A 54,867-nucleotide genomic window follows, 5' to 3' on the forward strand; every position below is an offset into this window, starting at 1 on the left:
AATGCAGGCGCCGTCGCTATTTTTTTCTATGTTCTTAAGTGTATGGGTGCCACTGGACGTGATGATTTGCGGCTTGAGCCATCCGAGTTTCATTTTGGACCAGGGATCAAGATGCGGAATGAACGCGGACACGTTGTAGCTCATCAAAGAGAGCGTGCCGGGGCTGGGGTACGCCTCTGGCGGCACCTTATACGGGGCCGGGTAGTCCACGAAGGCCAGATCGTGGAAGTGGCCGACGCTAAAGGTGCCGTCCCTGTACCAAGTGTAGACTTGATTGGTGGATTTGCGGATTTCGATGCTCAAGATGTCGGCAGGAATCTTGCTGCCGGGTAGAACATAGGGCTGTGTCTGGGCACCGGGATTCAGGGGTCGCGAAGCCAAGTCCTCGGTCGTGCCCGTGCTGAAGGTGCGGTCATCATACCAGGCGACAACCAGGTCCTGCGCCGTGATCCCGATGTCGACGATATTGGCGGGCGTCTTTCCGGTCGGAAGAGCGAACCTGCGTTTCTTGCGGTAGCTGTCGAGATGTGTCGTCGTGCCGCCACAGACGTAGCCATCGCCGCTATCGTCCGCATACCATGTGTACACATGGTCGTCCGTCCCGGCCATGGCCATCGCGACGATCTGGTCCTTGTCGAGCCGTACGTCAGCCGGAGGATGGAACGTCTTGCGCCCGTTTCTGGCGAGGAAGACCGGCCCGCCCTCGTAGACGGCTCCCTCGCCCTCTGCATTCTGGGTCCAGCAATAGACATGATCGTTGGGGCCGCCCATGGCCATCGAGACCATCCATAGCCCCGAGTAAAGGTCATGCAGCCGAAAGATCGAGTGTCCAAGCTCGTGTGCGATCAGGGTCGGGGCGCAATGATGTTCCCCTCTCGCCAGAACTTCGGCATGCACTTCCGTCGACAGGCCGGACGTTACGGCGGGCAGGTCCCGTTGGCGCCCCGAACCGAGCGCCCCGCCGGAATAGAGCCAGAGAAAGGCAAGGTCCTTTCGCTCGATTTTTCCATTTCGGGCGAACTGGCTCAGCCTAATGACGTTTTGGTTCTCGATTTCCCGAAGCAGCCATTTGCCCTTTTCCTGCTCTGCGATCTCGCCGCCCATGTGAATGTGCTCGTAACTCGACTCGTCGACACCGCTTGTCAGGGGATCGTCCGAGGCAGTCATCCACCGGGTCGTGAAGCCGTTCTTCAGGGTGAAGTTGCCGTAGGAATTCTCCTTGTAGTATCCTGCGACTGTGGTGTTGCCCGTGCCGAAGAGCAGCCCGAGCAACGCGTTCTGGCTCTTGCGGTGCAGGACCGCCGGAACGATGGGCGGCACGCTTTCGAATTGCTGCGTGCCGAGGATGGCGGCCCATGTCCCCCAGCCTTCGCCCGGCTTGCGGCAATAGACGATCTGGTGCAGGCGCTTGCCGCTGTCCAGCGCGAGGACCGTCACTTTCATCCCGTCGGGCGAATTCGACACGGACGGCGCAGAGGCGAACTTGATCGTCCCGGGCAGCTTCTGCCAGCTGCCCCAGCTGCCGCCCGGGACGCGGTCGTAGATGCACTGGTAGATGAAGCCATCATGGCCCAGCGCGAAGACGCTGGCGTGCAGCCCGTCCGCCGAGTTCATCGCGGCGGGGGCGGAGGCGAACTTCCTCGTATCGGGCAGTTTGCTCCAACCTTGCCAGCTGCCGCCTGACGCGTGGGACGTGAACGTCTGGTAGATGGCTTGATCCTGTCCCGTCGCGAACACGCTTGTTAGGGTGCCGTCCGGCGAATTGATCGCCGTCGGCGCGGAATCGAATTTCTGGGCCCCGGGAAGCTTCTGCCAGCCCAGCCAGCCGCCGCCGGCGCCGCGCTGATAGGTGTTCTGGTGGATGTAGTTGTCCTGACCGAGCGCGAAGACATATGCCTTCTTCCCGTCCGGCGCATTCAACGCGGCAACGCCGCCCTGGAATTTCACCGATTGCGGCAGGCCCGTCCAGCCCGACCAGGGCGGAAATGCATCGGTATCGGTCTCGCGCGCCTGGAAATTCTGATAGACGTAGCCGCCGGTGCCGATGGTGAAGGCGCTCAGCAGTTCATAGTCCGGGGAATAGAGAAACGCCGGTTGCCCCTCGAAGGTCCAGCTGGAGGTGAGTTGAAACGTTTTCCCCAGTGACCGGAACGCGCCATTGTCATGAACGTCGATCAAAATGTGTTCGAGGGAGCCCGACGCGGTCAGACGCAGCAGGCTGTTCTGATCGCGGCTCAGAACGTCTTTCGGCTCCAACAAAATCGTGAACAGCGGCATCTCGCTGGGCGCCTTGCTGACACCGGCAAATGGCTTTGTGAAGTCAACCATGACGTCGCCTCCCTTCCCTCGCGGCACATCTCTTGGAACCACGAACTGGAGGCGGAGAAACAGAAGCGGGCTCTGTTCCCTGATACCCAGCCCTCGAAGCATCCTCGAGCCAGCCGCTGCGTCGCATTGGAGATAGCGTAGGAATCCGCTCTGCGGAGACTACTTGGCAATGCCTCTCAAGAGGCTCGCAGCAAGGTTAGCATTTGGCTATCCGTGTCGATTTGACCCAGATCAAAGGATGAGGAGAGGCGCACATACACGCTAGTGCTTCGGCAACCGGATCAGCTGATATCGGCGTCGACCTCGCAAAGAACGTGTTTGGGGTGCGTGACGGTGTACCGGAGAGGACTTCGCTGTACCGAATGAAGCTCTCACGGACTCAATTCGCGCATTTCGCTGCCGATGGTGTCCCACCGTTTGGTGTCGCTGACGGCAATGGTCGCCGCGCTTTCCGGCATCGCCAGGCTGAATAGCTTGCTACGGCTGGCAGGCTGTCGAGAGGATCATCGCTCAACTGGCTGATGGTTTCCAGCGTCATGTATCGAGCGCGTCGCACGGCCCATTCATCGTTGTGTTCCAGCAGCGGTGCGACGACGAGGCGGACGATGGCATCGTCGCTGGGAAAGATCCCGACGACATCGGTGCGGCGCTTGATCTCGCCGTTGAGGCGCTCGATCGGGTTGGTGCTGTACGACTTGGTCCGATGCTCCTTGGGGAACGTCATGCAGGCCAGCACATCGGCCTCGGCATCATCCATGATGGCGGCGAGCTTCGGCACCTTGGGCTGGATTTGATCGGCGACAGCCCGCCACCGAGTGCTGCCGGCTTCGGGTGTTTCCTGGGCGAAGGCGATGGCAATGAAGGCGGAGAAGTCACGTCTTCCGCCTTTTCAGGCGTGGGCCAGCACGTTCCTCAGAAAGTGAACCCGGCACCTCTGCCATGTCGCACGCAATGCCTTGCTGACGGCAGCCTTGATGCCTTCATGGGCGTCGGACACCACCCGCTTCACGCCGCACAGGCCGCGCCAGTTGAGCTTGCGCAGGAACTCCGTCCAGATCGGCTCGGCTTCCGAGGTGCCGATCTCCATGCCCGGCACCTCGCGGCGGCCGTCGGTGTTGACGCCGACGGCGATGATGATGACGACCAAGACGATGCGGCTTCCGCGGCGGACCGACGCCGCGCATCCCGTCGTGAGACGCTGCTGCCCGCCGTGAGGTTCCGCCGCGCGTCCAGTTGCGCAGATGTGCGGCATACGCCGGCGCTGTCGCAGGTGAGTGCCGCGTCCGCAGGGGCCGCGCATTCTTTCCCTGCCGCCTTGTCCGGCCGGCGCGCGAGGGTCAGGCCGGATGTCGGCGGGGGCAAGGGTGCCGTCCCTGACCCGTCCCTTTGCAAGAGAGCTCATCCGATGCTGACCAACATCCTATCATCATTCTGGTCCTCATGCTGATCGGAGCCCTGCCGCGTTGGCCGCACAGTGCCTCTTGGGGCTACTATCCGAGCGGCGCCCTGGGCATCGTGCTGCTGATCCTGCTGGTCCTGTTGCTGACCGGACGACTGTAGCACCGGCGGCGGCCCGCCGGGTCCGGCGGCCAACGAATCCGGCGGGAACCGATGCGGCCCCTGGCCGTTGACTTGGCAGGCACATCCCCCTTCATCCGACAAAGGAGTACGGTCATGGACCCGACCAACAGCGAAGTTCTTGATGCCATCGACTTCACGCCGGAAACCCTGCTGGGCGCCACCGTCTTCGGGGCCGAAGACGAAAAGATCGGTCGCGTGACGCATGTTCACGGCATGGGCACCGACAGCAGGATCGTCGTCGATGTCGGCGGCTTTCTGGGCATCGGCGCGAAATCGGTGATGGTCAACGCCACCGACCTGATCTTCACGCGCGATGGCGATGGCACGGTGAACGCCCTCACCACCCGGACCAAGGCCGAGGTCAAGGCCCTGCCCGAACATCAGGACTGAGCTGCCTCGGTCGCGCCAGGGGACGCCTCTGCCGACGATCCGCAGCCATCCCGGGCCAGGATCGCGACACCCGGAGCGGAGCATCCCATGTCCAAGGCAGCCAAGTCCTCGGCGAAGAAACCTGCGCGCGCCGCCGCCGCGAGGACCCCTGACCCCAAGGCCGGAACCGCGGTCGCCGCCATGCTGGAAGCCCGCAACACCCGGCCCGGCCCGGCCGGGAATCCGTCGGCCATGGCCGGCAAGAAAAGCGCAGGCGGCAAGATATTCCGCTGACGCGCGGCGGCTGGCCCGCGGCCGCGACGCTGCAGCCGGATCACCGATCGCCTGACCCGATTCAGCGTTCGAGCGACCGGTCGGCTGCAGGCGCCGCCCGCGCGACATCGCCGCCGGCGCGGCCGCTGCCTCCCGGCCCCAGGTCGCGGACCGGCCAATGACGTGGCCCGGGTCGTGGCCATGGTCGGGCGGCGGGCTTTCGCTGCCGGACTGGCCCAGCCGATCGGTCAGGATTGCCCGCGCGCGGCTGCCCCGGCTTTTCATCGTGCCCACCGCCAGCGCGGTGGTGCTTGCGGTGTCCTGACAGGAATAGCCCTGCGCCCCAACCAGCGCCAGCACGCCATCGCGGGTGGCATCACGATCAGCCGGGCCGCCAGCAGGCCGTCGGGATCGGGGACCTCGCGCAGGGTCTTGCGCCGGCCGGAGTATTGGCCAGTGCGCGGGCCGGTGAACAGCCAGCCGCGCAGGTTGGTGCCGCGGTGGAAGTTGTCGATATCGGTCCGGGCCCCGACCCCGCAGTCCTGCACCAGACCGGCTGCCCGGTCGGGGTTGCGGGTCAAGCTCAGGGCAAGGGCACAAAGCGCAGGCAAATGCCAAACGGTCTGGTCGCGCGCCGGGCGGGTCACAAGGCGGCGGCCCTGCTGGCGGCGAACCGAGTTCCCGCTGTCGATGATCTTGTTGATCAGCCTGGCCACGGCCTTGTGCATGGCGACGCTGCCATCGCCGGGCGGCGCGTTCGAATGCGCGGCGGCGGCATCGCGCAGGATGTCGACGATTTTGTGCTCGGGCAGGATCTTGCGATCGTTGAGCGCCAGCAGAAGCGAATAGCAGATGGCATGAGCAGCCTGTCCGGCCGCTTCGGGCAAAACGGCCATCGGGCTTCGACTTCCTGCGAAAACTCTGGCATCCTGTCGGCATCCACGCCGCGGTCCGCAGCCGGACGCCGATTCAGGCGGGTCCGCGTCGCACGGGTGCAGGAAGTTGCCGCGCCGGATTGATCCGCGTCAGGATCGGGGCAGCTTGCCAGCGGAGGGTGGTTGCGGAGAGGACGGAACGGCGTCGGCCCCGAAAGGTTGGTCATGATCGATCGAGACCCCGTGCTGTCGATCCTGGACAGTCCGTTCGCGCGCAAGCTGTCGGCCTTCGTTCGGCTGTCGCACAGCGACCTGGCGGTGATGTCGGACGTCTATCGCCGCCGCCGCAGCTTTGCGGTGGGTGTCGACATGATCCACCAGGGCCAGACCGACCAAAGCGCCTATGTGCTGGCCTCGGGCTGGGCCTGTTCCTACAAGATCCTGCCCGGCGGCACCCGGCAGATCGTGGATTTCCAGGTGCCGGGCGATTTCCTGGGCCTGCGCTCGGTCTTGTTCCGCACCTCGGACCACAATGTCGAGCCGATCACCCCGGTGCAGGCCTCCGAGGTCAAGCAGCGCGACCTGCTGGCGGCGTTCACCGCAACGCCCCGGCTGGCGACCGCCGTGCTCTGGGCTGCCTCACGCGACGAGGCGATGGTGGTCGAGCACCTGGTCGACCTGGGCCGCCGCACGGCGAGCGAGCGGATGGCGCATTTCCTGCTGGAGCTGGGCGCGCGGCTGCGGCTGGTGGGGATGGCCGACAGGGCGGGCTTTGCCTGCCCGCTGTCGCAATACCTGCTGGCCGATGCGCTGGGGCTGAGTGCGGTGCACGTCAACCGGGTGCTGCGCGAGCTGCGCGAAGACGGGCTGGTGACGTTCCAGAAGGGCCGGGTGGTGTTCGACGACTACGAAGCCCTGGTCGAGTTCACCGCCTTCGACCGCGCCTATCTTGACCACGAAGGGCCGTTGCTGATCTGAGCCAGGGTGGCCCTGACGGTGCGCATCTCGTGGTGAGGGATCGCGGCAGTCCGGCGCGACCCGATGGGCGCGCCGGAGATGTCGGGCGCCCGTCGGCTGCGGCGTCAGTTGGTCGGGGTAATCACCACTTCGACCCGCTGGTTCGTTGCCCGGCCGGCGGTCGAGGCGTTCGAGGTGATCGGCTCGGCCGAGCCGCGCCCGGAATAGCTGATCCGTGTCGAGGACACGCCATAGCGGATCAGGACGCGGGCCACGGCCAGCGCGCGTTCCTGGCTGATCTGCCTGTTGTAGGCCTCGGCCACCTGGTTGTCGGTGTGCCCGACCACCCGCACTGTCGAATTCGGGTGCGCGATCAGCGAGCGTGCGATCTCGCGCAGGCTGGGCATGAAGCCGGCGTTCACCGTGGTCGATCCGGGCGCGAAGGCCGCCGCCTCGGGCAGGATCACCCGCAGCTGGCTGCCGGTGTTGGTGATGCGCGCGCCGCTGCCGGCAAGCGTCTGGTTCAGCTCGGCCTGCTGCACGGCGGCGGCCTGGGCGATCACGCCGGTCGCGGTCGAGCCGCCATAGGTGCGCGGCGCCGTGGCGCCGATATAGGTGCAGCCGGTCACGGCAAGAGCGGCCGCAACGGTCAGCAGTCGGGTGCTGGGCAGCATGGGGAAGATCCTTTTCGCGGCCACCCGGCGAACGACAGGCCGCCGCCTTGGCCGGGTCCGGCCTGCGCCCAGCATGCTGCGGTTTGCCGTGCGCGGGCCTAACCCTGATCAGCCCGGCCCGGCGGCGGTGCGCTATTCTTTGCCTTTCAGCGATGGAGAGCGACCATGCAGGGCTATGTCGGACCGATCGAGCGTCTCACCTTGGGCAACCGCGACTTTCGCCGCGTGCTGTTCACGGCCGGCCACATGCAACTGGTGCTGATGGCGCTGAAGCCCGTAGAGGAGATCGGGTCCGAGGTGCATGCCACACACGACCAGTTCTTCCGCATCGAAAAGGGCAAGGGCGAGATCCGCATCGACGGCGCCAAGCTCAAGGTCTCGGCGGGTGATGCGATCGTGGTGCCGGCGGGCCTGCGCCACAACCTGACCAACACCGGCAAGCGGCGGCTGCGGCTGTATACCCTTTACGCCCCGCCCAACCACGCCGACCGCCTGGTCGAGCCGACACGGGCCATCGCCGAGGCGCATGAGAAGGCGCGCTCGGCGGCGGCGGTGACCGATCAGGCGCAAAAGGACATGATCGACGAAGGCTCGCCCGTCGCGGCGGTCGCGCGATGACCCTTCCCGCCGAAGTGCGCGATCTGGCGTTGCGCCTGGGGGCCGACCCATCGCGCGCGGCGGGTCAGGTGACGCTGACGCAAGCGGGGTCGATGAAGCTGCGGCTGGAAGCCGACCTTTGGTTCCCCTTCACCGCGCGGCAGAACATGTCGGTCACCGCTTGTGCCTTTTCCTGGCAGGCGCGGTTCTGGCCGTTCGGCTATCTGCGGGTCGTCGATGCGCTGGAGGCGGGCGAAGGCCGGATGGAGGTGAAGTTGCTGGGCCTGGTTCCCCTGGTGCGGACCCGGCCCTCTGCCGCGCTGACCAAGGGCGAGCTGATCCGCTATCTGGCCGAGCTGCCCTTTGCCCCTGATGCCATGCTGCACAACCTGGCGCTGGACTGGCGCGTTCTGGACGGCAACCGGCTGGCCGTCGCCACCGGCAGGGGCGCGTTGCGTGCCGAGGTGATCCTGTCGCTTGGCCCCGATGGCCGGGTGGCCAGCGTCCATGCCACCGACCGGCCCCGCTCGGCCACGCCGCCGATCCTGCCGACGCCGTGGCACGGCTGCTTTTCCGACTACCGCCAGCGGCAGGGCCGCTGGGTGCCTTTCGCAGGCCAGGTTGCCTGGCAGATCGACGGTCAGGACAACCTGTACTGGCGCGGCACCCTGACCGGCTGGTCGCTGCTGCCGGGGATGAGTGGTGCTACCGAACCGAAACCGGGGAAATTCCTTGCGGGGTCGCTTCGGGTCTTGCCGCCCTTGCCGCAGGCCCGGCCCCCCGCGGGCTGACCCGCACGATCCGCATCAGGCACGGTCCTGTGGCTGATGCTGGACGGCCCCGCCCGCCTTTGATCCCTCAGGGCGGGCGGTGTGCTATCCGCTGACCACTCCGTCGCCCACCACGATCTGGCGCGCGCAGGTGGCGGCGATCTTCTCGTCGTGGGTCGAGATCAGGAAGGTGGTGCCTTCCTCGCGGTTGATCTGGCCGATCAGCTCCATCACCTGCAACGCCGAGGCGCGGTCGAGGTTGCCGGTGGGTTCGTCGGCCAGCACCAGTTCGGGCGCGTTCATCAGCGCGCGCGCCACCGCCACGCGCTGCTTCTGCCCACCCGACAGGTTTGCCGAGGGGAAGTCGATCCGCTCGGCCAGGCCCATCCGGGTGAGCAGGTCGGCACCGCGGCTGCGGGCGGCGGCGGTTTCGCGGCCCTCGCGGATGGCGGCGGGGAAGACCACGTTTTCCAGCGCGGTGAAGTCGGGCAGCAGGTTGTGGAACTGGAACACGAACCCGATGTGCAGGTTGCGGAAGGTGGTCAGCGCGGCATCGCTGGCGGTGGTCAGGTCCACCCCCAGCATGTCATGCCCGCCCGAGGTAGGGTGCATCAGCGTGCCGAGGATGGTGAGCAGCGTGCTTTTGCCCGACCCGGACGGCCCCAGCAGCGCCGCCATCTGGCCCTTCTCCAGCGTCAGGTCCAGGCCGCGCAGCACCCGCGTCTCGGTGTCGCCGCTGCCGAAGGTCTTGACCAGGTTGGTGACGGTCAGCAGGCTCATTGCCCGATCGCCGTGACCGGGTCGACCCGCGCCGCCGACCGTGCCGGCAGGATCGAGGCCAGTATCGCCCCGATCACCGTCAGGGTGATGGCCAGTCCATAGGCGCCCTGGGTGATGTCCATCGGCAAGGTGCCCGAACGGAACGCATCGCGCGGCGGAAAGGGCAGCAGCGCCAGATAGCCCACGCCGGCACCCAGCAGGCCGCCCATCACCCCGATCAGCGCCCCCTGGGTGACGAAAACCCCGACCACGAACAGTCGCGACGCCCCCATCGCCCGCATGATGCCGATCTCTGGCCGGCGGCGGTAGGTGGACAACAGCAGCGCCGAGGCGACGCCGATGACGATGGTGATCATGGCAAAGGTTTTCAGGAAATAGCCGGTCTGCGCCTGGGCGTTCAGCGCCTCGAGCAGCTGCGCGCCATTCACCGTCCAGGATTCCGCCGGCAGCCCGGTCAGCGCTTCGATCCGGGGCGCGACCGCGTCGGCGGCATACAGGTCGTGCAGCTTGATCTCGATCCGGCTGACGCCCTGCGGCATGGCAAACAGCGTCCGCGCGGTGGACAGGCTGACATAGGCCATCCGCCGGTCCGGCCCGCCCTGGCCGATCTGGTAGAGCCCGGTCACCGTCAGCGTGGCGTCGATGCCGTCCTGCGATTGCAGCACCACCGACTGGCCCAGCTCAAGCCCCAGCTCCAGCGCCAGCGCCCGGCCCAGAAGGATGACGCCCGAGCGAAGCTGTGCGTCGCCTTCGACCATGTAGCCCGCCAGGTTCAGGATCGCCGACTCGCGCCCCGGTTCCAGCCCGACGACCGAGACCTGCGCCACCCGCGTGCCGCGGCGCAGGAGACCCGCCCCGGTGATCTGCGGCGACACCGCAAGCACCTCGGGCATCACCTCGATCAGCGGCATCAGGTTCAGCGCCTCGCGCAGTTCGGCCGCGTCGGAACTGGCGTCGTGCGCCAACAGGACCAGGCCGGGAAAGGTGGCGATCTGGCCGGGGTCCTCGGCCTGGGCCTCGATGGTGACATGGGACATGTCGCCTGCGGTGCGCGACATGATGAACTCGGCCAGGCCGCCGATCAGGGCCGACATGAAGATGAAGAGGAAAACCCCCACCGCCACGCCGACGACCAGCAGCGCCGTCTGTGCCTTGGAGGCGGTCAGGTAGCGGCTGGCGATCTTGAGCGCGTAGAGCATCAGGGTGCCGTGACGGTAACGGCCATGCCGGTGGTCAGCCCGCTGGCGTCGGTGATCACCCGGTCGCCGGCGGCCAGGCCCTCGGTGACGATCAGCCGGGCGGCCGGCCAGTCGATCACCTTGACCGGGGTCAGCACGGCGCGCCCGGACAGCAGCCGGAAGACCGCGTCGCCCTGCAGCGCGGTGCGCGGCACGGTCAGCGCCTCGCGGCTGTCCACCGTGATGTTGGCGGTGACGGTCAACCCGACCGGCGCGGTCAGCGGCAGATCGAAGCCGATCCTGACCGCCATGCCGCCGGTATCCGGGTCCACCCGGGGCGAGACAAAGCTGACCGTCCCCGCCAGCGGGTCGCGGGTGCCGGCCAGTTGCAGCGCCACGGGCTGCCCCAGGGCGATCTGGGTGGCGTAGGATTCGTCCACATCCGTCTCGACGATCAGCCGGGACAGATCGGCCAGGGTGAACAGGGCTGTCGCCGGATCGACCAGTTGGCCGGGATCGACCGAGCGGGTCATCACCGTGCCGGCGATGGGGGCGCGGACGGTGTAGCGGGCCAACTGGATCTCGGCCTGATCCAGCAGTGCGGTCAGTCGCGCCACCTCCGCGGCGGCGCCGCTCAGGGCCAGCTTTTCGTCTTCCAGTTTGGACCGGGCGACCAGCGCGCCCAGATCGCGGTCGCGGCCATAGACCGCCGAGGCCTGGGCCTGCGAGATCAGGCCCTGTTGCAGCGTCGAATTGGCTTGCCGCACCATGGCCTCCTGCTGGCTGGGGTCGATCCGCGCCAGCACGTCGCCGGCGGCCACCAGATCGCCCTCACCGGCCAGGAATTCCTGCAAGGTGCCGGTGACGGCGGGCCGGATGCGCACCGAATCATGCGCCGCGACCTTGCCGTTCACCGCCATCACCCGAGTCACCGGACCTGGCGCGAGGGTCTCGACCGAAACCTCGGGCGCGGCCGTCGCGGCGGCCTGCCACCAGAACAGCCCCGTTCCCAGCGCGGCCAGCGCCAAGGCGGCAAGGCCCCAGCGCCAGGGATGCGCCGGCAGGGCAAAGGGCGTTGCGGCCCGGGGCGGCGGGTGAAGCGGGGCGGTCGCGGTCATGCCTCAGACTAGCAGCCCCAGCCGCCGCTTCGCTGACCGATGTTAGTGCGCCCCGCTTCGCTTTCGCTCAAGGTGGCCGCATCCCGCCCGCATCCTCTTGCGATCGGGTCCCCCGGCAGATCCCTCCGGCAGCATTGGCCCGTCAAGGCCTGCGACTGGAACCTGCATCCCTACCCTCAGACAGGAGCCGACCATGGCACAAGAAAGCGCGATCCTTCGGACGACCGGAGCCGACTATGACGCCGTGATGGCGCAGATGACGGCGCTGCGCCGCGACCTGGCCGACCTGGCCGGCAGCGTGCAGGCCCTCGCCAGCGGCCGCGGCCATGCCCTGGCCAAGGATGTGTCGGACGGCATGTCCGAGGCCGTCAGCTACATGGGCCGCAAAGGCCACGACGCCGATGCGCGGATCGAAGGCGCCGTGGCGGCAAACCCTTACATCGCGCTGGGGCTGGCGGCCGGGATGGGCGTGCTGCTCGGGGCGTTGACCCGTCGCTAGGCGGTCTGCTGACGGCGCGGCTCCGGCGCGGTCTGGACCGGGGGGTGGCCTCGCTGGCCTGGGTAGCGGTGCTTGCGGCCCTGCTGTCCGCCGGCGCCCTGCTGCTGCTGGCCGCCGCGACCCTGGCCCTGGCGCAGGAGATCGGGCCGATCCTGGCGCTTGCGGCGGTGGGGGCCAGCCTGATCGCCGCGGCCGGGCTGGTGGCGCTTCTGTGGCACCGCAGGGCCGGCCCCGCTTTCGAGCCGGTCTTCCCGCCGGGGCCGCCGCTGCGTCGCGACGTTCTGGCCCAGCTTGCCTTCGTGCTTGGCTTCACCCTGGCCCGAAGGCTGATGCGGCGGTTCGGCGGCGAAGACCCGCGGTGACCGCCCCTGCGCCCTGCCCCCTCACCTGGGCAGGGCGCTTGGCTCTGTTGCACAGATCGGCTGACGGCCAGACTGCCCGTTTCCCCGGACAGACCTGTCCCACGGCCTGTGTGACGGGGATGCCGAGGGCGGTGTGGCCGTTCAGGATATCGCAGGTGCGCGCCACCGGTTCCAGCGAACCTGCGATGAACGCGAACCCGGGACTCCGCGGCCTGACGGTCGAAGTCCCGGGCCATGAGGCGCTCGCCCGGCAGTGTCGCTTCGCGGGCCTTCGGTTCACCCGGTGCATCCTGGTTTCGCCGCGGCGTCTGCGGTGGTAGCCGCTCCGCCTTCGCCAGAGCGCGCGGCAGCCCCTGCCGTGATCGCCTTCCACGGCTTGGCATTCCTGCGGGGCGGGATGACGGCAGCGCCCCTTTCTGCGATGGCGTCGTGGCCGTTTCGAGTTCCGCAGGCGCCGTCGGCCGTGACACTGGCGATGTCCTGATCGGCGGGGATCCGGGCCAATAGTCCGGGCAGCATGGGCGCACCGCCGATGTCGCCGCTGGTGACCTCGACCGCCCTGATCTCCAGTGTTTCCTCATCGGTCCCGAGATGGATCCTGCGCCGCCCAGGCCGGGCCAGGATCAAACCAGACCGTCAGCGACCCGCGGCGCTTGAGCGCCTTGTCATGCACGGGCCAGGTCAGGGTCCTGCAAGCCGGTGTGTTCGGTCTGCTCATCCACCCCAACTCTCACGCCGGATTCAAGCGAGGACTCCCGGACGGGATTGGTGCGACAGGGCCGCCCAGACGGCAAACCCGCGGGCGCAAGTCACGGTCAGAAACCGTCACGCTCCAGCGGCCAGACCGGGCGGCGGACTCGGCGGTATGGTCTGAGGTGGGCCTGCGGGGTTGCCAAGGCGCCGCTATCGCAGACGATGACACCGGCCGAAACCGGTTCAAAGGCGGCGCGGAAATGCTGCATCGACTTGACGACCAGAAAGCGCAGCCGGGCAGGTTCAATGCCGAAGGTCCGAACCTGCTGCAGGTCAAGCATCTGGTCGGGGATCGTGACCACAAGGACGTCAATCCCGCCGGTGCGGAAGACGGCGGTCGGGCCGTAGCTGTGGGTGATGCCGCCCAGGATCGGCCCGTCGCCGGTATAGGTGCCGTCCGAGAGGTGCATCACGGTGCCGATCAGTTGCAGCGGACCGCCGCCGAGCGTCGGGTCGTTCTTGCCGCCAACTTCAAGCGTGACCGTGTCACCCAGTTTGTGACGGTGCAACTCGGCGGCGGCTTCGGGGTCGATCATCGGGGCAAAGGCACCGCCGGTCGCGCCCGCATCCAGCAGCGCCTTGAGCAGCGCCGTGGCATCGCCATAGGCCCCGGCGCCGGGGTTGTCGGCATAGTCCGCAATCACCAGCGGCCCGGCCGCGGCGTCGAAATCGAGGGCGATGGCAGCGGCGGCCTCCGGCGTGAGAAACCGGTTCGCCACCCGGTCGCGCTGGTTCCAGATCGTGTCGGCAAGGCTTTCGGCGATGGCCCGCGCCCGGTCGGCGGCGCCATCCGCAGCGGCGTCATAGGTGACCAGCACGGTCGGACCCATTTCTTCGATGTCGGCCTCGGAAAAGCCCGCGTTGACCGAAACCGCAAGAATGCCCGGCTCGGCTTCATGCGCGCGGGCGCGGTCGTAGAGTGCCCGCGTGTCCGGCACGTCGGTGCGTCCGGCGTTCGCCTCGTCCAGCATCGGGCGATGGGCGCGCAGGGTGGCTGGCCGCACCGCGCCGTGCATCGCCGGGTGCAACAGCCGGCCGGCATGCAGTCCGGTCAAACGCATGTCGACATGCGGATAGGTCTTGTAAGAGACGAAGATCTGCGCCTTCTCGATCATCGCAGGAGTGGCCATCGCGTGCAGGTCCAGCGTCACCGCGATGGGCAGGTCCGGCCCGACGATGGCGCGCAGGCGGGCCAGCAACTCGCCCTCGCCGTCTTCGCAAAAGGTCGGCACCATCGAGCCGTGCAGGCCCAGGAGAATGCCGTCCAGCGTGTCGCGGTTGGCCTTTGCGGCATCGCAGATCACCCCGGCGATGTGATCGAACGCCTCACGCGACACGCGGGCGCCGGGGTTGGCATGGGCGGTGACGGTGTGAGTCACCCGCCAGCCACCTTCGCGCGCGGCATCCAGAAACCCGGCCAGTTCGCTGTTGACGTCGCCGAAGCGGTCCACCGCCGTCTGGCCATAATCCAGCGTGCCGTCGCGAAACGCCTGCAAGCCGGTTTCGCCCTTGGTGAAGGTGTTGCTTTCGTGAACGAACTCGGCCGTCAGAACGTGAAAGGGCATGGGCAGGGCCTTCAGAGAGGGTGGAAGCAGGCAGTCGGATGGGCGGGGTCGCCGTCCAGCGGTGGGCGTTCGGCAAGGCAGCGGGCATCCGCGCGCGGGCAGCGGTCGGCAAAAGCGCAGCCGGCGGGCAGGGCGAAGGGGCTGGGAATCTCGCCCGCCAGCGGGGCAAGGGTGCGGCGCTGCGCCGGGTCGGGCGAAAAGCTCGAATCCATCAGCGCACGGGTATAGGGGTGGCGCGGCGCGGTGGTCGTGTCGGGCAGCACCTCGACCACGGCGCCCAGATACATCACCACGATCCGGTCGCAGAAATAGCGCACCAGCCCCAGGTCATGGCTGATGAACAGGTAGGTCAGCCCCAGCCGGTCACGCAGGCCCGAAAGAAGTTCGATGATCTGGGCCTGTATAGAGACGTCCAGCGATGCGGTCGGTTCGTCCAGCACCAGGAATTCCGGGTGCAGCGCCAGCGCGCGCGCGATCCCCACCCGTTGCCGCTGCCCGCCCGAAAGCTGGTGCGGATAGCCCGCGGCCGCACTGGCGGGCAGGCCAACGGCCTCCAGCATCTCGGCCACCGCTCCGGGCGGCACCGGGCGGCGCTGCACCACGAAAGGCTCGGTCACCACGTCGGCCACGGTATAGCGCGGGTCAAGCGAGGAATACGGGTCCTGGAACACCATCGCCATCCGGCGACGGGCGGCGCGCAGGTCGGCGGCGCCAAGCGTCGTCAGGTCGGTGCCGTCCAGCAGCACCCGCCCCGAGGTCGGCTCGATCAGCCGCAGCACCAGCCGCGCGAGGGTCGACTTGCCGCAACCGGATTCGCCGACCACCCCCAGCACCTCGCCCTGGCCGACGGCAAGGCTGACGTCGCGCACCGCCCACATGCTGCGCGGCGCTTTGAGGAAACCGCCGCCGGTATCGAACCGGCGCGACAGGCCTTCGACGCGGATCAGGGGCTGGCTCATGGCGCGCCCGGCCCCGGCAGATGGCAGGCAACGCGCCCGTCTTCGCCATAGGCCACCAGGGCCGGCTGCGTCGCGGAGCAGGCGGAAACGGCCTTGGGGCAGCGCGGATGAAAGCGGCAGCCCGAGGGGTAGTTCAGCGCCGTCGGCACCGCGCCGGGAATGCCGTGCAGGGCGCCGCGCGCAGTGTCGTCGCGCGGAATGCACAGGGTCAGGGCGCGGGTATAGGGATGGGCGGGCGCCGCGAAGATCGGGTCGACGGGGCGCTCTTCGGCCAGACGGCCGGCGTACAGCACCGCCACCCGGTCGCAGACCTGCGCCACCACGCCCATGTCATGGGTGATCAGCAGCAGCGCCAGCCCCCGGTCGCGCACCAGCGCGGCGAGGATCTGGATGATCTGGGCCTGCACGGTAACATCCAGCGCGGTCGTCGGCTCATCCGCGATGATCAGGTCCGGCTCGCCCGCCAGCGCCATGGCGATGACGATGCGCTGCTTCATGCCCCCAGACAGCTGATGCGGCCAGGCCTCGGCCACGGCCCCCGCCTCTGGGATGCGAAGCTGGGTCATCAGCTCCAGCGTCCGCGCCCGGGCGGCGGCGGACGACAGCCCCAGATGCAGCCGCGACACCACGTCGATCTGCGCGCCGATCCGCTGCACCGGGTCAAGCGCGGTCATCGGGTTCTGGGTGATGAAACCGATGCGGCGGCCGCGCAGGGCCCGGCGCTGCGCTTCGGTCATCTGCACCATGTCCTGCCCGTCGAACCGGATCGCCCCGGTCGTGACCCGCCCGCCGATCAGCGGCAACAGCCCCATCGCCGCCATCGCCGTCAGCGACTTGCCCGAGCCGCTTTCGCCCACCAGCCCCAGGATCTGCCCGCGGTCCAGCCGCAAGCTGATGCCATCAAGCAACTGCGCGTGAGCGATGGCGACCGACACGCCCTGCAGTTCCAGCAGCGGGCTCATTGCGGCGGCCGCATCCGTGACCGGATGTCCAGCGCGGCGATCAGGGCATCGCCAAACAGGTTGATCGCGATGACCGTGATCGCCACCGCCAGACCGGGGAACAGGATGATCCCGGGCGACTTGAACAGCAGCGCCGAGCCGGCCGACATCATCGAGCCCCAGCTTGGCGTCGGCGGCTGTGCGCCTAGGCCGAAAAAGCCCAGCGTCGCCTCAAGAATGATCGCGTCTCCGGTGGCCAGCATGGCGCTGACCAGCACCGGCGCCAGGGCGTTGGGCAGCAGATGGCGGAACAGGATATGCCCGCTGCCGGCGCCCAGGCTGCGCGCCGCCTCGATGAAGGTCTCGCCCTTCAGCGTCATGATCTGCGCCCGGGTCAGGCGGGTGAACTGCGCGAGGTAGGCCACGCTGATCGCCACCAGCACCCCCGTCGTGCCGGGGCCGATGATGGCAACCAGAATGAGCGCGATCAGGATTTCCGGGAACGACCAGGTCAGGTCGACCACCACGGTCACCAGCCGGTCGAAGCGGCCACCGAAATAGCCGGCGGCGGCGCCCAGCGTCATGCCGCACAGCACCGAGATCAGGATCGCGATGGCGCTGACCGAAAGCGAGGTGCGGGCGCCATACATCAGCCGGGTCAGCAGGTCGCGGCCGAACTCATCCGTCCCCAGCCAATGCGCGGCCGAGGGTGGCTGGTAGGCCTCCTTCAGGGTCTGGATGTCGTATTCATAGGGAGACAGCAGCGGCGCGAAGATGGCCGCCGCGATCACCAGCAGCAGCCAGGCTCCGGCCAGCGCGCCAACCGGCCGGCGAAAGGCCCGCAGCACGGCGGGCGCAGGGCGTGCGGCGGCGGTCATGCCAGCGCCGCCCGGACACGCGGGTCCATTGCGGCTTGCAACAGGTCACCCAGCAGGGTGCCGATCATCACCGCCATGGCCAGCATCAACAGGCTGGCCTGCACCACCGGATAATCGTGCTGCGCCAGCGCCTTGATCAGCAGCGTCCCCAGCCCCGGCCGGGCAAACACCACCTCGACCGTGACCGCCCCGCCCAGGATCCAGCCGATCCGCAGCGCCAGGATCGTCACCACCGGAATAAGCGCGTGCCGCAAGACATGCCGCAACTGGATGCGCAGCGGCGACAGGCCCTTGGCGTGCAGCAGGGTGACGAAATCCTTTTGCGCGACCTCGATCATGGAAACCCGGGTGATCCGCGTCACCAGCGCGGTGCCGCCCAGACCGATGGTCAGCACCGGCAGCACCAGCGACGACCACCCCCGCGCGCCCGAAACCGGGAACCATCCCAGCCAGACGGAAAACGCCAGCATCATCATCAGCCCCAGCCAGAAGCTGGGCATGGTCGACCCCACCAGAACCCCGCCCATGATGGCGCGATCCGGCCAGCGGTCGCGGTTCAGCGCCGCGATCACCCCCAGGGTGATGCCGACGATCGACGAAAACGCCAGCGCCAGCCCGCCCAGGGCCAGCGAATGCGGCAGGGCCTGGCCGATCAGGTCGATCACCGGGCGGCGGGCCACGATGGCGGTGCCCAGGTCGCCCGTCAGCACATTGCCCAGCCAGATCAGGTATTGCACCGGCAGGGGCTTATCCAGGCCATAGCGCGCCTCGATCTCGGCCCGCGCAGTGGGGGACGACCCGACCTTCAACAGGTTGTCGATCGGGTCGCCCGGAATGAAATGCAGGATCAGGAAGATGATGACCGAGACCGCAAGGAACACCGGCACCAGCATCAGGCTACGTCTGATGGCATAGGCAAGCATCCTGCGGCCCCGGTCCCGGCTGTTATTCCTTCACTTCCATGTCGATGAAGGCGACCGACCCGAACGACGGCGCGTTCAGCGGGCTGGGCAGCACCAGCCGCTCGGTGTTGTAGCCGATGCTGGTAACCGGCTGGTAGATCGGCGCCATCGGGAACTGGGTCAGCACGTATTCATGATAGGCGGTGAAGTTCGCCACCCGCTCGGACATGTTCTTCGCCCCGGCCATCGCCGCCGTGCGCAGTTCCTCGGCCTTGGGGTCGTTGAACATCGACACGTTCGGATAGCCCAGCCGGTCGCCGCCAAAGAACCAGTCGACGATGTCGGCGTTGTCCCAGTTGTAGGACCGCACCGCCAGTTGCTGCTCGCCGGTCTTGTACTGGTCGCGGATCATCGAGCTGTCGAAGGTGGTGATCTCGGCCTCGATTCCCACCGCCTTCAGCTGGGCCTGCACCACTTCGGTCAGCCGGCGGAAGATGCTGTCTCCTTGCGTCCAGAGCGTGACCTTCAGCGGCTGGCCGTCCTTGACCCGCACGCCGTCGGGGCCCATCGCCCAGCCGGCCTCGTCCAGGGCCGCCGCGGCGCGCGCCGGGTCATACTTGATCTTCGCGCTGTCCGAGACCTGGCTTTCCGGCAGGGCCGAAATCAGGAAGGTGTCGGCCACGCTGCCCACCCCACCAAAGACCGAGGCCAGGATTTCATCTTGATTGATGGCCTTAGCGGCCGCCTCGCGCACCAGGATGTCGTCGAAGGGTGCCTTGGTCACGTTGATCGGCATGTACCAGACATCCTGCCCCGGCAGGGTCAGCACGGCCAGGTTCGCCTCGGCCGTGATCTCTCCCAGCAGGTCGGACGGCACCGACAGCAGCATGTCCACGCCGCCGGTCTTCAGTTCCAGGAAGGCCGTCGAATCCTCGGCAATCTCGCGGAAGGTCAGCTTTGCCACCTTGGGCGCGCCCTTGTTGGCGGCCACGGCGGGCCCCCAGGCATAGGCGTCATTGCGCACCAGCACGGTTTCCTGGCCGATGGCAAAGCTTTCCAGCTTGAACGGGCCGGTGCCATAGACCTCGGTCACGCCATAGTCGTCGCCCAGCGCGGCATAGGACTTCGGCTCGACCACGCTCATGAAGGTGGAGGACAGGTTGTACAGCAGGTTCGGCTCGGGGCGCGACATGACGAACTTGACGGTAGCGTCATCCACCACCTCGACCGAGGCGATGGCCTCGACCATGTAGGTGTTGTCGCCCTCGGTCGCCTTGAACAGCTCGATCCAGGCTTTCACGGTGGCAGCGTTGAACGGCTCGCCGTTGTGGAAGGTGACGCCCGGCTTCAGGTGAAACACCCAAGCCATGCCGTCGGGCGCCTCTTCCCAGCTTTCGGCCAGCCAGGGCTGGTAGGAAAGGTCGGCACCCTGGCTGACCATGCGGTCGAAGATCAGTGCGGTGGCGGTGTTCAGCATCGTCGCCTTGATCGGGTTGTAGGTCGTCGCCCCCACCTCGTTGGTGGGGAAGACGATGGTCGCCTCTTGCGCCCGAGCTGCACCTTGTGCGGCCAGCAGGGCGGCCAGGCTGACGCTGGCTGCCAGCAGGGTCTTGCGGAACATCTTGGTCATTTCGGTGGTCCTCCGTGTTGGATTTCGTTTCTTGATTCACTCGCCGCGCAGTCCGCGACCGCCGCCGGTGTGGCCGATGAAGTCGCCGTACAGGGCCGAGACACGGGCCATCCGCGCCTCGACCCCCGCACCCAGTTCCTTGAACACGCCGTTCACCATCAGCCCGATCAGCGACGACATGGCCGAGGTGGTGTCCCAGAAGTGGTTGAGGTCGGTCTGCACCGCAAAGGCCTCGGTCACCGACCCTTGGGCCCAGTCGCAGAAGGGATCGGTGATCAGCGTGACCGGGATGCCCTCGTCGCGCGCCGCCAACGCCAGGTCGCGGGTCAGCCGCGAATAGCGGCGGCCGTCGATCAGCACCAGCGTGGTCTCGGCCGGGTCCGCCAGCAGGATCTCGGCGAAATGCCCGTCCGACGCATCGGCCAGATGTACGCCGCCGCGCAGGTATTGCAGGTTGTGCACCAGTCCCGCCGCGTGGCCGCGTTCGGTCTGGAAGCCAGCCACAAAGACCGCAGGCCGATGTGCCAGCCGCTTCACCGCCCGGTCGAAGGCCGGCCCGGCGGCCAGTTCATAGACCCCCACTAGCGCCGCAATCTCGCGCTCCAGCGCTTGGGCCAACTCGCGCTCGCCGTCCCGGCTGCGGCGGTGGAAATCCTGCAGCCGGTCGCCGATCAGCCAGGCCCGGTCGCCCAGATCGGCCTGCAGGCTGCCCTTCAGGTCCTTCAGGTGACGGTAGCCGATGGCCCGGCAGAACCGCCCGACCGATGCCTCGGACACCCCCACCTTTTGCGCCACCATCGCCGCGGTCTCGAACGGCAGCGTGCTGAGGTTGGTCAGAAGGTAGCTGGCAATGGTCCGCTCGGCCGGGGTGCCGTCGCGTGCCGCCTGCGACAGGCGCTGCCGCAGGTCGCCCGCCTGTCGGTCAAGCACCGCATCCGTTTGGGCTGGCTCGTCCAGCTGGACCACTCCGCACTCTCCCGCAGGTCTTCGGAAAAGACTGTCAGGATTCTTTCAATGCGTCAATCTTGCAAGAAAACTGAAATGTGCCTAGCCTGAGGCAAAGCCAAGAGGCCCGCCATGACCCAAGCACCCCTGCGCATCGAGGCGGCCGAGTTGCGGCTGGTCCGCCTGCCGCTGCTGACGCCGTTCACCATCGCCACCGGCACGATGACAGAAAAGCTGTTCCCGCTGCTGACGCTGCGCGCCGACGGGATCGAAGGCTGCGCCGAAGGGGTGATGGACCCGCTGCCCGACTATCTGGAAGAAACCACCGCCGGCGCGATGGCCTTCCTGCGCGACGCGCTGCTGCCGCAGGTGCTGGGGAAAGCCTTCGCCAACCCCGCCGAGTTGAACGCGCGGCTTGCGCCATGGCGCGGCAACCAGATGGCGCGGGCGACGGTCGAGATGGCGTTCTGGGATCTTTGGGCAAAGTCGCTGAATCTGCCCTTGCAGAGCCTTCTGGGCGGCTTTGGCGATGCCATCGACGTGGGTGTCTCGCTGGGCATCGGGCCAATTCCGGGCACGCTGGACCGGGTCGCCGCGCATGTCGCGCAGGGCTACAAGCGGATCAAGCTGAAGATCATGCCGGGCCATGACCTGGCCCTTCTGCAAGCCGTGCGCGCCGCCTTCCCAGACGTGCACCTGACGGTCGACGCCAACAGCGCCTACACGTTGGCCGATACGGCCCTGCTGCAACGCCTGGACGGCTTTGCCCTGGATTACATCGAGCAGCCGCTGGCCTGGGACGACATCCACGACCACGCCACCCTGCAGGCCCGGATGGCCACGCCGATCTGCCTGGACGAAAGCATCCGCACCGTCGAACACGCCCGCAAGGCCCTGCAAACCGACGCCGGGCGGGTGATCAACATCAAGGTCGGCCGGGTGGGTGGCTATCACACCGCACTTCGCATCCATGACCTTTGCGCCGCCTTCTCGGTGCCGGTCTGGTGCGGCGGCATGCTGGAATCGGGCATCGGCCGGGCGCACAACATCCACCTGTCCACCCTGCCGAACTTTACCAGACCCGGCGACACCTCATCCTCAAGCCGCTACTTCGCCCGCGACATCATCGAGCAACGGCTTGAGGCGACGACAGGCCGGATGCCGGTGCCGCAAGGCCCCGGAATCGGCGTGACGCTGGACCGGGATTTCCTGAAAAGCGTCACCGTGTCTGCGGAAAGCCTCTCCGCATGACCGCAGCGGTTGAGTTTCGCGATCTCTCGGGCATGGCCGAATTCCGCGCCGCCGAAGACCTGCAACGCGCCGTCTGGGGTGAAGGCGATCTGCCCGATCCGGCCGATCTGATGATGGTGATCCAGGCCGAAGGCGGGCTGGTCGGCGGGGCCTTCGTCGACGGCCGCCTTGCGGGCTATGTCTTCGGCTTTCCCACCCGCGAGCCGCAAGTGCAGCACTCGCATCGGCTTGCCGTGCTGTCCGAGGCGCGCGGCCTGTATCTTGGCGTGCAGTTGAAGCTCTACCAACGCCGCTGGTGCCTGGACCGAGGCATCTTGCGCGTCCGCTGGACCTTCGATCCCCTGCGCCTGGTCAATGCCACGCTGAACATTCACCGTCTTGGCGCCCAGTCGAACACTTATCTCGAGGATTATTACGGCGAGATGGCGGGCATCAATAGCGGCCTCACCTCGGACCGGCTGCTGGTTGAATGGGATCTGGCTTCGCCGGCGGTCGCGGCCCTGGCCAGGAGCGAATCCCGCCCCGCCTTCCCGGTCACTGCGGTGGACGTGGCCTTGCCGGAGGATTTGGGCTTGCTGACCCGGACCGACCCTCGGGCCGCCAGCGCACTGCGGTTGCGCCTTCGCGACCAACTGACCCGGGCCTTTGCCCAAGGGAAGAGGATCGTCGACTTCGACCGGGCTGCGCGGCGATATCTTCTCGCCGGCGACGGGCCGTAGCTGGGACAGCTGCTGCCTTGCCGGGTGGATGGCACCGGCAGAGGCGGCCGGAGGGCCAGGATCGTTGCCCAATCCCGGCCCTTCATTTCGTCGCGGGTGTTGCTCGGCGCAGAGCGGCTGTAGCTTGCTCCTGGCCTGCGGCAACAGGATTGTGAAACGGGTGCGTCTTGGCGGCCGTTCATCCGCAGCCTGCGGCTGTGTGGAGGCTTCGCAGTCTGGTGAGATTGGGTCAGCCCTTCGGCCCTGGGACCTCGACCCGAGTGGTTTCCGGCTGCAATTGCGCCGCCATGCGCGTCAGCCGCAACAGGTGGTTGGACGCGATGTATGAGGCATGGAACCGGGTCGGCGCCAAGGGGCGCAGGGTGTTGTCCTCTGCCGCCGTCTTGGTCAGGGCCGCGAACCAGGCGCGATGGAGATTTGGATCATCACGGAAGAGCAGCGCCCGGATCTGCAGCCGAAGGTTGGGTCACCCGACGGGGCAAGTAACCTGATGATGCTGTCGGCCGGCGCAGGCCTGATCTTCGTATCGCCGGTCATGCGCACCTCGAAATCACTGCCGAGGTTGGCCCAGGCCGCGCGAGTCTGGGCCATGATGGTGCCGAGGTCCAGACCGTGCACGGCCACCCTGCCCTGCGCGGGAGGCCTGCGCAGCGATATCCAGCCCAACTCGCGCATTCGCGCCATCTCGCGCTTGACGCTGCGTTCTTCCAAGGACCAGAGGCGGGCGATTTCGGCCTGACCAACGGCAAGTTCATCGGTGGCCAGCGCTGCCTGGCGGACGATCGGGCCTAGCTCCACAAACGCGGCATCCCGGAGTCGTTTTTCAGGCCCTTCAAGTCCGAGCTGTCCTGGCCCGTCGACGGGCAGGTCCGGGCAGACGCGGAAACCGCCGTATTCAGATGCATCGATGGGGTCCATTACCTGTCGGGCAGCATTCATCGCGCGACTTCCAGAGCCCAGTTGCTTTCGCGCGAAGGGCCAAGGAAGGGGCCCAAGCGCCTTTCTGGAAAGCCGGCAACTCCGGCCGGCCACACACTGGTTCCGACATCATGGTCGACCTGGTCTGTATTTCGGCAGCTTCCCGGACGGTGACCCCGGCACCGGCGCGGGCCTTCCACCCGCGACCTGAAGGATGACTCGGCCGTGCCTGTCAGGCTATCCTCACGCGCGGCAGACAAGGACCACTCGCATGGCTCGTCTCGACATCGACACCCTCGCCGCGTTCGTCTCGATCGTCGACACCGGCAGCTTCACCCTTGCCGGCCACCGCGTCGGCAAGAGCCAGGCCGCCGTATCGGCCGCCATCGTGCGGCTGGAAGAACGGGTCGGCCATCGCTTGCTTAACCGCACCGCCCGCACCCTGTCGCTGACCGCCGAAGGAGAGCTTTTGTGCGGCTATGCCCGCCGCCTGCTGGCGCTGGAGCAGGACGCCATCGCCGCGATGGGGGGTGTGCCGGGCACCGGCCGGGTGCGGCTGGGCATGCCCGATGACTACATCGGGCTGTTCGGGGTCAGCGTCATGGAACACTTTTCGATGCGCCACAAGGACGTGGCCGTCGAGGTGGTCTGCGAATTCTCGCATGATCTTGAACCCATGGTGCAGAACGGCGAGATCGACCTTGCCATCGTGACCCGCCGCGCCGGCGACACCCACGGAGAACTGCTGAAGCGCGAAAGGCAGCACTGGTGCGCCGCGGTGAACGCCTTTCCCGAACGGCAAGAGGAATTGCCGCTGGCGCTGTTCCCAGAGAATTGCCGGGCACGGCCACGCATCCTAAAGGCCCTGAACAACGCAGGCCGGCGCTGGCGGGTGGTCTGGGTCTCGTCGCACCTGCAATCGGTGCAGTCGGCGGTCATGCTGGGCTTTGGCGTCACCGCCCTGCCGCAGTCAGCCTTGACCTTCGAGCACCGGGTGCTGACCGAAGCCGACGGCCTGCCGCCGCTGCCGGAACTGGAACTTGTGCTGATCCAGTCGCCCGGGATTGGCGTTGCCGGGCGGCGGCTGGCGCATTTCCTGCGCGCGGAATTCAGCGCCGGGCCGGAGGTCGCGGCAGCTTCATAGCCGCCTTGCGGACCGCATCGGCCATCGCGCCGATCACCGCGTCGTCATGGGCAAAGCCCAGGAACCAGCGGCCAAAGGCGCCCGGCATGGTCATCACGCCCTCATCCCGCAACGCCAGGTGCAGCGCCAGAGTGCGGTCGGGCCGGGCCGCGGCTGCGGCCTCTTCGTAGCTGCGCGGCGGGTCGGCGGCGAACCAGGGGGTGAAAACCATCCCCAGGCCCAGGGTGGTCGCCGTGATCCCGCGCGCCACCAGTGCCTCGACCAGATGGCCGCGCATCCGGTCGCCACGGGCGGCCAGGGCGGCGTAGTCCTGCACCGCCAACCGGGCAAGCGTCGCAACGACCGCCGCGGTCGCCAGCGGATTGCCGGCATAGGTGCCGGCCCGCACCGCGCGCCCGTCTGCCGCCGCGGCCATCACGTCGGGACGGCCGATCACCGCCGCCACGGCGTACCCGTTGCCGATGGCCTTGCCCAGCGTGGCCAGGTCCGGCTGCAGGCCAAGGCCCTGCGACATCAGGCCAAAGCGGCCGCGGAAGCCGCTCAGCACCTCGTCCGCAATGACCAGAGCACCGTGTTTCCGGGCCAGCGTTTGCACCGCGGCCAGCCAGGCCGGGTCGGCCGGGATGCAGCCGGCGTTGGCCAGGAGCGGCTCGAGAATGATCGCGGCGATGTCGTCACTGTCGTCAAACAGTTGTTGCAGGTCGGCCGGGTCGTTGAACCGCGTCAACACCGTGCCGTGGCGACGCGGCCGTGGCGCGTTGCCGATCAGCGCCTCGGGCGCGCCGGCATTGCCAAAGGCCATCGGGTCGAACCAGCCGTCGAAGCCGCCGGCAACCTTGGCGATGGTCCCGCGCCCGGTCACGGCGCGGGCGACGCGGCACGCCAGATGCACCGCCTCGCTGCCGGAACTGGTGAAGACCGCCTGCGACAGCGCCACGCAGGGGGCGCAAAGGGCCGCAGCCGCCGCCTCTTCTCTGGCATGGGCAAAGGCCGGCATCGAGCCGCGGCGGATCGCCCCGATGACCGCCGCATCCACCTCTGGATCGGCATGCCCCAGCAGCGTGGCGCCAAAGCCGAGTGCCGTGTCGACATAGCGGCGCCCGTCCGCTGCGTGCAGATAGGGCCCCTCGGCCCGGGTCACCAGGAAGGCTGCCCCGCCCATCTCGGGCACCGCTCGGCCCGCACTGGAGATTCCGCCCAGAAGGTGTGGCATCAGTTGTTCCCCAGCATGTGCGGCAACCATTCGGACAGGCCGGGAAACAGCACCAGCAGCACCAGCACAAGCGCGCTGGCCGCCCAGAACGGCACCAACTCGCGCGAGACGGCGCCGATGTCGACCCGGCCGACGTTGCAGACCACGAACAGGTTGGTTCCCACCGGCGGCGTGTAGAGTCCGATCCCCAGCGCCACGGTGAACAGCACGCCAACCTGGAACGGCGCCAACCCCGCATCCCCCAGAACCGGCGCCAGGATCGGGGCCAGCACGATCATCGCCGGGCCGAGGTCCATGAAGGCGCCCACGACCAGCAGGACGCCCAGAACCAGCGCCACCGTTGCCAAAGGCCCGGCCCCGACATGCTCGATCAGCGCGGTGGTCATCTGCGGCACCTGCTCGACCGTCAGGATCCAGGCGAAGGGAGTCGCCAGCGCCATGATCAGCATCACCGCCCCGGTGCCGCTGACGGTTTCCACCAACGCCGCCCGAAATTCGACCAGCGTCAGTTCTCGGTAGACAAGGATCCCCGCGGCCAGGGCATAGACCACCGACAAGGCAGCAGCCTCGGTCGCAGTGGCGAAGCCGGACAGGATCGTCCCCAGCACGAAGGCGGGCATGCCCAGGGCTGGCAGCGCCACCACCAGGTCGCGGCGGAAATCACCCCAGGACCGGGTGTTCGGCACGCCGGCATAGCCGCGCTTGCGGGACACCAGCCAGGTGGTCAGCATGAACAGCACCGCGATTGCCACCCCCGGCAGCACCCCCGCCAGGAACAGCCCGCCGATCGAGGTATCGGTCAGCACGCCATACAGGATGAAGACCACGCTGGGCGGCACGATGATGCCCAGCGTGCCCGAGGCCGCGGTGATCGCCGCCGCGAAGGCGCGCGGATAGCCGTGCTCGGCCATCGCCGGGATCATCAGCTTGGCCACCGCACTGGTGTCGGCGGTGGCCGAGCCGCTGATGCCGCCATAGACGAAGGCGGTGGCGATGTTGACGAAGCCCAGGCCGCCGGTGAAGCGGCCGAACAGGAACTCGGCCACGCTGATCAGCCGGCGGGTCAGGCCGCCGCGGTTCATCAGCTCGCCGCTGAACAGGAACAGCGGGATGGCGGCAAGATACAGCGAATCCGCGCCGCGGATCACCTGCTGCGCCATCCAGGGCTGCGGCATGTCCAGTGGGCCGAAGGTCAGAGCGGCCAGGCTGGCCAGGCCCATGGCCCAGAGGATCGGCAGGCCCGCCAGCAGCGTCACCGCGAAGGCCAGCGCCAGGATCAGGATCGTCATCGCCCGGCACCCTGACGCAGAAGGGCCACCAGCCGCGCCAGGGTGATGACCAGAACCCCCAGGGTGAAGCCGACCAGCGGCAGGCTTTGCACCAGCCGCGGCAGCCGCAGCACTGGCGTCGGCGCCAGGCCGGTCTTTTGTGCGAAGGCCAGCCCGCTGAACAGCAGCGCTCCGGCCAGCCACAGCACTGCGAGCCCGCCCAGGATCGCCAGGACCTGCGCCGCGCGCCCGTGCAACCGGTCGGTCACCAGCGTCAGCGCCACGTTCTCGCGGTTCAGTTCGGCCAGGATCACGCCGAAGAAGCTGACCCAGAGAAACGAGATCGCCGCGACCTCGAAGGTCCATTCCACGCCACGCAGGCCCAGGTAGCGGGCGGCGATGCCCAGGAGGATGGCCAGGATCATCACCGCAAAGGACAGGACGGCCACGCCGGTGGCCAGCCAGCGCAATCCGTTCAGGACCAGCGGATCGGGTGGGGTGGGAAGGGGCATCTTCGAGGGTCCAGTCATGCAACGGCCCTGCCGGGGCGACCGGCAGGGCGGGATCGGTTGCCTTGACTCAGCCGCCCGCGGCCGCGGCAACGACCTTGGCCACGTAGTCGGCACCCCACTCCTTGCCGAACTGCTCGTAGACCGGACCGACCATCGCCTTGAACGGCGCCTGATCGACGGTGTTGACCGTCACCCCCGCGGCCGCCAGGTCGGACAGCACCTTGTCATAGGTGGCGGCCAGCTCGCCGCGATACCAGGTGGTGGTCTCGGCCGCCGCCGCGTCGATGGCGGCGCGTCCGGCCTCATCCAGGCCGTCATAGCGGGCGGCATTGATGAACCAGTAGTTCGGCGTCCAGACATAGTTCGACACCGACAGGTACTTGGTCACCTCGTACCATTTCTGGTCCTGGAAATCGCGCATCTCGGGTTCCACCCCGTCGACCACGCCGGATTGCAGCGAGGTGTAGACCTCGCCGAACGGGATCGACTGCGCCAGCGCCCCCAGGGCGTTCATGGTGGCCAGCAGCACCGGGTTCGGCGGCGTGCGGACCTTGACCCCGGCCAGATCGGCCGGCGTGGTCACCGGGCCCTTGGTCAGCGCGAACTGGCGGAAGCCGGAATCCAGCGCCCCCAGCATGTGGAATCCGTTGTCTCCGCCGGTGGCAAAGACCTCTTGGCCCACCGGGCCGTCCAGGAAGGCATGCACCGCGTCCAGGTCCTTGAACAGGAACGGCAAGGTGACGACGTTCAGCCGCGGGTCGATGGCATCGGCCACGCCGCCCAGCCCGATGTCGATCGACCCGGCGCCCACGCCGTCGGCGATCGCCGCCTCGTCGCCCAACTGGCCCTCGGGGAAGATCTGCACCTCGAGCGCCCCGCCGCTCTTTTCAGCCACCTTCTGGGCGAACATCTCGGCCGCCTTCTGGATCAGGCTGCCCGAAGAGGATTCATGCGCGAGACGAAGGGTTTCGGCGTCGGCAGCAGCGGCCATCAGCGCAAGCACCGAGGCGGCCAGAGCGGACGAGAGGGAAGGAAGTCTCATGGGGATGTCCTCGCTGTTGGTTTGGTCTTGTGCCGTCAGTAAAGCCGGCCAGCCCCTTAGGTCGCAAACACGCAGCGCGGCCTTGGCAATCCAAATTTCTGATCCGTCCATCACCTTTCCTGATCGAACCGGTCGCCGGACGGATTCTGCACGCCCATTTCGCACACCAGGTCCGGCGGGCCGTGCGGTGCGGAAGTGGGCACGCAAACGCCCGAAGTCTGGCCAGTGGCCCGTGAAACCGAGCGGTTCGGGTCACATTGCGGCCCGGACCTTACGGGCGGCCCGGTTCCGCCGCGCCCCCATCTGGCAGGCAAGGATCATTCAGCCCGGCAAAGCCGCCATCGGACTGCCGGGCCACGCCGGAGGGGCAGGCGTAGAGCTTCGGCATCACCACGTTGCCCGAAATCTCAAGGCGGTATCGGCTGGAAAGTTCATCCAGCACCGCTGCTCCCAGCCGCGGGTCGGCGCGCAGGCTGCCGCGGTGGCTGGCGTCGAGGCGCGGAGAGTGGAAGGCGTCCTCCAGCGACAGGCCGAAGTCCAGCATCAGCGCGGCGATTTGTGAAACGCAAGGCATGATCAGGTCGCCGCCCGAGGCGCCGAGGGCGAATTCGGCCCGCCCGTCGCGGACCGCCACGGTGGGCACCATGTTGGACGAGTTGATCCGCTTGCCGCCGGCCATCGAGGTGCGCAGCCCGGGGCGCGGGTCGAAGTAGCTGACGCCGTTGTTCATCGCCATGCCCAGGCCGGGCAGGGTGATCCCGGCGCCGAAATGGTCGAGGAGCGTGTAGGTCAGCGCCACCATGTTTCCCTCGGCGTCGGCCGCCGACAGCGACGAGGTGGAACTGCCAACCTCCGTGAGGGTGCCGTTGCGCTGGCGGTGGGCCCGCCAGGCCGCTTCCAGCGCGTCGGCATAGACCAGCCAGCTTTCGGCATCGGGGGCAGGGCCGGGGTGGGGCAGGTGGGCCTCGACATGGGCCAGGAAGTCCTTCAGGCGCAGGCCACCGCTTTGCTCGCCCGGCGTGCAAAGCGTCACGCCGCGGTGACTGGCCTGCAAAGGGGCGTGGTCTTCCACCCGGTAGGCCGCCAGGTCGTCCAGCGTCATCCGGTTGCCCTGCGCGGCCAGCGCCGCCACCAGGTCGCGCCCCAGCGCGCCGCGGTAGAAGCCTTCGGCCCCGGTCTCGGCCAGCCGCCGCAGGGTCTGCGCCAGGCCCGGAATGTGCAGCGGCGCGCCAGGCGGCAAGGGCGCTCCGCCGGGCAGGTAGATCGCCGAGGAGACCGGGTCGCGGGCCAGCACCGGCATTTCCGATGCGATCATCAGGGTGGTGTACCAGCTTGCCGGAATGCCGGTTTCAGCCAGCCGGATCGCCGGCTCCAGCGCTTCTGCCAGGCCAAGGCGGCCATGGCGCCGCAGCGCGTGGTCGAACCCAGCCACCGCGCCCGGCACGGTGACGGCGCGCGCGCCTTGGGTGTTGGCGAAATCCTTCACCGCCGGAAACCCCATCGAGGTGACGGGCAGATCCGGGTCGATGGGGTAGTCCTCGGCCCGCAGCGCCTGCGGCAGCACGCCCTGGAAATCCAGCGCCACCGCGCGGGCCTCGCGCGCCAGCCAGATCACCATGAAGCCGCTGCCGCCCAGCCCGCACATCCAGGGTTCCACCGCGGCCAGCGCCAGCGCCGCCGCCACCGCCGCGTCCACCGCGTTGCCGCCACGGGCCAGCATCGTGGCCCCCGCCTGTGCCGCCGCGATGTGCTGCGCGGCAACCATTCCGGCCTGGCCGGTGACGGCCGGCTTGCGCGTGATCCACTGGTCGGCTGCCGTCGCCATGCCTGCACCCCTTTTGCCAAGCCGCTTGTCAGGTCGTCCGATTCGAGTATATCGTAAATATATTCTGAATATATCGAACGGACCGCCCGGCATGAGCAAGCGCAAAAGCGACGAGGCCTATGGCGAACTGCGCCGCCGGATCATCATGGCCGAGATGCCTCCCGGCGCCCTGCTGGACGAAAAGGCGCTGACCCTGTCGCTGGGCATCGGCCGCACGCCCCTGCGCGAGGCGGTGCTGCGGCTGGCCCAGGAAGGGCTGGTCACCGGAATGGGCCGGCGCGGCTATGTCGTCGCCAGCGCCACCCCAGCCGACATGATGCGCGCCTACGAACTGCGGCGCGAGCTGGAGTGCTTCTCGGCCGGTCTGGCTGCCGAACGGCGCGGCACGGAGGACATCGCCCGCTTCGACGCCTTCCTGGCGCGGATCGAGGCCGAGATGGCGCTGCACCTGGACAACATCGTCTGGCAACTGGCCGCCGACGAAGAGTTCCACCACATCATCGCCCGCGCCTCGGGCAACGATTTCGCCGCGCGCTACCTCGACTATCTCTACGGCCTGTCGGTGCGCAGCCTCTACGTCTCGGGCGTGCCGGTGACGCTGGTGCAGGACGAGATCGACGTCTACCGCTTGGTCCTGACGGCGATCCGCATGCGCGACGCCCCGGCGGCGCGGGCGGCGATGGCGAAACACCTGACGCTCAGCCCGATGCAGGCCATGGCCACCGGCTATGCCGGCGTCTTGCAGCGGCAGACCGGCTGATGCGGCGGGCGGCGCGCGAGCGGGTCGAGACGGCCGCGCTGCTGGCGCCGTCGGTCGTGCTGCTGGCCGTCTTCGTGCTGCTGCCGCTGTGCATCGTCGCAGCCTACAGCTTTGCCCTGCGCGACCCCTACGGCGCGGTCCTGCCCGGCTTCACCTTCGACAACTATGCCGAGCTGTTCCAGGGCGTCTACCTGCTGGTCTTCGTCAATTCCTTCAAGCTGGCGGCGGCAACCACCGTGCTCTGCCTGCTGATCGGCTATCCGGTGGCCTATTACATTGCCTTCAAGGCCGGGCGCGCCGCGCCGGCGCTGCTTTTGCTGTTGCTGATCCCGTTCTGGATCAACTTCCTGATCCGCATCTCGGCCTGGGTGGTGCTGCTGGGCCGCGGCGGGCTTGTCAACGGCGCCCTGCAGGCCAGCGGCCTGACCGACGCGCCGCTGGGTCTGCTGAACACCCTTGGCGCAACGCTTGTCGGCATGGTCTATGCCTTCCTGCCGCTGACGGTCTTCCCGATCTACGCCGCGCTGCAACCGATCGACCGCCGCCTGCTGGAGGCGGGCGCCGACCTGGGCGCCGGCCCGGCCGAGACCTTCTGGCGCGTCACCCTGCCACTCTCGCTGCCCGGCGTGCTGGCGGCGGCGCTGTTCGTCTTCGTGCCGTCGATGGGGGTCTTCGCCATTCCGGTGCTGCTGGGGGGCGGCAAGGACATCATCCTCGGCAACCTGATCGTCCAGCTGTTCCTGGAATTCCGCAACATTCCGCTGGGTGCGGCGGTGTCGATGCTGTTGCTGGCGCTGTCGGGTCTGGGCATCCTGGCCTATATGCGCGCCCTGCGGCGGGTCGAGGCGATGCGATGACCGCGCCGCATCCGCCCGGCTGGGCCACCCGCACCTTCGTCTACGGCGTTTCCGGCTGGGTCACCCTGCTGACCTACCTGTTCATGCTGGCGCCCATCGTGGTGCTGGTCGCCTTCGCCTTCAACGAAGGCAAGTCCTCGGTGGTCTGGACCGGGTTTTCGCTGGACTGGTTCGGCAAGGTCTGGTCGAACCGCCACATCGCCCGGGCGCTGAACGTCAGCCTGATCGTCGCCGGGGCCAGCGCTGCCATCGCCACCGCCATCGGCGCGCTGGCCGCCGTCGCCATCACCCGCCGCCAGTTCCCGGGCCGAGACCTGCTGGGCGCCGCGCTGGCCGCGCCGCTGGTGCTGCCGGAAATCGTGCTGGCGGTGGCGCTGCTGGTCTTCATGTCCTTTGCCGGTGTGACGCTGGGCTATACCACCATGGTCATCGGGCATGTTCTCGTCTCGATCCCCTTCGCCACGCTGATCGTGCGCGCCGCCGCCTCGTCGCTGGACCCGCGGCTGGAGAATGCCGCGGCCGATCTCGGCGCCAACGAATGGCAGACCTTCCGCATGGTCACCCTGCCGCAACTGATGCCGGCGATCCTGACCGCGTTCCTGCTGTCGGCCACGCTGTCCTTCGACAACCTGGTGATGTCGACCTTCACCTCGGGCGTCGGCACCACCACGCTGCCCCTGCGCATCTATTCGATGCTCAAGCTGGGCATCACGCCGGAGATCAACGCCCTGGGCGCGATGATGGTCGCGGCCAACGTGGCGATCCTGCTTCTGGTCATGGGGCGCTACCTGCCCCTGATGCTGAATTCCAACCGGCGGTGAACAGCCGGACCCTGCCAACCCCCAACACGGAGTTTGCCCGATGAAGACCCCCAGACTTGCCCTTGCCGTTTCCGCCGCCGCCCTGCTGGCGGCCTGCCCGGCCCTTGCCGAAGACCTGCGCATCTTCGGCTGGGCGAACGAGATGCCCGATGAGGTGCTGGCCGATTTCGAGGCCGAGACCGGCATCGCCGTCACCTTCGACACCTTCGACAGCAACGAGTCGATGATCGCCAAGCTGGATGCCGGCGGCTCGGGCTACGACCTGGTGAACCCGTCGCAATACGCGGTGCAGATCCTGATCAACCGCGGCAAGATCGTCGAACTGGACCACGCCAAGATCGACACCTACGACAAGATCGGCGCCTCGTTCAAAGAGGTCAGCTACGACCCCGGCAACAAGTATTCCATTCCTTACGTCTGGGGTACCACCGGCCTTGCCTACAACAAGACCTGCGTCGACGAACCGATCACCAGCTGGAAGTCGCTGTTCGACGAGAAGTACAAAGGCCGTGTCTACATGCTGGACAACATGCTGGCGGCCTATATCGCCGGCCTGCAGGTGAACGGCTTCGATGCCAACACCACCGACCCGGCCGAGATCGAGAAGGCGACCGAGACGCTGATCGCGCAGAAGGCGATGCTGGCCGGCTACAACAGCACCAATTTCGCCGACCTCGTCTCTTCGGGCGAGGCCTGCATCGTGGAAAGCTGGTCCTCGTCGGTGCTGCAGGCCATCGAGACCAACCCCGACGTGGTCTATGTGCTGCCGGAAGAAGGCGGCACGATGTGGATCGACGGTTACGCGATCCTGGCGGACGCGCCGAACCCCGAGGCGGCCTACAAGTTCCTGTCCTACATCCTGCGCCCGGAAGTCGCCGCCAAGACCACCACGCTGACCAAGACGGCGACCGTGGTGACCGAGTCCAAGGCACTGCTGCCCGCCGAGATCGCCAACAACTCGGCGGTGTTCCCGGACGAGGCGACCATCGCCAAGGCCGATTTCATCCTCGATCTCGGCGATGCGATGAAGCTGTACCAGGACGGCTGGACCAAGGTGAAGGCAGCCCAGTAACCAGCAAGGGGTGGCGGCGGGCGCCTGTCCGCCGCCGCACCAGTGGAATGGAACGCCATGAGTGACCCCTCCGATCCCGCCGTTGCGGTCGAGTTGCGCGGCGTTGCCAAGCGCTTCGGCAGCTTCACCGCCGTTGACCATCTGGACCTGGCCATCCGCGCCGGTGAGTTCTTCACCTTGCTGGGGGCTTCAGGCTGCGGCAAGACCACCACTCTGCGCCTGATCGCCGGCTTCGAGCTGCCGACCGAGGGGCATGTCCTTCTGGGCGGCCGCGACGTCTCGGAAGTGCCGGCGTTCCAGCGCCCGGTGCATACGGTGTTCCAGAACTACGCGCTGTTCCCGCATCTAAGCGTGCTGGACAACGTGGCCTTCCCGCTGCGGGTGCGCCGGCTGTCGCGGGCCGAACAGCGGGCAAGGGCGATGGCGGCGCTGGAGATGGTGCAACTGCAGGGTCTGGCCGACCGCAAGCCGTCGCAGCTTTCGGGCGGTCAGCAGCAGCGGGCGGCACTTGCCCGCGCGCTGGTAAACGAGCCACAGGTGCTGTTGCTGGACGAACCGCTTGGCGCGCTGGACCTCAAGCTGCGCAAGGAGATGCAGCTGGAGTTGAAGGCGATGCAGCGGCGGCTGGGCATCACCTTCGTCTTCGTCACCCATGACCAGGAAGAGGCGCTGACCATGTCCGACCGGATCGCCCTGATGCAGGGCGGCCGGATCGTGCAGCTTGACACGCCGACCGGCCTCTATGACGCGCCGCAAAGCCTGTATGCGGCCCAGTTCATCGGCGAGACCAACCTGATCGCCGGTCGGGTGGTGTCGTCCGGCGCAGCCGGAACGGTGGTGGAAACCCTTGGCCGCCGCATGACCCTGCCGCCGTCGGCGGTGGCCGCCGGTGACGCCGTCACCCTGGCGATCCGGCCGGAACGCCTGCGCCGCGGCGGCGGGACAGATGCCCCCGAGGGACGGCTGGAAGAGCTGGACTTCATCGGCACCGATCTGCGGCTGGTCTACCGGATGGCCGACGGCAGCCGGCTCGTCCTGCGCCAGCAGAACGACGGCGGGCCGATGCCCACGCCGGGCGAGGCCGCGCGCATCGCCTTTTCGCCCCGCGACCTTCGCCTGTTCCCGACCGACCCCGAAAGGACGCCGCAATGAGCGACCTCTACCGCCTTGAACCCCTGCCGCCGCAACTGGCCCCCGACCGCGCCGCCCGGCTGGCCCAGGTCGAGGCCGCGACGCTGGGCCATTACCTGCACGCGGGCTTTGCCGACCCCGGCCTGCGCCCGCTGATCGAAGGCCCGCGGGTGGCCGGCGCCGCGGTGACGGTGCAGATCGCCGGGGCGGATTCGACGCTGCTCTATCACGCGATGGACCGGGTCCGGCCGGGCGATGTGCTGGTGATCGACCGCGCCGGCGACACCCGCCACGCCTGCTGGGGTGGCTTCATGGCCGCCGTCGCCCGCATCCGTGGCCTGGCCGGGGTGATCATCGACGGCGCCGTCACCGACCCCGCCGCAATCCGCGCCGCCGGCGTGCCAACCTGGGCCCGCGCCACCTCGGCCATCACCACCAAGCTTCTGAACCTGGGCGGCGGTTTCAACGTCCCCGTCAGCATCGGCGGCGTCGCCGTCAACCCCGGCGACCCGGTGCTGGCCGACGACTGCGGTGTGGTCGTGCTGCCGCCGTCGCGGCTGGACCGGCTGATCGAGGTGGCGCTGGCCGACCAGGCCGACGAGGGCGGCTGGATCACCCGGCTGGAGCATGGCGAGCGACTGCAGGACCTGGTCGACATTCGCGCGATGCTGGAAATGAATGGAATGGAGGGTGCCGGTGTCTGAAATATCGCCGCATGCGGTCTGGCTGTCCACGCCGCACCATCAACTGGTCGAAATTGCCTTCGGCCTGGGTTGCCGCCGCTTCGTGCTGGACATCGAGCACGGCTATTTTGATCTGGACCCCACCGACAAGCTGGTGGCGCTGATCCGCGCCCTGGGGGCGAAGGTCTATGCCAAGGTGCTGGGGCCCGAGACGATTCCCATCCAGCAGGCGCTGGACATCGGCTGCCACGGCGTGATCATTCCGCATATCGGCGGGGTGGACCACGCCCGCAAGGTCACCGCCGCGGCGAAGTATCCGCCCTTGGGCGCCCGCAGCTTTTCGGGCACCCGACCGGCGCGCTATGACGCGGTGACGCAGGACTACTTCAGCCGCGAAGATGCCGGCACCCTGTGCCTGCCGATGATCGAAAGCGCCGAGGCGCTGGCCGAGGTCGAGGCGATCCTTGCCCTGCCCACGGTCGACGGCGTCTTTGCCGGGCCGTTCGACCTGTCGCTCAGCCGCGGCCGCGGCACCTATGCCAAGACCGAGGCCGATTACGCCGACCTGACCCGCATCGCCGCCGCCGCGCGCGCCGCGGGCAAGCCCTGGATCATGCCCGCCTGGTCGGCCGCGGAACGCAGCTTCGCGCGCGATCAGGGCGCGGCGTGGCAGGTGACGGTGGACGAATACGGTGCGCTCTGGACCGGCATCGAGGCCGGGTTGAAGGCCTGAAGGGGGACGTCATGTCGATCGTGGTCTATCTGGGCGATGACGAGGAAACCCGGGACTGGGTTCGCCTGCTGACCGGCCTTCTGCCCGAGTTCCAGGTCCGCGATCTGGACGATCCGGGCGATCCGGCGGCGGTGGAATATGCCGTCGTCTGGGCCCCGCCGGAAGGCGCCATGGCGCGGTTTCCGAACCTGCGCGCCGTGGTCTCGGTGGGCGCGGGCGTGGACCACGTGCTGCGCGATCCGCTGTTGCCCAGGCATCTGCCGATCCTGCGCACCACCGGCCCCGACATGGTGCAGCGCCTGCGCGAATACGTGGCGCTCCACGTCCTGGCGCAGCACCGCGACCTGGCGGTGACCGATGCCCAGCAGGCTCGCGGCGAATGGCGCCAGATCGTCACCCCCGTCGCCGGGCAGCGCCGGGTGGGGATCATGGGCCTGGGCCAGATCGCCCGCGCCTGTGCCGAAACCCTCGTGGCCCTGGGCTTTGACGTGGCCGGATGGTCGCGCACCGGCACGCCGGTCAAGGACGTGACCGTCTTCGCCGGGCCGGAGGGCCTGATGCCATTCCTGGCGCGAAGCGAAATCCTGGTCGGCCTGCTGCCGCTGACCCCCGCGACCCGCGACATCCTTGATGCCCGGCTGTTCGCGGCCCTGCCCCGGGGCGCAAGGCTGATCAATGCCGGCCGCGGCGCGCATCTGGTCGAGGCCGATCTTCTGGCGGCGCTGGACAGCGGCCAGATCGGCGGTGCCACGCTGGACGTGTTCCGGACCGAGCCGCTGCCCGCCGGCCACCCGTTCTGGGCTCACCCGAAGATCCGCATCACCCCGCATGTGGCGTCCTACATCGATCCGCAGACCGGCGCCGCGGTGATTGCCGGCAACATCCGCCAGTTCCACGCGACCGGAACCTCACAAGCCGTCGCCGACCCGGAAAGAGGCTACTGAACCAGGTGTCCACGAAGCAGGGCGGCCGGCCGTCGGGTCTCGGGGCGGGACCCCGCAGCGCCGTCGCGGACCGCGAGCGAAGCGAAAGACCCTGCCGGCCTGGCGGTTTCTCTTGAACAGCCAGGGAATTCTCTGCGGCCAGTCACGAACCAGGCAATCCTGTCCGGCTGCCGGGGCTTTGTTGCACCAATCCTGTGAGGGATTCATCTTTTGAATCCGGCGTGAGAGCTGGGGTCGATGAGCAGACCGAACACATCGGCCTGCATGACCCTGAACTGGCCCGCGTTTGACAAGGCGCTCATGGTCCAAGTGCTCTGGTCGTAAGGGGCGGCAATTGGTGGGCGTGCAAGCATTGGCGGCAATTTGCATGCCCTGGAAAACCGACCCGTCCCTGTCGTCTGGCCAAGCCGCTTTCGCGACACTGTGCCGCGCGCGCGAGGTTTCCAGTCGGATACACTCGTCCCAGTCGTGACGCATGACCCTTAGGCGCCTGGCGCGAAAAGTCCTGGGTCGGTCAGACAGGGAACCTTGCGATGCAGAGCTTCTTGAGACTGTCGGCCTCGCAGGCGCTTGCGGCACTGGTCCGATGGGCGGGCATGCTTGTCCTGTCGGTGTCGCTGACCCTGGCCGGCAGTGGTACGGCACAGCAGCTTGACACCATTGTCAGCCCGCTGATCGAGGTCGTGACCGAGGGCAAGGGCCCGGGCGAGACGGTCACCGGGTTCCGTCTGGCCAAGGATGCCGCCGGGAAAGGCCTGCCGGACGCAGCGGTGCTGGGCCTGGGGCAGGCGCTTGCGGATCGCGACCGGGCCCGGCAGGAGTCGGCCTCGGTCGACATGGCGATGCAGACGCTGGGGCTGAGCGTGGGCGCCGTCAACGCCATTGGCACCATGGCCGAAAGCGCGCTGTGGATCGACGCCCTGGGCCCGACCAACCAGGCCCTGAACAACCTGGGCCTGATCGTTGCCCTGGCCCAGATGGCGCGCGATGTGTCGAAGGGCGATGACAGGGCCGCCGCGACCGGCGGATTGAAGGCCTACCTCAGCTATGCGATCAGCCGCTGGGGCTGGGGCGCGCTGCAGATCGGCGGCGTGGCGCTGTTCGTCACCGACGTGACGCTGACGCAGTGGCAGTCCGGTCTGACCGCGATTGCCACCGATGTCTGGTCCTGCCGCTACAAGGCCTGGTACAAGGCGAACGGCCGCAAGGTTCGGGACTGGAAGATCAAGGCCTGGGAGTTGTATCTGGCCGCCGAGGGCAAGGACGGCCAGTCCTACGACACCTACATCGACGGGGTGCTGAACGATTATGTCGGGCTGGCCTTCCGCGACGGGCTGCTGGCCACCTACGGCGACTGCAGCGGATCGTCCTTCGGTGACCAGGAGGCCATCCGGCAGGCGATCATGGCCGAGCACAAGGCGGTGCTGCAGAAGCTGCTGGCCACCCGCGTGATGCCGGAGGTTGCCGAATGGGCCTGGGTGCGGCAGCTGAAGGGCCAGGTGGCCGAGGCCGAAACGATCCTGAAACCCCGGCTGAACCGCAAGTTCCGGCTTGAGGTCACCGCCTACGGCGTGACCGGGCCGGCGCGCGTGGTCATGCCGTTGCCCGCGGGCGGCGAATGGGCGGGCAGGCTGCGCGAGGACGGCACCTTCCGCGCCGAGCTGACGCTTTACGCGGTGCTGAAGGCGGGGTTCCCCGACACCGTCCGGCTGGAGACCGAAGGCGGCGTGGAAGAGCGCAAGCTGGTGATGTCGGGCGACCGGGTGACGGCGATGTTCGGTGCCCCGGAAACGCCGCTGGTGTCGCGCTATCGGCTGACCGAGGGCGCACAATCCTGCATGGTGACCCGCATCGCCGCCGACGGCAGCACCACCGAAACGACAAGCGATGCCGCCCGGCCGGCCCAGGAGGTGGATTTCGCCATGTTGGCCGGCGGCACCTGGGTGTTCGGCCGCTACGCGCCCGGGGCGGGATGGTCGCCCGCTTCGCCCGGCATCACCTCGGGCACCGCCATCACCCTGGGCGCGCCCCTGCACGACGACATTGCCGGCTTCGACAACTGCAGCATCGGCTTTCTGACCGACGACGCGCTGGCCAAGGGCGATTGCACCGTCAAGCGCCACGCGCGCAAGGCGGTCAGCGCCAAGGTCACCATCGAGCGCAAGTGCTCGGCCAGCGCCGGGCTTGAGATCATCGGCGTCTTCACCGCGATGGGCGGAGAGGGGATGCAGTACATGCCGCTGGACGGCCCCGAGGGCGAGATGATGGGCGAGATCCTGAAGCGCAGCATGGCCGAGGGGGTGAAGAGTTTCGACCTGGAGACGCTGCCCGGAATGCCGCCGATGACCGGGCTGCCGCAACTGCCCTGATGCCTTGATGAAGGACCCGCCATGAAACCGCTGCTGAACACGATCGCCGTGCTGGCCCTGATGGCCGGCCCGGCCCTGGCACAGGACCAGGCCGACCTCGATGCCTTCGGGATCGAGGATGACGGCGCCTCGCTGGACGCGCTGGTGCCTGACGATGGCGGCGCGGCGCCGATGGTGACGGACCCGGAAGAAGGTGCCGCCCCCGCGGTCGCCGAGGCCCCGCCGGCCGAGGTCCCCGCCGCCCCGGCGGCCCCCGAAGTCGCCGGTTTCGAGCCGCCCGCCGACTGGTCGGAGAAGTCGCTGGCCGGCTACAGCTTCCGCCATCCGGGCGACTGGACGGTGATGCAGGACGAGCATGACACGATCATGATCTTCAACGGCGACATGTCGGCGCAGGAAGGGGCGATGTTCGGCCTGGCGACGGACCGCCCCGAGAACGTCACCCCGCCCGAGGCGGAGATCCTGTCGGAAACCGCGGTGACGGTGGCCGGCCAGCCGTTTCGGCGGCTGGAAATGACCGCCATGCTGGGCCCGACCCAGAAGGCCGAGATCCTGATGCTGGTGTCGGACCAGCCGGTGGACGGATCGGACCACCTGCTGGTCACCGGCCTGACGGTGGGGCGCCCGCTGGACGACTACCGCGAGGTGATCGGGCAGATGATGGCGACGCTGCGTTACGCGCCGGCGCAGGCCGAGCCGGAAACCGCGCTGGGCGGGCTGGTGGTCTATGCCCTGCCGGAAGGCTGGAACAAGATCAGCAATGCAAGCGGTTTCGTCATCTATCCGCCGGTCTATTCGGCCTCGATCACCGTGCTGAAGGGCGATGCCGTCAACGGGCCCGGCGGTCTCATGTCCGAGATCCCCGCCGATGCCCTGCGCGGCCGTTCCACCGTGCTGGGCAACCCCGCGCAGAGCCTTGCCTGGCAGGGCAGCAAGGCGGAATACGTGCAGGGCAACGCGATGGTGCCGGGGTATTTCACGCTGCACCTCCTGGACCAGTGTGCGCCGGACGGGCAGGCGCTGGCCGTGGTTGCGACCGGCGTGCCGGAGACGCTGGAGTCAGAGGAATTCACCGCCGCCCTGGCCGGAATCGGGCTGGCCGAAGGCGTGCAACTGGTGGCCTGCGGAGCGGGCGCAACCATCGCCCCAGCCGCGCCCTCGGCCGCCCCGGGCGTTGCCGCCGTGCCGCCGCCTCCGGACGGCGCGGGCGCCGCAAGTGGCCTGGCCCTGCCCGTGCAGGTCGAGGTGGCGGGCGTGACCTACCGCATGCCCGAGGGCTGGCAGATCACCTTCGAGGACCCGGACGAAAAGATGTGGGCCAGCCCCGACGGGCGCTTCTCGATCATGTCGTTCTGGTGGTTCCCGGACGAACCTCTGTTGGGCTATTCCGATATCGTGTCGGTCGAGAACGTCATCATCGACCACGAGCCGGTGACCCGGATCGTCCATTCCTACAACAACATCGCGTCGATCCAGAACGTCACCGAACGGGCGCGCGGCGACGGCCGGCGGTTCATCTTCACGCTGGACACCGGCAGCGCCAGCCAGGACGAGCTGAAGGCCCTGCATGACCAACTGGTCGCGACGCTGCGCTTTGGCGCAGGCTTCGTACCGTAGAAGCCGATCGAGTTCGCTGCGGCGGCTGCCCCGTCTGCGGCCTTGACAGCAGCGCCGGCGGCCGCGCCCTTTGCCCCCGTCGCCGCCAGGGCCGGCTGGACCCGCTATCTGAACCCGCGCTTTGGCGCCGGCATCGACTATGACGCAAGCCTGTTCCTGCTGCAGCCCGCGTCCGAGAACGGCGAAAGTCAGGCCTTTGGCACCGCCGATGGCCGGCTATGACCAGGTCAGCTGTGAAGCCGCGGGCAACTCTTGGTATGTGCTGTCGGGATTGAACGGGGGTGACATCTTCTATCGCAAGGTGCTGTTCGACACCTCCGCCGGCACGATCCACGTCTTCGAGATCACTTATCCGTCCGACCAGAACGGCATCTACGATCCGATGGTCACGCGAATGGCGAAATCCCTGAGTGGGGCTGACGCTCAAGTCGCCTTTGCAGGGACATAGCGGTTTCGCGATGGGCCGCAGGAATGGCCGGTTCCGAAGTTCAGCCGATCCGCGACAGCGGCCGGCAGCGCAGGGACTTCGGCTGCCCGCCGGAAACCGGACAATGACGCAAAGCTACGGTCTGACGTCTGCGGACCTACGGGACAAGGAGACCAGGACAAGAGGCAGCGCAGGAACCATGAAGCGGGGTCACGGCCCGCGTTGCGCAGGAAGCTGCGAAGGGTGTGCGCAACCGGTTTCGTCACCGCCCACCGTGACGCAGGGTTTCCATCCCAAGCTTCGTCGCAACGTGCATCCACAGTCGCTGCAGCCGATACGCGTGCAGGTCGTTGAGGATCACGGCCACAGGGTGGCGCGCAGCGCGGCGTGCCGATCCTCGGCCGAATTGGCGCCAGCCTCGCCGGGGATCAGCTGGAAGGCCGGCAACCGGGCAAACCCGGCCTGTTGGCGAAGCTCCCGGTCGCGTTGGTCATCCAGCAAGAGCGGGTCGGCAATTGCATCGACCAGCACGCCGGTAGCGCCGTCGCCACAGACGGCGCGCCTGAGGTCGAAAATCGCGCGAGTGTTCAGCGTTTTCGGGGCCAGGAACCGTTCCGGCCCTACCAAGGTGCTAAGCTGGGCCTGGGCAACCCGGCCGACCGTCTGATAGATGCCGAGCGGACTTTCGATGTGCCGCATGACCGGATTGTCGGTCGCAAGGTTCTGCACGTCATGGATGTTTGCTTTCTCCAGCCGGAACGCCACGACGGGGATCAACCCCGTCAAGCAGCGTCAGCGGCACGATCTTCGTGCGCGCTTCCTGTTCGGTGTGACGGTCCTTGAAGGGAAGGCCGGTCTTGCACAGGACATGCTGCAACCCATTGTCCGGCAGGAACCCCAGGGCGAAAGCGATCAGCAGCCAGGGCCAGGTCAGGCCCCGTTCCGGATCGTGACTTGACGAGGCCGCCGCCGGCTTGGTGATGGAAAGCCAGTCGGTCCACACTCCGGCGAAGGCCTCGGCACTTGCGGTCACGCGGAAGAGGACGATGGCAAGGATCACCGACAAGACCATATGTGCAAAGGCGTGCAGGAAGGTCACGGTCGCCGGGTCGAACTTGACCACAGCCCGCAGAAACAGCCGAAGCGTGAAGAGATCCGCGCCCGCGAAGGCAAGGCCGGCGACGGTCAGGACGTTGAGATGATGTGCGTCGAGGGAGGCCTGCGACCCAAGGATGCCGTTGCCCTCTCCGCCGACGAAAAGGAGGCTCGCGCGAAGCCAGCTCCCGCGGACTCCATGCAGGGGATCGCGCAGAACAGCGGCATCCAGTCGGCGTGCAGCAACGGGGGGAAACGCGGGATGTCGGCGATGGATGGTGTGGCCTCCGACGACGGCAGGTCGACGAGGCAGATGCCGCGGACGAATTCGAAGCAATGGATCTGAATCGAACCGCCGGTCGTTTCCATGTCGAACAGCCAGGCGATGATCGAGAAGGGCGTCATCACCGAAAGGAACAGCGCGGCGAACTGGGGCACCTGGAGCGGTGACGGTTCCGTCCGTCCCGGCAGCGCCGCGTATCCGGCACAGGGGACGGCGATGAGCGCGACAAGACAAACCGCGGATCCCGCGATGCCGCTGACGATGCGTTTCATGGTTGGGTCCGCCCTTGTCTGTAAGCCGAAGATGCCGGCAAGGCGGCGGAAGATGTCGATCGGGCGTTGCGCCTCCGCGAAGGCCTGCGCCCGTTGGTCGAGTTTGCGCCGCACTGCGGCGGCTTCGGCACTGAGGTCTCGGAGTGCGGCGATCGGCCCGGCCAGCGACGTTGCCAGCATGACCCTGTTTCGCGGCTCGGCCACCTTCGGGCGTGCGCGCGACAACCGGTTCGCTTCCAGCATCAGGCTGCGACCGAGGTGTTCCTCTCTGGCCTCGAACGCCTGCCGTGCCCTGGCGCGGATCGCGGGCAGGGCGCCCTTGCGGCCGTGACTGAGCATGTCGATTTCACCATGGGCAGCGATGACCTCTGCTTCCGTTGGCCTAGCTTCCTTCGTTGCGGGCGAGGTCGCCTCGGCCGATTTGATGGCGACAAGCGCCGCATGAAGCGCTGCGACCGCCGCGGGATGTGCGGCGGCATCGCCCGCGGCCGTGGCATCAAGAACTCGGGCTTCGGCCTCTTCGAGCCTGGTCTGCGCCGCCGGCAGGCCGCCTTGTGCCCGGTCGAGAAAGGCGGCCGCGGGCCCGATGATCGCTTCGATCACCGGATCCGCGCGCCGGAGGACTTTCTGATCGACTGCCTTGAGCGCGGCGTCCAGGAATCGCTGCCGGTGGATGTCTACCGGCGGCCGCTGCAGCCGATCGCCGGTGCCGAACCTGTCGCTCTGGTGGTCCAGGCGTTCAACGCGTCGGGCGCACAAATGGGTTTGCGGGTGCGGATCGAGCAGGGCCAGACGGGCAGGACGCTGTGGTCCGGGGTGCGGATCATGCTCTGCAACGGCGCCCCGCCGGTCGACCACCACGATATCCTGCCGTTGACGTTCGAGGCGACGGAGGCGCTTGCGGACACGCTTCTTCTCGACAGGGTGCGCAACCGGATGCCCCTTGACGCGGCCCTGATGGCACGGAATGCCATCTGCAAGACCCTGATCAGGTCGGAAGGCGAGATCGCCCAGGCGGAAGATCACTCGAGGAAGCCCATCAACACCAGCTGCGCGCGAATGACATCGCATCCCGGTTTCCGATCCGACATTTCGTCCGCGCCTGCGTTACCTCGCCGCGCTTTGCGCGTCGCAAGGTGAAGTGGAGGTTGCTGCACGGTATGTGCAAAGGCTTCGCAGCATCGAACCGGGGTTCTCTCTGGACCGGATGGTGCGCGACGATGCCTATCCGGTCGCCGCGCTTCGACGCAGCGGCATCCTGGGCCACAGCGCCTTGCGCGACCTTGCCCGTGGTGCCTTGTGACCGGGGGCTATGCTGCGCAAGGCCGGTGGCGCGCGCGGCTTGACCCGCACGGTCAGACGTCGCTGGCCTCGGCAGACTCGGATGCCCTGGCGGATCACAGCAACGCCCGGCACCCTGGCCTGAATCGCGCGGGGTCTGCCGGTCGGGCGGGTGTCTTGAAGCTGGTCGCCCGCGGCCCGATCTTGCGCGGGCGTCCGCCGGCGCAGGGGTTTCTTTCGATCGATGGCTTGTTTTTTGCCTCAAAAAGGCGCATGTGGACCGGGCGACACCACTCGATCATCGAACTTCTGTCTCCTCACGGCTTCAGCAATCGATCTTCCTCGTGACGAAGCCGGGCCATCGCATACTGCGGGTGGCGACTAAGACAGGAGTATTCACGATGGCCAATGGCACCGTGAAATGGTTCAACAACACCAAGGGTTTCGGTTTCATCGCGCCGGAAGGCGGGTCGAAGGACGTGTTCGTCCACATTTCGGCGATGGAACGTGCGGGCATCCGTGATCTGGCCGACGGCCAGGCCGTGACGTTCGACATCGAGCGTGGCCGTGACGGCCGCGAATCGGCGATCAACCTGGCGCTGGCCTGATCTTTCAGGCGCCGCACAGGCGACAATCCGGGAAGGGGTGGCCTCAGGGCCACCCCTTTTTGCTGTCCGGCAGTCTGGCCTGCGCCGGCAACGCGAGTCGCCTTGCGGAAGCGGCGGTCAAGGTCCAGCGGTGGGGCCGGGGACGGTCCGGGCACCGCCGGCTCAGTCGATCACATGACGCAGGCGCTGGCCGCGCAGGCCCTTGCGGCAGACCGGGCAGAGGTCAGCCTCGGCCTGAGGACTGCCTTCGGGAAGGTATGTGGTGACCCCGCAACCCGGGCAATGGAAGGCGATCAGGCGCAGCGGGTCTGCCGCGGGGGCAAGGCGGTCAAGGACGATGGCCGTGTCGCTGCAGACGTCGAGGCAAAGCCGGCAGCCGGTGCAAAGGGCCGGATCGGTAGCATAGGCCAGACCGCCGGTCTGGTCTCGCATCAGGCTGATGGCGCCGGTCGGGCAGACCATCGTGCAGGCGTTGCAGCCGGTGCAGGCCGATGGCAGGATCCGCGGTACATCGGCAAACAGCCGGCCCGTGCCTTCGCCCAGGCCCTGCACGCGCGCCAGAGCGGGCGGCAGGGCGGTGCGGCGCGGCGGGCTGGCGGTGGTCAACCCGAACATCCGCCGGCGGGCGGCGTCAGGCTCTGCCGCATCGCCCGGCCGCAACCGGGCCGCGCCGCGAGGGGGCGCCAGGGCGCTGCGGAAGCCAAGCGCCGGCAACCCGCGCGAGGCGAGCAGCGCGTTGAAGGCGGCAACGCGGGCATCGAGCGGCAGCCCGGCGCCGTCAGGGCAGGTGGCGCAGTCGGCCGTCAGGCAGGCGACGCGACGCAGTCCAGACAGCCAGAACCGCGCCAGGGTTTCCATTCCGATGGCCTGCAGGCAGAGCGGCGCCCCACCGCGATGGCCCAGCGGGTGGCGCGGACAGGCCAGCCAGGCCTCGACCGCGGTGCGGCGGTCTGGCACCGGCCGATCGATCCCGCCAAGGCTGATGGCCTCGGCCGGGCAGGCTGCGGCGCAGGCGCCGCAAGAGGAGCAGGCGGAGGGGTCCAGCTCAAGCCCGTCGTCGCTTGCCGTCAGGGCGGCGCGCGGGCAGGCCTGGGCGCAAGCCGAACAGGTGGCCCTGGCCAGCCGGCCAAGGCTGCACCGATCTGCATCGATGACGGGCGTTCGGCTCATGATCCTGACTTACCAGCTTTCCGAGAGGCCCGGCACGAAGGGACGCTCTTCCTCGGCGCGGGCCTGACGGTCGGCGCGAAGGGCCTCGGTCGTCCAGGCGTGGGCGAGAATCTGCACCGGCCGGCCGGAGGCCCTGGCCAGATCGTCGCGCAGGGCCAGCAGCAGCCCGCGGGTCAGCAGCGCGACCCCAGCCAGGAAGGGCTGCCGCGACCGGCTGGCGATGCGCAGGCAGAAATCCGGCAGCCAGGGCAGCAGGTGACGGTCAAGGAAGACCTCGGCATCGGCCAGCGCCTGCGGCGTGCCCAAGCCCAGAAGGTGGGCCACGAAGCGAAGTTCGGGCACCAGGTGATCATCGGCCCGCTTGCGCCAGTCGGGCACCGACAGGCCGTAATGGGCATAGAAGGCGCGCACCTCGAACATCGGTTCCTGGCGTTCCAGGTGGTCCTCGGTCAGCCAGACCGAGCCGGAGGGCGCGGCACGGAAGCCGTGGTTCAGGTAGGCGTCGGCGTAGTCGGCGGCCAGTTCGTCCAGCGCTGCGGCGGGCAGCGGTTGCGGCATCTGGTCCAGCACCTGGGCAAAGCCGGCAGCCAGGGCCGCATCGGCGCGACCCTCCAGCAGGGCCTCGGCCACTTCGGCATAGCCGCCCTGCCGCAGCGCGTCGATCAGCGCTGCGTCGGGTTCGGCGTCGTGCAGCCGGATCAGCGGCGCCAGCGCCTCGGCCCAAAGGGCAAAGTGCTGCGCGACGTCGTCCCCGAGCGGCGCGAAGTCTTCAGCCATTGTCCACCCGGCCCTTGGAATGCGGCACGAAGCGGATCGAGGGGTTGGTCAGGTTCGGGTCGGCCATCGCCTTGACCTGGCGCACCAGCGTGTCGTTCTGCCCCACCGCCTTGGTGTCCCAGGTGCCGGCGTCGATCTGGTCGATCGGGCCGATGTCCAGCACCCGCATCATGCAGGCGGCCACGCAGTAGGGCTTGCGGCCGACCTCAAGCTCATCAATGCACATGTTGCACTTCTGGACGATGTTCAGTTCCACGTTGAACTGCGGCGCGCCGTAGGGGCAGGCGGCCTCGCACTTGCGGCAGCCGATGCACAGCGTGCTGTCGATGTCGACCACGCCGTTGTCCTGGCGTTTCCAGATCGCGCCGGTGGGGCAGGCCGGCAGGCAGGCCGGCTCGGCGCAATGGTTGCAGGACATGTTCACCTTGAAGGCGAACACCTCGGGGTAGATGCCGCCCTCGATGTATTGCACCCGGCGGAAGCGTGGGCCGGCGGGCAGACCGTTCTTGTCCTTGCAGGCGATCTCGCAGGCGCGGCAGCCGATGCAATCGACGTTGTGGTGGATGAAGCCGAACTGCTGATCCGGCACCACCGGCACATAGACCTCGCGCTTCTTCTTCAGCACGGCGGCCTTGATCTTGCCCTTGTCCAGGTTGGTGTTTCCCATGACCCCGCCCCCTATTGGTCGCGCCGGAAGACGGTGCTGCGCGCGGTGGCCAGCTGGTCCCAGCCCGGGCGGTGCGCGAGGTCGGTCTTCCTGGCGTTGACGAGGATGGTGTTGTAGGCGAAGGCCCCGGCGGGCGAGGGTTCGTCCAACGTCAGGAAATCGGGGTTGCCGGATCGGTCGACGCCATTCTCGTCGATGTCCATCCAGGCGCCTTCATGCAGCACCAGCACCCCGGGCATGCAGCGTTCGGTGACATGAACCGGGGTGACGACCTTGCCGCGGTCGTTCCAGACCTCGATGGTGTCGCCGCTGACGATGCCAAGGCGCTTGGCATCCGAGGCGTTCATCGTGGTTTCCTGGGCAAAGGTCTCACGTAGCCAGGGGATGTTGTTGAAGATAGAATGCGTCCGCCAGCGCGGGTGCGGCGTGACCATGTGGAAAGGGAAATCCGCCGTCTTCGGGCTGTTCAAGCTTTCCCAGGGCTCGATCCATTTCGGAATCGCCGGGATGGGATAGCCCCATTGCGTTCGGGTCCAGTCCTTGACCTGTGCCAGCTTGGTCGAAAAGATCTCGATCTTGCCCGAAGGGGTCAGGAAGGCCTCGCCCTTCTCGATCTGATCGCGGAAGGCGATGTGGGGTTCGGCCAGGATGAACTTGTACACGCCGCGGGCCTTGAATTCGTCCCAGGTCCAGGTGACGCCTTGCTTGGCCTGCACCTTGTTCGTCCACCAATCCACCAGATAGGCCTCGTCCACGGCGTCGGGGTCATCGAAATAGCTGCGGTCGGCCTTGGGGTTATAGCCCGGACCAAAGCCAAGACGGTAAGCCAGTTCGGTGAAGACCTGGAGATCGGTCTTCGATTCCCCCATGGGTTCGATGACCTTGGGCCGGTGGATGTAGTAGTGCCCCTTGTACCAGGGCAGCGCCACGTCATGGCGTTCGAAATGGGTGGCGATGGGCAGGAGGTAGTCGGCCCAGATGCCGGTGGGGGTGATCGTGCTGTCCATGCAGACCAGCAGGCTTTCACCGGTCCCATAGCTGTCGAGCTTGCGGATGGCAGCGATTTCCTTGTTGATGTTGGTCAGCTGGTTCAGCCAGTCCGATCCCTGCCAGAAGATGCCGCGGATATTGGGGATCACCCCGTCCAGCTTGTCCTTGCGCGGCCAGAGGCCCAGCTCCTCGCGCTTGATGTCGGGGTAGTTCAACACGGCATGCGCCCAGCGATCCGACTTGATCGAGGCGTACCAGATGTTGGCGTTGTCGTCGTGCGGGTAGGCAATGCCCTCCGGGTGCCAGCCTTTGCCGACGCCCTCGGCGCAGCCGCCCAGCACGCCGATGTTGCCGGTCATCGCCTGCAGCGCGGCGGCCATGCGGTTGTATTGCTCGCCATAGGCCGCGCGGCCCGGCGCCCAGCTGGCCTTGAGCGCGGCGGGCTTGGTGTCGGCGTAGAGTTCGGCCAGCTTGATGATGTCGGCGGCGGGCACGCCGCAGATGGCGCTGGCCCATTCGGGCGATTTCGGGATGCCGTCGGTGCGGCCGGCGATGTAGTCGCGGAAATTCTCCTGCCCCTCGGCCCAGTCGGGCATGGTGCCCTTGTCCATGCCCTGCACGAAGCGGTCGATGAAGGCCTGATCCTGCCGGCCGGTGGCGAAGATATGGTAGGCCATGCCCGCCATCATCGCCGCATCGGTGCCCGGCTTGATCGGAATCCACCAGGCGTCATAGGCGGCCGCTGAATCGGTATACTGCGGGTCCACCAGCACGAACTTGCAGCCACGCTGCTTGGCCATCCGCATGTAGTAGAAGGTGTTGCCGCCGTGGAAAGTATAGGCCGGGTTCCAGCCCCACATCACGATCAGCTTGGAATGGGCAAAGGCATCGTCCTCGTTGCCGTCCTGGATGGTGCCGAAGGTCCAGCGGCTGGACGAGGTGGTGCCCTGGTAGCTGGGCACCGACCAGCTTGAGGTGCGGCAGCCGAACATGCCCAGGAAGCGGCCCAGCAGCCCCTCGATCTGGTCCGACTTGTGCAGCACGCCGAAGGACGCGCCGGCATAGCTCTGGTCAAGGATCGCGGTCGGACCGTAGGTGGTCTTCAGATGCGTCATCCGCTCGGAGATCTCGGTCAGTGCCTGATCCCAGCTGATGCGCTTGAACTTGGCCTCGCCGCGCGCGCCCACCCGCTTCATCGGGTACAGCAGCCGCTCGGGGGAATACAGCCGCAGCCGATAGCTGCGGCCGCGCAGACAGGCGCGCAGTTGCGGCTTTTCCTCGGTGTCGGTGCCGTAGGCGTCGCCCTGATAGCTGCCGTTGTCGGTGGAAAGGCGGACGATCACGTCGCCCTTCTTGTGCGCCACCAGCATGTGCCGGCTGCCGCAGTTGTGCGCGCAGGAGGTGACGACGGTCGTCAGCTCGTCATCGGTCGGGTAGGGCTCATAGGCGAAGGCGCGGGCGGGGGTGGCCTTGCCGCCCACCAGCGCGGTGGTGGCGGTGGCGGCGGCGCCTTGCAGAAAGGCGCGGCGGGTGGGCGTGAGAAGGCCTGCAAGGCGCTTGATGTCAAAGGGCTTGGTCATCGGTCAGGCTTTCTCTCACGGCGCCGGGGGCAACTGGTGTTCGGGCTTTGACGCGGTCGGGCGGTCCTTGGCCCAGTCGGGCACCGTCGTCGTGTCCATCCCGGGCCAGGGAGTCCGCGGATACGGATAGGGGATTCGATACCAGGCCCGACCCCCGTGACAACCGTAGCACGAATCCGACGTGCCGTTGCGGGCAATATCCTCGATGTTCGCGGCGTTCAGGTAGTTCACGTTGTGCCGATTGGTGCGGAAATTCTCCGCGTGGCAGGACAGGCAGCCGTTCGGGGCCTCGGGAGTCTCCAGACTTGCATGGATGTCATGCCATTTGCCCTCCAGGCCCATGTTTTCGGCCGGGTGGGTGCCGTGGCACAGCAGGCAGGTTTCCGACGGGTTCACCATCTTGCGCAGGGTGAATTCCGGCGTCGCGCTGGCGCTGAACGCATCGCGGCCCGGCATCATGTCGGGGCTTTCCTCGCGCGGGTCGTTGCCCTTGTGGCAGAAGGTGCATTCCAGCTTCATCACCTGCTGGGCATAGTCGCCCGAGATGTGGCGCACATGGAAATCCGATTGCGCGCCGGCGTAGGTGTCCAGCGTCTGATACCAGGCCAGGCTGGCGGCGGCGTCCAGGCCCGCCGGCGACGTGGCCCGCGGCTGGGCGGTCAGAATTTCCTGGTGGCAGACCAGGCATTCGGCGCTGGACGCGGTGTCGATCTGCGGCGGGAAGTGCATCGGATGGTGACGCGCGCGCTCATAATCCAGCGTGGGCAGCAGCGCCTCAAGTGCGACGACCTTTGCCTCGATCGCGGCCAGTTCGGCCTCGGTCAGGGTCGGCGCGTTGGCATATGTCACGCCCGGCGGATAGGGGATCGGCGTGATGTCGATCACCGCGTCGTCGGCAAGGGCGGCAAAGGGATCGACGGGTTCGGCGGTGCCCGTGCTGGCGGCGACGAGGTCCAGACCCTCGGGAACCGCGGGGGTGTCGGACTGCATGCCAAGCCAGGCGATCAGGTTCGCGCGGTCGCCGGGTTTCTTCAGCCCGGCAAAGGTCATCTTGGTGCCCTTGGCATAGGCCTTCGGGCTGGTCAGATAGGCGTCCAGCGCGGCGGCATCCCAAGGCTGCCCGGCCAGCGCGGTCAGCGCGTCGGAATACTTGAAGCCGGCGTTGCTGGCAGCCGGACGGCCCACCACACCCCAGAGGTTGGGGCCGGTCATGGCCTTGCCGCCCTTGTCGGCGGTATGACAGGCCTTGCAGGCCTTGAAGGCAGCCTGTCCGGCGGCAAGGTCGATGCCGCCCGCCGCGGGGGTGTCGGCGGCCGTTTCCAGGCCGGCCGAGGCGGCACCGTTCTCGGCACCGGCGTCGGCACCGGTCGCCCCGAGGGCGGTCGGCTGGACAAAGGCCGCCGGGGCAGGCCCGGGGCTTTTGTACAGCTGAGACGCCAGCAGAAAGGTCGCCAGAAAGACCAGAGCAGCCGCAGCCAGGCCGAAGCCCATACCTTCAAGAAAACGCACCTTGGGCATGCCACGGTCCCTTCTGGCAGTCAGTCGTTCGGCGGGGCATTGTCATGCACCCCGCCGTTATGGCCAAGCCGGAATTTTCAGCCGTTCAGGGCATGCCGACGGCCGTGCAGGTCCAGGCGCCGTCCCGCAGGTCGTAGCGAACACAGGTCGGCTGACCGGGTTTCGTTCCGTCCGTGCGGACGTATCCGCTCTCGTCGGTCGGCTTCCAGCCGATGCCGAGATCTTTTGCGCCCTTGGTGATGTAGATGCCCGCCGCGACGACGACGAGTACGGCGACGAGTGCCGTAGTTTGTTTGCTGTCCATTTTATCCACGCCGGAAAAGAGTGGGTTTGAGCCCCGGGCGACATCATGTCGCCCGGGACCGGGAAGTCTCGGATCAGTTGGACGGCGGGGTCCAGCTGCTCACGACACCGGCTTCGTCGGCACCCATCAGGCTGTACTGAGTGCAGCTCCAGCCAGAGGCTTCGGGCGTCGCAGCGCCTTCCATGCCTTCCATGCCGGCCATGCCTTCCATGCCTTCCATGCCTTCCATGCCCTCCATGCCAGCCATGCCTTCCATGCCCTCCATGCCGGCCATGCCTTCCATGCCCTCCATGCCGGCCATGCCTTCCATGCCCTCCATGCCGGCCATGCCTTCCATGCCCTCCATGCCGGCCATGCCTTCCATGCCCTCCATGCCAGCCATGCCTTCCATGCCGGCCATGCCTTCCATGCCCTCCATGCCGGCCATGCCTTCCATGCCCTCCATGCCTTCCATGCCTTCCATGCCTTCCATGCCGGCCATGCCCTCCATGCCTTCCATGCCGGCCATGCCTTCCATGCCCTCCATGCCGGCCATGCCTTCCATGCCCTCCATGCCGGCCATGCCTTCCATGCCTTCCATGCCGGCCATGCCCGCAGCGTCAGCCTGGACTTCGCCGGTGTAGGTGTACTGCGTGCAGACCCAGCCAGGCGCGTTTTGCGCCTGCACGGACGCGGCCGAGACGATGGCGCTCGCGCCCAGCAGTGCGGCCAGCCCGACCTTGATCGATTTCTTCATCCTCGTTCTCCTCTGTACTGCCTGGGGTCGGGGCCTCCGACCCGTCTCGCAATCCTCCCCGCGGCCGGATGACCGGGGTCAGTTCCCGCCATGCCAATGGCGGATGTCGTAAGGACCTGTCATGCCGGGGTGATCGAACGGCGTGAACCAGGCCCCCTGATTTTTGAGAAAGCCAAGCGACGGCGGGATGGGCGCTTCCACGCCAGTCAGCGCCCGGGCTTGCCAGCCGCTGCCCTTGACCATTTCGGTCAGGACCGGAGCCCCGGCGGGACGCTCGGACGGGTGAATGCCGGCAATCGGCACCCCCTCGGCGGCGGCCGCCAGGGGCAGGGCCCCCAGGACAAGGAAAAGGCAGACCTGACGCATCCTCGGCTTCCTCAACACAGGACGACTGCGACGGAACACGCCGCAAGACGCCCTTCGCCCAGAGGGGTAGCAAGACCAAGATGAAATCCTCAATGATTTCGGTCAATTAGTGCCACGTTTCCGCAATGGCGAAGATTCGCCGATTGACCCGCCGGAGGCCCGAAAATCCAAGCCGGAAGATGGGTTGCAGGGCGTGGCGGCGGGCGGATGGCCAGCTGCGGTCGGCAAATCGGTGATGTGACATATCGCCCCGGTTGCGGCTGGCGGGCCGTCCGGCGCGGCAAAACGGGTGGGGCCGATTCCGCTGCGGCGCAGAATCAGTGACCTGCGGGCGCGAGCCCGGGTGCGGGTTTGGGGGCGAGTCGCGCGGTCTGCCGGTCAGAGGTCGGCGACCACGGTCCAAGGCCTGGTGAAGCGGTGTTCGTCCAGGTTCGGCGAAGTGCCGATGCGGTCGATCACGGCGAAAAGGCCGGGGGCGTGCAGCGGGGTCAGCACGCCGTGCCAAGTGCCGCGCGCCAGGTTGATGCCCTGTGCGCCATTGGTCAGGAAGGCGCGTGGGCGGGCCTCGGGTCCGGGTGAGACGACGACCAGGAAGGGATGCTGCGTCATCGGCAGAAAGGCCTGCGATCCGTCCGGGTGGCGTTCGATCAGGTCGAAGCTGTAGGGCAGGGCGCGGGGTTCGGCCTGGAGGATCGAGAGGCCGGAGCGGCCGTCGGGGCCAAAGTCCATCCGGGCCTGGTCATGGTGGCGGCGGCAGAGGCTGGCGTTGATCAGGCGAAAGTCGCCAGTGGCCTGGAGCACCTCGCCGAAAGGGGCGAAGGCCTCGGCGGTCAGCGGTTCGGGGCGGATCTCGTTCATGCGCGGGGCCTCTTGCCGGCGGTCGGACCGGGGGTTTCACACCCCCGGACCCCCGTGGGATGCTTCAGGACAGATGAAAGGGCGGGCCTCGGTCACCGCGGCGGGCCGAAGGCGCCCGGTGC

At 67.7% G+C, this 54,867-nt stretch carries 57 protein-coding genes and 2 pseudogenes (2 of these 59 running past the window's edge); 25 read left to right on the top strand and 34 right to left on the bottom strand.

Annotated elements, in window-relative coordinates; genetic code table 11:
• Both LHP98_RS13085 and LHP98_RS13090 read right to left on the bottom strand, forming a co-directional pair.
• Positions 1-2,328 carry the 5' portion of a hypothetical protein gene (locus tag LHP98_RS13085; protein ID WP_227252989.1) on the bottom strand. Its footprint begins 390 nt before the window's first position, so only the first 2,328 of its 2,718 coding nucleotides appear in the window; it begins with the start codon at positions 2,326-2,328; its stop codon lies off the left edge, out of view.
• A gap of 472 nt (positions 2,329-2,800) precedes the next feature.
• Positions 2,801-3,499 (bottom strand): annotated as a pseudogene (locus LHP98_RS13090) (IS256 family transposase); the annotation flags it as partial.
• Positions 3,500-3,750: 251 nt separating this feature from the next.
• Between LHP98_RS13090 and LHP98_RS13095 the strand changes: the two are divergent.
• From LHP98_RS13095 to LHP98_RS13105, 3 genes are all read left to right on the top strand, one after another.
• Complete coding sequence (locus LHP98_RS13095; protein ID WP_413687713.1) at positions 3,751-3,888, top strand: DUF3309 domain-containing protein; 138 nt, start codon at positions 3,751-3,753, stop codon at positions 3,886-3,888.
• A gap of 114 nt (positions 3,889-4,002) precedes the next feature.
• Positions 4,003-4,299: a PRC-barrel domain-containing protein gene (locus LHP98_RS13100; protein ID WP_227252991.1), complete on the top strand. Its 297-nt coding sequence runs from the start codon at positions 4,003-4,005 to the stop codon at positions 4,297-4,299.
• 87 nt (positions 4,300-4,386) lie between these two features.
• On the top strand, positions 4,387-4,572 hold the full coding sequence (locus LHP98_RS13105; protein ID WP_227252992.1) for a hypothetical protein: 186 nt from the start codon (positions 4,387-4,389) through the stop codon (positions 4,570-4,572).
• Positions 4,573-4,832: 260 nt separating this feature from the next.
• Here the strand turns inward: LHP98_RS13105 and LHP98_RS19710 are convergent, their stop codons facing one another.
• Positions 4,833-5,447: a hypothetical protein gene (locus LHP98_RS19710; RefSeq protein ID WP_413687712.1), complete on the bottom strand. Its 615-nt coding sequence runs from the start codon at positions 5,445-5,447 to the stop codon at positions 4,833-4,835.
• 204 nt (positions 5,448-5,651) lie between these two features.
• Here LHP98_RS19710 and LHP98_RS13115 point away from each other — a divergent pair, with 204 nt between their 5' ends.
• Complete coding sequence (locus tag LHP98_RS13115) at positions 5,652-6,404, top strand: Crp/Fnr family transcriptional regulator (protein WP_227252993.1); 753 nt, start codon at positions 5,652-5,654, stop codon at positions 6,402-6,404.
• Positions 6,405-6,508: 104 nt separating this feature from the next.
• On the opposite strand, the gene LHP98_RS13120 is transcribed toward LHP98_RS13115, so the two are convergent.
• Complete coding sequence (locus LHP98_RS13120) at positions 6,509-7,057, bottom strand: OmpA family protein (protein WP_227252994.1); 549 nt, start codon at positions 7,055-7,057, stop codon at positions 6,509-6,511.
• A 165-nt stretch (positions 7,058-7,222) separates the two neighbouring features.
• Here LHP98_RS13120 and LHP98_RS13125 point away from each other — a divergent pair, with 165 nt between their 5' ends.
• Both LHP98_RS13125 and LHP98_RS13130 read left to right on the top strand, forming a co-directional pair.
• Positions 7,223-7,675, top strand: coding sequence for a cupin domain-containing protein (locus tag LHP98_RS13125; RefSeq protein ID WP_227252995.1), 453 nt, complete (start codon positions 7,223-7,225; stop codon positions 7,673-7,675).
• Positions 7,672-8,445, top strand: a complete 774-nt coding sequence (locus LHP98_RS13130; protein WP_227252996.1) for a DUF6920 family protein — start codon at positions 7,672-7,674, stop codon at positions 8,443-8,445. Before LHP98_RS13125 ends, LHP98_RS13130 begins: the two co-directional genes overlap by 4 nt.
• An 84-nt stretch (positions 8,446-8,529) precedes the next feature.
• Here the strand turns inward: LHP98_RS13130 and LHP98_RS13135 are convergent, their stop codons facing one another.
• From LHP98_RS13135 to LHP98_RS13145, 3 genes are read right to left on the bottom strand one after another with little or no spacing between them, the layout of a single operon-like run.
• The gene (locus LHP98_RS13135) at positions 8,530-9,204 is read right to left on the bottom strand and encodes an ABC transporter ATP-binding protein (RefSeq protein WP_227252997.1); all 675 of its coding nucleotides are present in this window, start codon (positions 9,202-9,204) and stop codon (positions 8,530-8,532) included.
• Entirely contained in the window at positions 9,201-10,403 is a 1,203-nt protein-coding gene (locus LHP98_RS13140; RefSeq protein ID WP_227252998.1) for an ABC transporter permease, read from the bottom strand. The genes LHP98_RS13135 and LHP98_RS13140 overlap by 4 nt, the downstream gene beginning before the upstream one ends.
• Positions 10,403-11,500, bottom strand: coding sequence for an efflux RND transporter periplasmic adaptor subunit (locus tag LHP98_RS13145; protein ID WP_227252999.1), 1,098 nt, complete (start codon positions 11,498-11,500; stop codon positions 10,403-10,405). The genes LHP98_RS13140 and LHP98_RS13145 overlap by 1 nt, the downstream gene beginning before the upstream one ends.
• A gap of 193 nt (positions 11,501-11,693) precedes the next feature.
• On the opposite strand from LHP98_RS13145, the gene LHP98_RS13150 reads away from it, so the two are divergent.
• On the top strand, positions 11,694-11,999 hold the full coding sequence (locus LHP98_RS13150; protein ID WP_227253000.1) for a hypothetical protein: 306 nt from the start codon (positions 11,694-11,696) through the stop codon (positions 11,997-11,999).
• Positions 12,000-12,043: 44 nt separating this feature from the next.
• Positions 12,044-12,361, top strand: a complete 318-nt coding sequence (locus tag LHP98_RS13155; RefSeq protein WP_227253001.1) for a hypothetical protein — start codon at positions 12,044-12,046, stop codon at positions 12,359-12,361.
• A gap of 97 nt (positions 12,362-12,458) precedes the next feature.
• Here LHP98_RS13155 and LHP98_RS13160 read toward each other — a convergent pair.
• From LHP98_RS13160 to LHP98_RS13195, 8 genes and pseudogenes are all read right to left on the bottom strand, one after another.
• Positions 12,459-12,964: pseudogene (locus LHP98_RS13160) on the bottom strand (transposase); the annotation flags it as partial.
• Positions 12,965-13,176: 212 nt separating this feature from the next.
• Positions 13,177-14,679 (bottom strand): M81 family metallopeptidase, encoded by a 1,503-nt coding sequence (locus LHP98_RS13165; RefSeq protein WP_227253002.1) that lies wholly within the window; start codon positions 14,677-14,679, stop codon positions 13,177-13,179.
• An 11-nt stretch (positions 14,680-14,690) separates the two neighbouring features.
• The gene (locus tag LHP98_RS13170; RefSeq protein ID WP_227253003.1) at positions 14,691-15,638 is read right to left on the bottom strand and encodes an ABC transporter ATP-binding protein; all 948 of its coding nucleotides are present in this window, start codon (positions 15,636-15,638) and stop codon (positions 14,691-14,693) included.
• Complete coding sequence (locus LHP98_RS13175) at positions 15,635-16,600, bottom strand: ABC transporter ATP-binding protein (RefSeq protein ID WP_227253004.1); 966 nt, start codon at positions 16,598-16,600, stop codon at positions 15,635-15,637. The genes LHP98_RS13170 and LHP98_RS13175 overlap by 4 nt, the downstream gene beginning before the upstream one ends.
• A complete protein-coding gene (locus LHP98_RS13180) occupies positions 16,597-17,457 on the bottom strand; it encodes an ABC transporter permease (RefSeq protein WP_227253005.1) in 861 nt (286 codons plus the stop codon). Before LHP98_RS13180 ends, LHP98_RS13175 begins: the two co-directional genes overlap by 4 nt.
• Positions 17,454-18,380: an ABC transporter permease gene (locus LHP98_RS13185; protein WP_227253006.1), complete on the bottom strand. Its 927-nt coding sequence runs from the start codon at positions 18,378-18,380 to the stop codon at positions 17,454-17,456. The genes LHP98_RS13180 and LHP98_RS13185 overlap by 4 nt, the downstream gene beginning before the upstream one ends.
• 22 nt (positions 18,381-18,402) lie before the next feature.
• Complete coding sequence (locus tag LHP98_RS13190) at positions 18,403-19,989, bottom strand: ABC transporter substrate-binding protein (RefSeq protein ID WP_227253007.1); 1,587 nt, start codon at positions 19,987-19,989, stop codon at positions 18,403-18,405.
• Positions 19,990-20,025: 36 nt separating this feature from the next.
• A complete protein-coding gene (locus LHP98_RS13195) occupies positions 20,026-20,955 on the bottom strand; it encodes a MurR/RpiR family transcriptional regulator (protein ID WP_227253008.1) in 930 nt (309 codons plus the stop codon).
• A gap of 111 nt (positions 20,956-21,066) precedes the next feature.
• Between LHP98_RS13195 and menC the strand changes: the two genes are divergently transcribed.
• Positions 21,067-22,185, top strand: a complete 1,119-nt coding sequence (gene menC / locus LHP98_RS13200) for an o-succinylbenzoate synthase (RefSeq protein ID WP_227253009.1) — start codon at positions 21,067-21,069, stop codon at positions 22,183-22,185.
• Positions 22,182-22,904, top strand: coding sequence for a GNAT family N-acetyltransferase (locus LHP98_RS13205; RefSeq protein WP_227253010.1), 723 nt, complete (start codon positions 22,182-22,184; stop codon positions 22,902-22,904). The genes menC and LHP98_RS13205 overlap by 4 nt, the downstream gene beginning before the upstream one ends.
• 387 nt (positions 22,905-23,291) lie before the next feature.
• On the opposite strand, the gene LHP98_RS13210 is transcribed toward LHP98_RS13205, so the two are convergent.
• Positions 23,292-23,822 (bottom strand): hypothetical protein, encoded by a 531-nt coding sequence (locus LHP98_RS13210; RefSeq protein ID WP_227253011.1) that lies wholly within the window; start codon positions 23,820-23,822, stop codon positions 23,292-23,294.
• A 271-nt stretch (positions 23,823-24,093) separates the two neighbouring features.
• Here LHP98_RS13210 and LHP98_RS13215 point away from each other — a divergent pair, with 271 nt between their 5' ends.
• Positions 24,094-24,966: a LysR substrate-binding domain-containing protein gene (locus LHP98_RS13215; RefSeq protein ID WP_227253012.1), complete on the top strand. Its 873-nt coding sequence runs from the start codon at positions 24,094-24,096 to the stop codon at positions 24,964-24,966.
• Here the strand turns inward: LHP98_RS13215 and LHP98_RS13220 are convergent.
• The 5 genes from LHP98_RS13220 to LHP98_RS13240 form a co-directional block, all read right to left on the bottom strand.
• Positions 24,932-26,179, bottom strand: a complete 1,248-nt coding sequence (locus LHP98_RS13220) for an aminotransferase class III-fold pyridoxal phosphate-dependent enzyme (protein ID WP_227253013.1) — start codon at positions 26,177-26,179, stop codon at positions 24,932-24,934. The genes LHP98_RS13215 and LHP98_RS13220 overlap by 35 nt on opposite strands.
• Entirely contained in the window at positions 26,179-27,468 is a 1,290-nt protein-coding gene (locus LHP98_RS13225; RefSeq protein WP_227253014.1) for a TRAP transporter large permease, read from the bottom strand. Before LHP98_RS13225 ends, LHP98_RS13220 begins: the two co-directional genes overlap by 1 nt.
• The gene (locus tag LHP98_RS13230; RefSeq protein WP_227253015.1) at positions 27,465-27,959 is read right to left on the bottom strand and encodes a TRAP transporter small permease; all 495 of its coding nucleotides are present in this window, start codon (positions 27,957-27,959) and stop codon (positions 27,465-27,467) included. Before LHP98_RS13230 ends, LHP98_RS13225 begins: the two co-directional genes overlap by 4 nt.
• 67 nt (positions 27,960-28,026) lie before the next feature.
• Positions 28,027-29,001, bottom strand: coding sequence for a TRAP transporter substrate-binding protein (locus LHP98_RS13235; protein ID WP_227253016.1), 975 nt, complete (start codon positions 28,999-29,001; stop codon positions 28,027-28,029).
• Positions 29,002-29,272: 271 nt separating this feature from the next.
• Complete coding sequence (locus LHP98_RS13240) at positions 29,273-30,826, bottom strand: gamma-glutamyltransferase (RefSeq protein WP_227253017.1); 1,554 nt, start codon at positions 30,824-30,826, stop codon at positions 29,273-29,275.
• A gap of 91 nt (positions 30,827-30,917) precedes the next feature.
• Here LHP98_RS13240 and LHP98_RS13245 point away from each other — a divergent pair, with 91 nt between their 5' ends.
• The 12 genes from LHP98_RS13245 (at position 30,918) to LHP98_RS13300 (ending at position 42,261) form a co-directional block, all read left to right on the top strand.
• Positions 30,918-31,586 (top strand): GntR family transcriptional regulator, encoded by a 669-nt coding sequence (locus LHP98_RS13245; RefSeq protein WP_227253018.1) that lies wholly within the window; start codon positions 30,918-30,920, stop codon positions 31,584-31,586.
• The gene (locus LHP98_RS13250) at positions 31,586-32,443 is read left to right on the top strand and encodes an ABC transporter permease (RefSeq protein ID WP_227253019.1); all 858 of its coding nucleotides are present in this window, start codon (positions 31,586-31,588) and stop codon (positions 32,441-32,443) included. The genes LHP98_RS13245 and LHP98_RS13250 overlap by 1 nt, the downstream gene beginning before the upstream one ends.
• On the top strand, positions 32,440-33,264 hold the full coding sequence (locus tag LHP98_RS13255; protein WP_227253020.1) for an ABC transporter permease: 825 nt from the start codon (positions 32,440-32,442) through the stop codon (positions 33,262-33,264). Before LHP98_RS13250 ends, LHP98_RS13255 begins: the two co-directional genes overlap by 4 nt.
• Before the next feature lie 40 nt (positions 33,265-33,304).
• Positions 33,305-34,336: an ABC transporter substrate-binding protein gene (locus LHP98_RS13260; protein WP_227253021.1), complete on the top strand. Its 1,032-nt coding sequence runs from the start codon at positions 33,305-33,307 to the stop codon at positions 34,334-34,336.
• 57 nt (positions 34,337-34,393) lie between these two features.
• Complete coding sequence (locus tag LHP98_RS13265; RefSeq protein WP_227253022.1) at positions 34,394-35,488, top strand: ABC transporter ATP-binding protein; 1,095 nt, start codon at positions 34,394-34,396, stop codon at positions 35,486-35,488.
• Positions 35,485-36,171: an RraA family protein gene (locus LHP98_RS13270; protein WP_227253023.1), complete on the top strand. Its 687-nt coding sequence runs from the start codon at positions 35,485-35,487 to the stop codon at positions 36,169-36,171. Before LHP98_RS13265 ends, LHP98_RS13270 begins: the two co-directional genes overlap by 4 nt.
• On the top strand, positions 36,164-36,883 hold the full coding sequence (locus LHP98_RS13275; protein WP_227253024.1) for an HpcH/HpaI aldolase family protein: 720 nt from the start codon (positions 36,164-36,166) through the stop codon (positions 36,881-36,883). Before LHP98_RS13270 ends, LHP98_RS13275 begins: the two co-directional genes overlap by 8 nt.
• Before the next feature lie 11 nt (positions 36,884-36,894).
• Positions 36,895-37,827: a 2-hydroxyacid dehydrogenase gene (locus tag LHP98_RS13280; protein WP_227253025.1), complete on the top strand. Its 933-nt coding sequence runs from the start codon at positions 36,895-36,897 to the stop codon at positions 37,825-37,827.
• 533 nt (positions 37,828-38,360) lie between these two features.
• Positions 38,361-40,196: a hypothetical protein gene (locus LHP98_RS13285; RefSeq protein ID WP_227253026.1), complete on the top strand. Its 1,836-nt coding sequence runs from the start codon at positions 38,361-38,363 to the stop codon at positions 40,194-40,196.
• A gap of 21 nt (positions 40,197-40,217) precedes the next feature.
• Positions 40,218-41,813 (top strand): hypothetical protein, encoded by a 1,596-nt coding sequence (locus LHP98_RS13290; protein ID WP_227253027.1) that lies wholly within the window; start codon positions 40,218-40,220, stop codon positions 41,811-41,813.
• Positions 41,814-41,855: 42 nt separating this feature from the next.
• Positions 41,856-42,035, top strand: a complete 180-nt coding sequence (locus LHP98_RS13295; protein WP_227253028.1) for a hypothetical protein — start codon at positions 41,856-41,858, stop codon at positions 42,033-42,035.
• The gene (locus LHP98_RS13300; protein ID WP_227253029.1) at positions 42,022-42,261 is read left to right on the top strand and encodes a hypothetical protein; all 240 of its coding nucleotides are present in this window, start codon (positions 42,022-42,024) and stop codon (positions 42,259-42,261) included. The genes LHP98_RS13295 and LHP98_RS13300 overlap by 14 nt, the downstream gene beginning before the upstream one ends.
• A 336-nt stretch (positions 42,262-42,597) precedes the next feature.
• Here LHP98_RS13300 and LHP98_RS13305 read toward each other — a convergent pair whose 3' ends face one another.
• From LHP98_RS13305 to LHP98_RS13315, 3 genes are all read right to left on the bottom strand, one after another.
• Positions 42,598-43,005 (bottom strand): hypothetical protein, encoded by a 408-nt coding sequence (locus tag LHP98_RS13305; protein WP_227253030.1) that lies wholly within the window; start codon positions 43,003-43,005, stop codon positions 42,598-42,600.
• Positions 42,971-43,363 carry a hypothetical protein gene (locus LHP98_RS13310; RefSeq protein ID WP_227253031.1) on the bottom strand — a complete coding sequence of 131 codons (393 nt, stop codon included), beginning with the start codon at positions 43,361-43,363 and terminating at the stop codon, positions 42,971-42,973. Before LHP98_RS13310 ends, LHP98_RS13305 begins: the two co-directional genes overlap by 35 nt.
• Positions 43,364-43,425: 62 nt before the next feature.
• Positions 43,426-44,916: a hypothetical protein gene (locus tag LHP98_RS13315; RefSeq protein WP_227253032.1), complete on the bottom strand. Its 1,491-nt coding sequence runs from the start codon at positions 44,914-44,916 to the stop codon at positions 43,426-43,428.
• 136 nt (positions 44,917-45,052) lie between these two features.
• Between LHP98_RS13315 and LHP98_RS13320 the strand changes: the two genes are divergently transcribed.
• Both LHP98_RS13320 and LHP98_RS13325 read left to right on the top strand, forming a co-directional pair.
• Positions 45,053-45,193 (top strand): hypothetical protein, encoded by a 141-nt coding sequence (locus tag LHP98_RS13320; RefSeq protein ID WP_227253033.1) that lies wholly within the window; start codon positions 45,053-45,055, stop codon positions 45,191-45,193.
• Positions 45,194-45,572: 379 nt separating this feature from the next.
• Positions 45,573-45,779 carry a cold-shock protein gene (locus LHP98_RS13325; protein ID WP_227253034.1) on the top strand — a complete coding sequence of 69 codons (207 nt, stop codon included), beginning with the start codon at positions 45,573-45,575 and terminating at the stop codon, positions 45,777-45,779.
• A gap of 162 nt (positions 45,780-45,941) precedes the next feature.
• Here the strand turns inward: LHP98_RS13325 and LHP98_RS13330 are convergent, their stop codons facing one another.
• From LHP98_RS13330 to LHP98_RS13375, 10 genes are all read right to left on the bottom strand, one after another.
• On the bottom strand, positions 45,942-46,949 hold the full coding sequence (locus LHP98_RS13330) for a 4Fe-4S dicluster domain-containing protein (RefSeq protein WP_227253035.1): 1,008 nt from the start codon (positions 46,947-46,949) through the stop codon (positions 45,942-45,944).
• 9 nt (positions 46,950-46,958) lie between these two features.
• A complete protein-coding gene (locus LHP98_RS13335) occupies positions 46,959-47,726 on the bottom strand; it encodes a molecular chaperone (RefSeq protein ID WP_227253036.1) in 768 nt (255 codons plus the stop codon).
• A complete protein-coding gene (locus LHP98_RS13340) occupies positions 47,719-48,393 on the bottom strand; it encodes a 4Fe-4S dicluster domain-containing protein (RefSeq protein WP_227253037.1) in 675 nt (224 codons plus the stop codon). The genes LHP98_RS13335 and LHP98_RS13340 overlap by 8 nt, the downstream gene beginning before the upstream one ends.
• Positions 48,394-48,404: 11 nt before the next feature.
• Positions 48,405-50,963, bottom strand: coding sequence for a molybdopterin-dependent oxidoreductase (locus LHP98_RS13345; RefSeq protein ID WP_227253038.1), 2,559 nt, complete (start codon positions 50,961-50,963; stop codon positions 48,405-48,407).
• Between the two features lie 15 nt (positions 50,964-50,978).
• A complete protein-coding gene (locus LHP98_RS13350; protein WP_227253039.1) occupies positions 50,979-52,481 on the bottom strand; it encodes a c-type cytochrome in 1,503 nt (500 codons plus the stop codon).
• An 85-nt stretch (positions 52,482-52,566) separates the two neighbouring features.
• Positions 52,567-52,785, bottom strand: coding sequence for a hypothetical protein (locus LHP98_RS13355; protein ID WP_227253040.1), 219 nt, complete (start codon positions 52,783-52,785; stop codon positions 52,567-52,569).
• Positions 52,786-52,858: 73 nt separating this feature from the next.
• Entirely contained in the window at positions 52,859-53,521 is a 663-nt protein-coding gene (locus LHP98_RS13360) for a hypothetical protein (protein ID WP_227253041.1), read from the bottom strand.
• 78 nt (positions 53,522-53,599) lie between these two features.
• Positions 53,600-53,887 carry a hypothetical protein gene (locus LHP98_RS13365; protein WP_227253042.1) on the bottom strand — a complete coding sequence of 96 codons (288 nt, stop codon included), beginning with the start codon at positions 53,885-53,887 and terminating at the stop codon, positions 53,600-53,602.
• 378 nt (positions 53,888-54,265) lie between these two features.
• Entirely contained in the window at positions 54,266-54,745 is a 480-nt protein-coding gene (locus LHP98_RS13370) for an ureidoglycolate lyase (RefSeq protein ID WP_227253043.1), read from the bottom strand.
• 92 nt (positions 54,746-54,837) lie between these two features.
• Positions 54,838-54,867, bottom strand: partial view of a bifunctional allantoicase/(S)-ureidoglycine aminohydrolase gene (locus LHP98_RS13375; protein WP_227253044.1) — the end only. 828 nt of this gene lie beyond the right edge of the window; the window shows 30 of its 858 coding nt (coding positions 829-858); its start codon lies off the right edge, out of view — the gene reads right to left on this strand; it ends in the stop codon at positions 54,838-54,840.

It is taken from the genome of Rhodobacter sp. Har01, assembly GCF_020564565.1.
GTDB lineage: Bacteria > Pseudomonadota > Alphaproteobacteria > Rhodobacterales > Rhodobacteraceae > Pseudogemmobacter.

Coding starts and splice junctions, on each gene's coding strand:
- LHP98_RS13365 (WP_227253042.1), bottom strand. CDS start 53,887: ATGCGTCAGGTCTGCCTTTTCCTTGTCCTGGGGGCCCTGCCCCTGGCG.
- LHP98_RS13265 (WP_227253022.1), top strand. CDS start 34,394: ATGAGTGACCCCTCCGATCCCGCCGTTGCGGTCGAGTTGCGCGGCGTT.
- LHP98_RS13235 (WP_227253016.1), bottom strand. CDS start 29,001: ATGAGACTTCCTTCCCTCTCGTCCGCTCTGGCCGCCTCGGTGCTTGCG.
- LHP98_RS13175 (WP_227253004.1), bottom strand. CDS start 16,600: ATGAGCCCGCTGCTGGAACTGCAGGGCGTGTCGGTCGCCATCGCTCAC.
- LHP98_RS13255 (WP_227253020.1), top strand. CDS start 32,440: ATGACCGCGCCGCATCCGCCCGGCTGGGCCACCCGCACCTTCGTCTAC.
- LHP98_RS13370 (WP_227253043.1), bottom strand. CDS start 54,745: ATGAACGAGATCCGCCCCGAACCGCTGACCGCCGAGGCCTTCGCCCCT.
- LHP98_RS13225 (WP_227253014.1), bottom strand. CDS start 27,468: ATGACGATCCTGATCCTGGCGCTGGCCTTCGCGGTGACGCTGCTGGCG.
- LHP98_RS13325 (WP_227253034.1), top strand. CDS start 45,573: ATGGCCAATGGCACCGTGAAATGGTTCAACAACACCAAGGGTTTCGGT.
- LHP98_RS13210 (WP_227253011.1), bottom strand. CDS start 23,822: ATGGACCCCATCGATGCATCTGAATACGGCGGTTTCCGCGTCTGCCCG.
- LHP98_RS13215 (WP_227253012.1), top strand. CDS start 24,094: ATGGCTCGTCTCGACATCGACACCCTCGCCGCGTTCGTCTCGATCGTC.
- LHP98_RS13105 (WP_227252992.1), top strand. CDS start 4,387: ATGTCCAAGGCAGCCAAGTCCTCGGCGAAGAAACCTGCGCGCGCCGCC.
- LHP98_RS13165 (WP_227253002.1), bottom strand. CDS start 14,679: ATGCCCTTTCACGTTCTGACGGCCGAGTTCGTTCACGAAAGCAACACC.
- LHP98_RS13245 (WP_227253018.1), top strand. CDS start 30,918: ATGAGCAAGCGCAAAAGCGACGAGGCCTATGGCGAACTGCGCCGCCGG.
- LHP98_RS13335 (WP_227253036.1), bottom strand. CDS start 47,726: ATGGCTGAAGACTTCGCGCCGCTCGGGGACGACGTCGCGCAGCACTTT.
- LHP98_RS13140 (WP_227252998.1), bottom strand. CDS start 10,403: ATGCTCTACGCGCTCAAGATCGCCAGCCGCTACCTGACCGCCTCCAAG.
- LHP98_RS19710 (WP_413687712.1), bottom strand. CDS start 5,447: ATGGCCGTTTTGCCCGAAGCGGCCGGACAGGCTGCTCATGCCATCTGC.
- LHP98_RS13185 (WP_227253006.1), bottom strand. CDS start 18,380: ATGCTTGCCTATGCCATCAGACGTAGCCTGATGCTGGTGCCGGTGTTC.
- LHP98_RS13145 (WP_227252999.1), bottom strand. CDS start 11,500: ATGACCGCGACCGCCCCGCTTCACCCGCCGCCCCGGGCCGCAACGCCC.
- LHP98_RS13205 (WP_227253010.1), top strand. CDS start 22,182: ATGACCGCAGCGGTTGAGTTTCGCGATCTCTCGGGCATGGCCGAATTC.
- LHP98_RS13120 (WP_227252994.1), bottom strand. CDS start 7,057: ATGCTGCCCAGCACCCGACTGCTGACCGTTGCGGCCGCTCTTGCCGTG.
- LHP98_RS13260 (WP_227253021.1), top strand. CDS start 33,305: ATGAAGACCCCCAGACTTGCCCTTGCCGTTTCCGCCGCCGCCCTGCTG.
- LHP98_RS13190 (WP_227253007.1), bottom strand. CDS start 19,989: ATGACCAAGATGTTCCGCAAGACCCTGCTGGCAGCCAGCGTCAGCCTG.
- LHP98_RS13170 (WP_227253003.1), bottom strand. CDS start 15,638: ATGAGCCAGCCCCTGATCCGCGTCGAAGGCCTGTCGCGCCGGTTCGAT.
- LHP98_RS13285 (WP_227253026.1), top strand. CDS start 38,361: ATGCAGAGCTTCTTGAGACTGTCGGCCTCGCAGGCGCTTGCGGCACTG.
- LHP98_RS13290 (WP_227253027.1), top strand. CDS start 40,218: ATGAAACCGCTGCTGAACACGATCGCCGTGCTGGCCCTGATGGCCGGC.
- LHP98_RS13230 (WP_227253015.1), bottom strand. CDS start 27,959: ATGCCCCTTCCCACCCCACCCGATCCGCTGGTCCTGAACGGATTGCGC.
- LHP98_RS13150 (WP_227253000.1), top strand. CDS start 11,694: ATGGCACAAGAAAGCGCGATCCTTCGGACGACCGGAGCCGACTATGAC.
- LHP98_RS13280 (WP_227253025.1), top strand. CDS start 36,895: ATGTCGATCGTGGTCTATCTGGGCGATGACGAGGAAACCCGGGACTGG.
- LHP98_RS13240 (WP_227253017.1), bottom strand. CDS start 30,826: ATGGCGACGGCAGCCGACCAGTGGATCACGCGCAAGCCGGCCGTCACC.
- LHP98_RS13135 (WP_227252997.1), bottom strand. CDS start 9,204: ATGAGCCTGCTGACCGTCACCAACCTGGTCAAGACCTTCGGCAGCGGC.
- LHP98_RS13270 (WP_227253023.1), top strand. CDS start 35,485: ATGAGCGACCTCTACCGCCTTGAACCCCTGCCGCCGCAACTGGCCCCC.
- menC (WP_227253009.1), top strand. CDS start 21,067: ATGACCCAAGCACCCCTGCGCATCGAGGCGGCCGAGTTGCGGCTGGTC.
- LHP98_RS13360 (WP_227253041.1), bottom strand. CDS start 53,521: ATGAAGAAATCGATCAAGGTCGGGCTGGCCGCACTGCTGGGCGCGAGC.
- LHP98_RS13100 (WP_227252991.1), top strand. CDS start 4,003: ATGGACCCGACCAACAGCGAAGTTCTTGATGCCATCGACTTCACGCCG.
- LHP98_RS13345 (WP_227253038.1), bottom strand. CDS start 50,963: ATGACCAAGCCCTTTGACATCAAGCGCCTTGCAGGCCTTCTCACGCCC.
- LHP98_RS13355 (WP_227253040.1), bottom strand. CDS start 52,785: ATGGACAGCAAACAAACTACGGCACTCGTCGCCGTACTCGTCGTCGTC.
- LHP98_RS13220 (WP_227253013.1), bottom strand. CDS start 26,179: ATGCCACACCTTCTGGGCGGAATCTCCAGTGCGGGCCGAGCGGTGCCC.
- LHP98_RS13250 (WP_227253019.1), top strand. CDS start 31,586: ATGCGGCGGGCGGCGCGCGAGCGGGTCGAGACGGCCGCGCTGCTGGCG.
- LHP98_RS13125 (WP_227252995.1), top strand. CDS start 7,223: ATGCAGGGCTATGTCGGACCGATCGAGCGTCTCACCTTGGGCAACCGC.
- LHP98_RS13350 (WP_227253039.1), bottom strand. CDS start 52,481: ATGCCCAAGGTGCGTTTTCTTGAAGGTATGGGCTTCGGCCTGGCTGCG.
- LHP98_RS13330 (WP_227253035.1), bottom strand. CDS start 46,949: ATGAGCCGAACGCCCGTCATCGATGCAGATCGGTGCAGCCTTGGCCGG.
- LHP98_RS13300 (WP_227253029.1), top strand. CDS start 42,022: ATGGCCGGCTATGACCAGGTCAGCTGTGAAGCCGCGGGCAACTCTTGG.
- LHP98_RS13180 (WP_227253005.1), bottom strand. CDS start 17,457: ATGACCGCCGCCGCACGCCCTGCGCCCGCCGTGCTGCGGGCCTTTCGC.
- LHP98_RS13130 (WP_227252996.1), top strand. CDS start 7,672: ATGACCCTTCCCGCCGAAGTGCGCGATCTGGCGTTGCGCCTGGGGGCC.
- LHP98_RS13340 (WP_227253037.1), bottom strand. CDS start 48,393: ATGGGAAACACCAACCTGGACAAGGGCAAGATCAAGGCCGCCGTGCTG.
- LHP98_RS13115 (WP_227252993.1), top strand. CDS start 5,652: ATGATCGATCGAGACCCCGTGCTGTCGATCCTGGACAGTCCGTTCGCG.